Origin of the sequence: Pseudomonas sp. A-RE-22 (assembly GCF_019956035.1) — a bacterium.
Lineage (GTDB): Bacteria > Pseudomonadota > Gammaproteobacteria > Pseudomonadales > Pseudomonadaceae > Aquipseudomonas > Aquipseudomonas brassicacearum.
Genome location: NZ_JAHBCZ010000077.1, coordinates 1 through 57,671 on the forward strand (window position 1 = coordinate 1; position 57,671 = coordinate 57,671).

The 57,671-nt window shown below is 61.2% G+C and carries 45 protein-coding genes (1 of these 45 running past the window's edge); 21 read left to right on the plus strand and 24 right to left on the minus strand.

Annotated elements, in window-relative coordinates; translation table 11 throughout:
• Positions 1–603, plus strand: a 603-nt coding sequence (locus KGA89_RS27425; RefSeq protein ID WP_223473027.1) for an HAD family phosphatase, incomplete at its 5' end; no start/stop codon positions are given.
• 109 nt (positions 604–712) lie between these two features.
• Positions 713–976, plus strand: a complete 264-nt coding sequence (locus KGA89_RS27430) for a DUF4404 family protein (RefSeq protein WP_223473028.1) — start codon at positions 713–715, stop codon at positions 974–976.
• A gap of 186 nt (positions 977–1,162) precedes the next feature.
• On the opposite strand, the gene queF is transcribed toward KGA89_RS27430, so the two are convergent.
• Both queF and KGA89_RS27440 read right to left on the minus strand, forming a co-directional pair.
• A complete protein-coding gene (queF, locus tag KGA89_RS27435) occupies positions 1,163–1,993 on the minus strand; it encodes an NADPH-dependent 7-cyano-7-deazaguanine reductase QueF (protein WP_013692631.1) in 831 nt (276 codons plus the stop codon).
• Positions 1,994–2,054: 61 nt separating this feature from the next.
• Positions 2,055–2,600 (minus strand): plastocyanin/azurin family copper-binding protein, encoded by a 546-nt coding sequence (locus tag KGA89_RS27440; RefSeq protein ID WP_027912665.1) that lies wholly within the window; start codon positions 2,598–2,600, stop codon positions 2,055–2,057.
• Positions 2,601–2,757: 157 nt separating this feature from the next.
• Here KGA89_RS27440 and KGA89_RS27445 point away from each other — a divergent pair, with 157 nt between their 5' ends.
• Complete coding sequence (locus tag KGA89_RS27445; protein WP_003199682.1) at positions 2,758–3,438, plus strand: heavy metal response regulator transcription factor; 681 nt, start codon at positions 2,758–2,760, stop codon at positions 3,436–3,438.
• Complete coding sequence (locus KGA89_RS27450; RefSeq protein ID WP_003199681.1) at positions 3,435–4,784, plus strand: heavy metal sensor histidine kinase; 1,350 nt, start codon at positions 3,435–3,437, stop codon at positions 4,782–4,784. Before KGA89_RS27445 ends, KGA89_RS27450 begins: the two co-directional genes overlap by 4 nt.
• Positions 4,785–4,951: 167 nt before the next feature.
• Here KGA89_RS27450 and KGA89_RS27455 read toward each other — a convergent pair whose 3' ends face one another.
• The 3 genes from KGA89_RS27455 to KGA89_RS27465 form a co-directional block, all read right to left on the minus strand.
• On the minus strand, positions 4,952–6,196 hold the full coding sequence (locus KGA89_RS27455) for a lipoprotein-releasing ABC transporter permease subunit (RefSeq protein WP_003199679.1): 1,245 nt from the start codon (positions 6,194–6,196) through the stop codon (positions 4,952–4,954).
• A gap of 63 nt (positions 6,197–6,259) precedes the next feature.
• Positions 6,260–6,943 carry a lipoprotein-releasing ABC transporter ATP-binding protein LolD gene (lolD, locus tag KGA89_RS27460; RefSeq protein WP_162843734.1) on the minus strand — a complete coding sequence of 228 codons (684 nt, stop codon included), beginning with the start codon at positions 6,941–6,943 and terminating at the stop codon, positions 6,260–6,262.
• A 7-nt stretch (positions 6,944–6,950) separates the two neighbouring features.
• A complete protein-coding gene (locus KGA89_RS27465) occupies positions 6,951–8,201 on the minus strand; it encodes a lipoprotein-releasing ABC transporter permease subunit (RefSeq protein WP_003199675.1) in 1,251 nt (416 codons plus the stop codon).
• A 94-nt stretch (positions 8,202–8,295) separates the two neighbouring features.
• On the opposite strand from KGA89_RS27465, the gene KGA89_RS27470 reads away from it, so the two are divergent.
• Complete coding sequence (locus KGA89_RS27470) at positions 8,296–8,892, plus strand: PilZ domain-containing protein (protein ID WP_003199673.1); 597 nt, start codon at positions 8,296–8,298, stop codon at positions 8,890–8,892.
• Complete coding sequence (locus KGA89_RS27475) at positions 8,889–9,611, plus strand: glycerophosphodiester phosphodiesterase (RefSeq protein ID WP_003199672.1); 723 nt, start codon at positions 8,889–8,891, stop codon at positions 9,609–9,611. The genes KGA89_RS27470 and KGA89_RS27475 overlap by 4 nt, the downstream gene beginning before the upstream one ends.
• A 42-nt stretch (positions 9,612–9,653) precedes the next feature.
• On the opposite strand, the gene sthA is transcribed toward KGA89_RS27475, so the two are convergent.
• Positions 9,654–11,048: a Si-specific NAD(P)(+) transhydrogenase gene (gene sthA, locus KGA89_RS27480; RefSeq protein WP_003183399.1), complete on the minus strand. Its 1,395-nt coding sequence runs from the start codon at positions 11,046–11,048 to the stop codon at positions 9,654–9,656.
• 211 nt (positions 11,049–11,259) lie between these two features.
• A complete protein-coding gene (locus KGA89_RS27485; RefSeq protein WP_223473029.1) occupies positions 11,260–12,249 on the minus strand; it encodes an FAD:protein FMN transferase in 990 nt (329 codons plus the stop codon).
• Between the two features lie 269 nt (positions 12,250–12,518).
• Between KGA89_RS27485 and KGA89_RS27490 the strand changes: the two genes are divergently transcribed.
• Positions 12,519–13,817: an MFS transporter gene (locus KGA89_RS27490; RefSeq protein WP_013692626.1), complete on the plus strand. Its 1,299-nt coding sequence runs from the start codon at positions 12,519–12,521 to the stop codon at positions 13,815–13,817.
• 108 nt (positions 13,818–13,925) lie between these two features.
• Here the strand turns inward: KGA89_RS27490 and KGA89_RS27495 are convergent, their stop codons facing one another.
• Entirely contained in the window at positions 13,926–15,389 is a 1,464-nt protein-coding gene (locus KGA89_RS27495) for a glyceraldehyde-3-phosphate dehydrogenase (protein ID WP_223473030.1), read from the minus strand.
• A gap of 168 nt (positions 15,390–15,557) precedes the next feature.
• On the opposite strand from KGA89_RS27495, the gene mfd reads away from it, so the two are divergent.
• The 3 genes from mfd to KGA89_RS27510 are packed head-to-tail and all read left to right on the plus strand — an operon-like array spanning position 15,558 to position 22,289.
• Entirely contained in the window at positions 15,558–19,007 is a 3,450-nt protein-coding gene (mfd, locus tag KGA89_RS27500) for a transcription-repair coupling factor (protein ID WP_223473031.1), read from the plus strand.
• Between the two features lie 10 nt (positions 19,008–19,017).
• Positions 19,018–19,584: a CsiV family protein gene (locus KGA89_RS27505; RefSeq protein ID WP_223473032.1), complete on the plus strand. Its 567-nt coding sequence runs from the start codon at positions 19,018–19,020 to the stop codon at positions 19,582–19,584.
• Positions 19,585–19,595: 11 nt separating this feature from the next.
• Positions 19,596–22,289 (plus strand): DEAD/DEAH box helicase, encoded by a 2,694-nt coding sequence (locus KGA89_RS27510; protein ID WP_223473033.1) that lies wholly within the window; start codon positions 19,596–19,598, stop codon positions 22,287–22,289.
• Between the two features lie 80 nt (positions 22,290–22,369).
• Here the strand turns inward: KGA89_RS27510 and KGA89_RS27515 are convergent, their stop codons facing one another.
• The 3 genes from KGA89_RS27515 to KGA89_RS27525 form a co-directional block, all read right to left on the minus strand.
• Positions 22,370–25,660, minus strand: coding sequence for a DEAD/DEAH box helicase (locus tag KGA89_RS27515; RefSeq protein WP_223473034.1), 3,291 nt, complete (start codon positions 25,658–25,660; stop codon positions 22,370–22,372).
• Positions 25,661–25,701: 41 nt separating this feature from the next.
• Entirely contained in the window at positions 25,702–26,700 is a 999-nt protein-coding gene (gene nagZ / locus KGA89_RS27520; RefSeq protein WP_223473090.1) for a beta-N-acetylhexosaminidase, read from the minus strand.
• 183 nt (positions 26,701–26,883) lie between these two features.
• Entirely contained in the window at positions 26,884–27,591 is a 708-nt protein-coding gene (locus tag KGA89_RS27525) for a TetR/AcrR family transcriptional regulator (protein WP_003199653.1), read from the minus strand.
• Between the two features lie 241 nt (positions 27,592–27,832).
• Between KGA89_RS27525 and lexA the strand changes: the two genes are divergently transcribed.
• Positions 27,833–28,441, plus strand: a complete 609-nt coding sequence (gene lexA / locus KGA89_RS27530) for a transcriptional repressor LexA (protein WP_003199651.1) — start codon at positions 27,833–27,835, stop codon at positions 28,439–28,441.
• 10 nt (positions 28,442–28,451) lie between these two features.
• Positions 28,452–28,925, plus strand: a complete 474-nt coding sequence (gene sulA, locus KGA89_RS27535; RefSeq protein WP_014339358.1) for an SOS-induced cell division inhibitor SulA — start codon at positions 28,452–28,454, stop codon at positions 28,923–28,925.
• 71 nt (positions 28,926–28,996) lie between these two features.
• Here sulA and KGA89_RS27540 read toward each other — a convergent pair whose 3' ends face one another.
• The 7 genes from KGA89_RS27540 to KGA89_RS27570 form a co-directional block, all read right to left on the minus strand.
• On the minus strand, positions 28,997–29,230 hold the full coding sequence (locus tag KGA89_RS27540) for a hypothetical protein (RefSeq protein ID WP_003183419.1): 234 nt from the start codon (positions 29,228–29,230) through the stop codon (positions 28,997–28,999).
• A gap of 106 nt (positions 29,231–29,336) precedes the next feature.
• Complete coding sequence (locus tag KGA89_RS27545) at positions 29,337–29,861, minus strand: DUF6586 family protein (RefSeq protein ID WP_003199647.1); 525 nt, start codon at positions 29,859–29,861, stop codon at positions 29,337–29,339.
• 233 nt (positions 29,862–30,094) lie between these two features.
• Positions 30,095–32,707, minus strand: coding sequence for a type I DNA topoisomerase (gene topA / locus KGA89_RS27550; RefSeq protein ID WP_223473035.1), 2,613 nt, complete (start codon positions 32,705–32,707; stop codon positions 30,095–30,097).
• 115 nt (positions 32,708–32,822) lie between these two features.
• Positions 32,823–33,059, minus strand: a complete 237-nt coding sequence (locus KGA89_RS27555) for a DUF1653 domain-containing protein (RefSeq protein ID WP_025212748.1) — start codon at positions 33,057–33,059, stop codon at positions 32,823–32,825.
• Positions 33,060–33,168: 109 nt separating this feature from the next.
• A complete protein-coding gene (gene fadA / locus KGA89_RS27560) occupies positions 33,169–34,344 on the minus strand; it encodes an acetyl-CoA C-acyltransferase FadA (RefSeq protein ID WP_024618393.1) in 1,176 nt (391 codons plus the stop codon).
• A 30-nt stretch (positions 34,345–34,374) separates the two neighbouring features.
• Entirely contained in the window at positions 34,375–36,522 is a 2,148-nt protein-coding gene (gene fadB, locus KGA89_RS27565; protein WP_003199641.1) for a fatty acid oxidation complex subunit alpha FadB, read from the minus strand.
• Between the two features lie 487 nt (positions 36,523–37,009).
• Complete coding sequence (locus KGA89_RS27570) at positions 37,010–37,447, minus strand: hypothetical protein (protein WP_003199638.1); 438 nt, start codon at positions 37,445–37,447, stop codon at positions 37,010–37,012.
• A 102-nt stretch (positions 37,448–37,549) separates the two neighbouring features.
• Here KGA89_RS27570 and KGA89_RS27575 point away from each other — a divergent pair, with 102 nt between their 5' ends.
• Entirely contained in the window at positions 37,550–37,990 is a 441-nt protein-coding gene (locus KGA89_RS27575; RefSeq protein WP_003199636.1) for a universal stress protein, read from the plus strand.
• Positions 37,991–38,114: 124 nt separating this feature from the next.
• Here the strand turns inward: KGA89_RS27575 and KGA89_RS27580 are convergent, their stop codons facing one another.
• The gene (locus KGA89_RS27580; RefSeq protein WP_003199634.1) at positions 38,115–40,034 is read right to left on the minus strand and encodes an ATP-binding cassette domain-containing protein; all 1,920 of its coding nucleotides are present in this window, start codon (positions 40,032–40,034) and stop codon (positions 38,115–38,117) included.
• Between the two features lie 213 nt (positions 40,035–40,247).
• Between KGA89_RS27580 and KGA89_RS27585 the strand changes: the two genes are divergently transcribed.
• The gene (locus KGA89_RS27585; RefSeq protein ID WP_223473036.1) at positions 40,248–42,176 is read left to right on the plus strand and encodes a transglycosylase SLT domain-containing protein; all 1,929 of its coding nucleotides are present in this window, start codon (positions 40,248–40,250) and stop codon (positions 42,174–42,176) included.
• Positions 42,177–42,360: 184 nt separating this feature from the next.
• Here KGA89_RS27585 and KGA89_RS27590 read toward each other — a convergent pair whose 3' ends face one another.
• A complete protein-coding gene (locus KGA89_RS27590; RefSeq protein ID WP_223473037.1) occupies positions 42,361–44,142 on the minus strand; it encodes an ABC transporter transmembrane domain-containing protein in 1,782 nt (593 codons plus the stop codon).
• Positions 44,143–44,391: 249 nt separating this feature from the next.
• On the opposite strand from KGA89_RS27590, the gene KGA89_RS27595 reads away from it, so the two are divergent.
• Complete coding sequence (locus KGA89_RS27595; RefSeq protein ID WP_003199629.1) at positions 44,392–44,571, plus strand: PA1571 family protein; 180 nt, start codon at positions 44,392–44,394, stop codon at positions 44,569–44,571.
• Between the two features lie 120 nt (positions 44,572–44,691).
• On the opposite strand, the gene pdxB is transcribed toward KGA89_RS27595, so the two are convergent.
• On the minus strand, positions 44,692–45,846 hold the full coding sequence (gene pdxB, locus KGA89_RS27600) for a 4-phosphoerythronate dehydrogenase PdxB (protein ID WP_223473038.1): 1,155 nt from the start codon (positions 45,844–45,846) through the stop codon (positions 44,692–44,694).
• Positions 45,847–46,140: 294 nt separating this feature from the next.
• Between pdxB and KGA89_RS27605 the strand changes: the two genes are divergently transcribed.
• Positions 46,141–47,544, plus strand: coding sequence for an MATE family efflux transporter (locus KGA89_RS27605; protein WP_223473039.1), 1,404 nt, complete (start codon positions 46,141–46,143; stop codon positions 47,542–47,544).
• On the opposite strand, the gene tusA is transcribed toward KGA89_RS27605, so the two are convergent.
• Positions 47,541–47,792: a sulfurtransferase TusA gene (gene tusA / locus KGA89_RS27610; protein ID WP_003183455.1), complete on the minus strand. Its 252-nt coding sequence runs from the start codon at positions 47,790–47,792 to the stop codon at positions 47,541–47,543. The genes KGA89_RS27605 and tusA overlap by 4 nt on opposite strands.
• Positions 47,793–47,982: 190 nt before the next feature.
• Positions 47,983–49,056, minus strand: coding sequence for a 23S rRNA (cytidine(2498)-2'-O)-methyltransferase RlmM (gene rlmM / locus KGA89_RS27615; RefSeq protein WP_223473040.1), 1,074 nt, complete (start codon positions 49,054–49,056; stop codon positions 47,983–47,985).
• Between the two features lie 172 nt (positions 49,057–49,228).
• Here rlmM and acnA point away from each other — a divergent pair, with 172 nt between their 5' ends.
• From acnA to KGA89_RS27630, 3 genes are all read left to right on the plus strand, one after another.
• Positions 49,229–51,970, plus strand: coding sequence for an aconitate hydratase AcnA (gene acnA / locus KGA89_RS27620; RefSeq protein WP_003199621.1), 2,742 nt, complete (start codon positions 49,229–49,231; stop codon positions 51,968–51,970).
• A gap of 328 nt (positions 51,971–52,298) precedes the next feature.
• Positions 52,299–53,087 carry a CPBP family intramembrane glutamic endopeptidase gene (locus tag KGA89_RS27625; protein WP_013692618.1) on the plus strand — a complete coding sequence of 263 codons (789 nt, stop codon included), beginning with the start codon at positions 52,299–52,301 and terminating at the stop codon, positions 53,085–53,087.
• Between the two features lie 86 nt (positions 53,088–53,173).
• Positions 53,174–54,739 (plus strand): methyl-accepting chemotaxis protein, encoded by a 1,566-nt coding sequence (locus tag KGA89_RS27630; protein WP_003199618.1) that lies wholly within the window; start codon positions 53,174–53,176, stop codon positions 54,737–54,739.
• 170 nt (positions 54,740–54,909) lie between these two features.
• Here the strand turns inward: KGA89_RS27630 and KGA89_RS27635 are convergent, their stop codons facing one another.
• Positions 54,910–55,602, minus strand: coding sequence for an alpha/beta family hydrolase (locus KGA89_RS27635; protein WP_223473041.1), 693 nt, complete (start codon positions 55,600–55,602; stop codon positions 54,910–54,912).
• A 96-nt stretch (positions 55,603–55,698) separates the two neighbouring features.
• On the opposite strand from KGA89_RS27635, the gene ccoN reads away from it, so the two are divergent.
• Both ccoN and ccoO read left to right on the plus strand, forming a co-directional pair.
• A complete protein-coding gene (ccoN, locus tag KGA89_RS27640) occupies positions 55,699–57,123 on the plus strand; it encodes a cytochrome-c oxidase, cbb3-type subunit I (RefSeq protein WP_003199614.1) in 1,425 nt (474 codons plus the stop codon).
• 10 nt (positions 57,124–57,133) lie between these two features.
• On the plus strand, positions 57,134–57,671 hold the 5' portion of the coding sequence (gene ccoO, locus KGA89_RS27645) for a cytochrome-c oxidase, cbb3-type subunit II (RefSeq protein ID WP_003199612.1). Its footprint extends 71 nt past the window's final position; the window shows 538 of its 609 coding nt (coding positions 1–538); it begins with the start codon at positions 57,134–57,136; its stop codon lies off the right edge, out of view.

Here is a 57,671-nt window from a genome sequence, read left to right on the forward strand (position 1 = left end):
CTGCCCCTCCCCGCCCCCAGCCTGACCGCGGTACTGTTTGGCCTGAGCGGATGTCTGGTGGACTTCGGCGCGCGCATCCGTCAGCCAGGGGCAGCGCCGGATGAGCATGCACAGCCAACACTTGGCGCCCTGGAGAGCTTGCACCACTTGCAGCTCCAGGAAATCCCCTGCGCCTGGCTCGACGAATTGCCACCTGCCGTCAGCCATGCCCTGGCGGCTTCATTGCCGACATGGATCGAACCGCCGCAACTTCCTGCAACAAATAATCCTTGGCCGGCGCCACATGCCTGCTGGCAGGCGCTGATGGCGTTGAACGTCCAGCAATTGGACGGTTGCGTGTTGGTCAGTGGCGAACCCCGGTTGTTGCAGTCAGGGCTCAACGCCGGTTTGTGGACCATCGGCCTGGCGTCCTGCGGCTCGCTGTGTGGCCTGACGCCTGACGAATGGCAGGCGCTGAGCCAACAGGAACGGGAAACCAAGCGCGCCAAGGCCACCGTGCAATTGTTCGGCCTGGGGGTGCATTCGGTGATCGATCACCTGGGCGAACTCGACACCTGCCTGGCGGACATCAGCCTGCGCCGACTCAAAGGCGAGAAGCCATGACCGGGATCATGCAGGGAACACGAGGGTAGATTACTCTTAAGGTAGGCCATGGACTTTTGACCCGGCGTCGCGGTCCATGGCAGTGCCTATCAATAAAGGGAGTACGCCAATGCCTGCCCGCGAATTGCAAGAACAGCTCAACAAACTGCGCGAGCAATTGGACCAGAATCCACCGCTTTCCGAAATCGAGCGCAATGACCTGCACGCGCTGATGCAAAAGATCGAACTTGAGCTTGAGTTGGAAACCAAAGCACCGGACAACAACCTCGCCGACAATGTGAACCTGGCTGTCGAGCGCTTCGAGGTGGAACACCCTACCCTTGCCGGGACCTTGCGCAACATCGTGCAAGCCTTGGGCAATATGGGGATCTGAACCCTTTAAATGCAAAAAGCCCTGCTATCGCTAGCGGGGCTTTTTAGTTTCACGACCTGCAATGCAATCCCTGTGGGAGCGAGCTTGCTCGCGATAGTCGGTGTGTCAGCTGACATCAATGTCGAATGTACCGGACTCATCGCGAGCAAGCTCGCTCCCACAAGAGCTCACTTTCACAAGGAACGTTTATTGGCGGACCAGGCGATGGTTTGGCAGTTGAACGTCTTCAGTACTGCGATACGGGTTGATATCCAACCCGCCCCGACGCACATACCGCGCGTACACCGTCAGTTTTTCCGGCTTGAGCAAGCGCTGCAGGTCGAGAAAGATCCGCTCCACGCATTGCTCATGGAAATCCGAATGCTGGCGGAAGCTGACGATGTAGGCCAGCAGGCTGGCCGGGTCCAGGGCCGCGCCGCGATATTCCACCGCTACGCTGCCCCAGTCTGGCTGGCTGGTCACCGGACAGTTGGACTTGAGCAGATGGCTGTGCAGGCTTTGCTCGACGATGCGCGAAGCATCGCAACGCAGCAGCTCCGGACGCGGGTGCGCGTAAGAGTCGACGCTGATGTCCAGATCATCGATGCACGTACCGGGCAATGCCACGATGCCTTCACGCTCCACATCCTTGAGGCTGCGGATCCGCACGCCCACTGCTTTGCCGGCAGCCGCCGACAGGTCCTGGCGCAGGGTCGCTTCCAGGCTCGCGGTATCGGCAAACGGGGTCTGGTTCAAGGAGTTGAGGTACAGCTTGAAGGATTTGGATTCGATGATATTCGGCGAATCCGCCGGAATCGCGAATTCACCGATGGCCACCACCGGCTTGCCGGACGGCAACAGCCAGGACAGCTCGAAACAGTTCCAGAAATCCACGCCTTTGTACGGCAGGGTCTCGGCCGTCAGGCCCAGTTCCGCCCATTTCGCCGTGCGCGGGATCGGGAACAGCAATGACGGCGTGTACGTGGCGATGTATTCGCTGGATTTGCCCAGCGGCGAATGTTCGGCTGCGGGATGCATGACGGAAACCTGACTGAAGAATCAGCCGATTCTATCAGCCTTTGCCGCAGCCTTTGAGTGCTTACTGACTGACTGTCAGGTCGCCCTTCATCCCGGCCTGGTAATGACCGGGGACGTTGCAGGCAAATTCCAGCCGGGTAGCCTTGCCAAAAGCCCAGGTCAGCTCGGCGGACTTGCCCGGCTCAACCAGCACGCTGTTAGCGTCGTCGTGGCCCATCATGCCGTCTTTACCACTGTGCCCCATCGAGGCCGGATTCATCGAGGCATGGTCCATTCCCGGCTTCATCCCGGTGGGTGTCAACATGCCGCTCTGTTGCATCTTGAGCATTTCCTGCTGGTGCTGGGCATGCATCGCGGCGTTACCGAGGTTGAATTCGTGCAACAACTGGCCTTTATTAATCAATACAAACCGCACCGTCTCGCCCGCCTTGATATCCAGCGTGCCAGGATTGAACGACATGTCCCCCATCACCACCTCGATGGTGCGACTGGCCTTGGCCGCCGGTGCGGGCTGGCCGAAATCAAAGTGCGCACCGGGAGATGCCCACAACGAGGTACTCAATACCAACGCAGAGGCGGCCAGGATCAGACGGTTTACCATCAACATGTTCATACTCCGACAAGGTAAGGTTCAACTTGCCCAAGACTCTAGATCGGTGCGGCTGCCAATTGACTGACAGTTGCATTACAACTCTGTCAGGTTGTGCCACGACCCCGGCCGCCGCGGTATAACGCCCACGTTCAAACCATGCCCTGAGCTGCCCATGAAATTGCTGATCGTCGAAGACCAAACCAAAACCGGCCAATACCTGCGCCAGGGCCTGGGCGAAGCCGGGTTCAACGCCGATCTGGTGGCCGATGGCATCACCGGCCAGCAATTGGCCTTGAGCGGTGAATACGCCTTGCTGATCCTCGACGTGATGTTGCCCGGCCGCGATGGTTGGCAGATCCTGCAAGCCGTCCGTGGCGCCGGGCTGGATACACCGGTGCTGTTTCTCACCGCGCGGGATGCGGTACAGGATCGCGTACACGGCCTGGAGCTGGGCGCCGATGATTACCTGGTCAAGCCCTTTGCTTTTTCCGAGTTGCTGGCACGGGTGCGCAGCCTGTTGCGTCGAGGCAGTTCGACACAGCAGGAAACCAGCCTGCAACTGGCCGACTTGCGCCTGGACCTGATCCGCCGTCGCGTCGAACGCAGCGGTCGGCGCATCGACCTCACCGCCAAGGAATTCGCCTTGCTGGAAATGCTTCTGCGCCGCCAGGGCGAAGTGCTGCCCAAATCGCTGATCGCGTCCCAGGTCTGGGACATGAATTTCGACAGCGACACAAACGTCATCGAAGTCGCGATACGACGCCTGCGAATCAAGATTGACGATGACTTCCCCAGCAAACTGATCCATACCGTGCGGGGCATGGGCTATGTGCTTGAAGAGCGCAGCCTGTGAGGCGGTGGTCACTGAGCAGCCGCCTGGCGCTGCTGTTCGCCGCCTGCACTGCCGTGGTGTCATTGTTTGCCGGGGTGTTGTTCAGCCGTGGCAGCGAGGCGCATTTCATCGAGCTGGACCAGCAACTGCTCGAAGGCAAGCTGATCGGCCTGCGCCGGGCCCTGCAAGATCTCGACGCCGAGCAGACCCAGGCCCGCCTGGAGGATGAACTGAGCCGTCAGGCCGACCTGGCGCTGCGCATCAAGGGCAGCGATGGTGTGCGCTGGTACGACAGCTCGATCCGGATTCCCGCTCAATTGCCAGAGCGGCCCGGCCTGTCGACCCTCAACGATGCCGACACCGATTACCGGGTGTTGAATGCGCCGTTGTATCCCGATCGAGCCGACTCGCCGCAACTGACCCTGCTGCTGGACATCACCCATCACCAGCACTTCCTGCAACGCATGCAGCGCTTGATCTGGCTGACCGTCGGTCTTTCGGCCCTGGCCACTGCCCTGCTCGGCGCCTGGGCCGCCCGACGGGCCTTGCGCCCCTTGCGGCGCATGGGCGCCATTGCCGGCAGTGTCTCGGCCCGCTCACTCAACGCCCGACTGCCGGAAGAGCAAATGCCCGCCGAACTGGCGGAATTGGCCCACAGCATCAACGCCATGCTCGGACGCCTCGACGATGCATTTCAGCGACTCTCTGCGTTCTCTGCCGACATTGCCCATGAATTGCGCACGCCGCTGTCGAACCTGCTGACCCACACCCAGGTCACCCTCACCCGCGAACGCCCCCTGGAGGATTACCGCGAGGCGTTGCACAGCAATCTCGAAGAACTGCAATGGATGGCGCAACTGGTCAACGACATGCTGTACCTGGCCAAGGCCGACCACGGCCTGCTGGCGCTCAATCGCGAACCGCTGCAATTGGCCGAGGAAGTGGACGTGCTGCTGGACTTCTTCGCGCCGCTGGCCGAAGACACCAACGTACGCCTGAGCCGCGAGGGCGATGGCCGCATCGAGGGTGACCGCAACATGTTGCGCCGGGCGCTTTCCAACCTGCTGGACAACGCGCTGCGCTTCACCCCCGCTGACGGCGAAGTGCGGGTGCGAATTGTCGATGAGGCTCAAGGGGTGAACATCAGCGTGGAAAACAGTGGCGAGGGGATTGCAGCGGACTTGCTGCCGCGCCTGTTCGACCGCTTCTACCGCGCCGACCCAGCCCGCCAGGAGGGCAGCAGCGAACACGCAGGGCTCGGACTGGCCATCACCCGCTCGATCATCCGCGCCCATGGCGGACAGATCCGCTGTGAATCGGCCGATGGCTGGACGCGGTTCCTGATCGAATTACCGAAGGGAGATTAAGCCCGACGCCCCCCCTGTGGCGAAGGAACATATCTGTGGGAGCAAGGCTTGCCCACGATGCCGGCGCCTTGTTTCTCCCGCAGACCGCGTCGTCTGCATCGCGGGCAAGCCTTGCTCCCACAACGGAATCTTCAGCAAGCCCTTCTGCCACGGAGGTCTGTGTCGTATCAGGAATACCTCAACGCCTGCGCCGGTTCGATCTTCGCCGCACGCCACGCCGGGTACACGGTGGCAAGGAAGCTCAGAATGAACCCGGCCGAGCAGATCAGCAGTACATCACCGCGCTGCAGCTCCGACGGCAGGTTGCTGACGAAATACACATCGGAACTGAAGATGTGCTGGCCACTGACCCGTTCCAGCCAGCCCACCAGCGCACTGACGTTCAGCGCCGCGATCACCCCCAGCACGCCGCCAATCAGCGTACCGACAACGCCAATCACCGTGCCCTGGACCATGAAGATCGCCATGATCTGCCGCGGCGTGGCGCCAATGGTGCGCAGGATCGCGATGTCCGCGCCTTTGTCGTTCACCACCATGATCAGGGTGGCGATGATGTTGAACGCCGCCACCGCGACGATCATCAGCAGCAGCAAGCCGATCATGGTTTTTTCCATTTTCATGGCACTGAACAGACTGCCCTGGGTGTGGGTCCAGTCGTCGGCCTTGTAGGCCGCGCCAAGACCGGTAGCAATGTCACCGGAGACCTTCGGCGCTGCGTACAAGTCCTTCACCGCCAGACGCACGCTTTGCACCTGGTTCGGCTGCCAATGCTGCATCTGTGCGGCATCGGCCAGGTGGATCAGCGCCATGGAGCCGTCCAGCTCGGCGCCCACCTTGAACACACCCACCACATTCAGCCGCTGCATCCGTGGGGTGATGCCGCCGGGGGCCGTGCTGACTTCCGGCACGATCAGGGTGATTTTGTCGCCGACATTCAGGCGAAAACGCCGGGCGGTGATTTCGCCGATCACCACACCAAACTCGCCCGGCTTCAAGGCATCGAGACGCCCCTGGACGATATGCTGGGCGACGATGGACACTTTGCCTTCCTGGGCCGGGTCGACGCCGCTGATCTGGATCGGCTGCATCGAGCCCTTATGGCTCAGCATCCCTTCCATCTCGGTAAACGGCACGGCGGCAGTCACTTCAGGGTTTTTCAATGCCGCGGCGGCCACCGGCTGCCAATCGTCGATCGGATTGACGCCGACGATAGTGGCGTGGGGCACCATGCCGAGGATGCGCGAGCTCATTTCGCGCTGGAAGCCGTTCATCACCGACAACACCACGATCATCGCCAGCACACCCAGGGCGAGGCCGATCATCGAGGTCATGGAGATGAACGAAACAAAGCGATTGCGGCGCTTGGCGCGGGTATAGCGCGTGCCGATAAAGATCGATAACGGTCTGAACATTCGCGGGGCACCGTATAAAAATAAAAGACCCGGCGTGTGTAGCAAACGCCGGGTTTCGGTCGGTCAGATGGGCGTCAGGCAACCTTCCTGCAAGTGCAGGACGCGGTCCATCTGCCGGGCCAGGTTCATGTCGTGGGTCACCACCAGGAACGCGGTGCGCATCGACGTGCTGAGCTCCAGCATCAAATCCTGGATGCCTTGGGCGGTGTGGGAGTCGAGGTTGCCGGTCGGCTCATCAAGCATCACCAGGCCAGGCTTGTTGACCAGGGCCCGGGCAATCGCCACGCGCTGGCGCTCACCACCGGACAATTCGGCCGGCTTGTGCTCCAGGCGATGCCCCAGCCCTACCCGCTCCAGCAACGCCGTGGCACGCTGGCGGGCCTCAGGAATCGCCGTGCGACCGATCAACAGCGGCATGCAGACGTTTTCCAGCGCGGTGAACTCGGGCAGCAAATGGTGGAATTGGTAGACGAAACCCAGGGAACGGTTACGCAACAGGCCACGGGCCTTCTCGTTCAGTGCCGAAAGTTCTTCGCCAGCCAGCCAGACACTGCCGGCAGTCGGCGTATCCAGGCCGCCCAGCAGGTTGAGCAAGGTACTTTTGCCCGACCCGGAGGTGCCGACAATCGCCACGCGCTCGCCAGGATGCAACTCCAGTTGCAGGCCCGACAACACCACCACCGACTCCGGACCTTCCTCGTAGGATTTGCCCAGGTTGCGGCAGCTCAAGATTGCTTTTTCACTCATGCCCGACTCACTCATAACGTAACGCCTCCGCAGGCTGGGTGCGCGCGGCACGCCAGGCAGGATACAGGGTGGCGAGGAAACTCAGGACCAACGCGGCGCCGCAGACCATCAACACGTCATCGGCCTGCAATTGCGATGGCAGGTAGTCGATGAAGTACACGTCGGCGTTGAGAAACTTGTGCCCGATCAGGCCTTCGAGGGCGGCAATCGCGGCACTGACGTTCAGCGCGGCGAACATCCCGACCAGAGCGCCGACGAACGTACCGATCACGCCGATGACCGTGCCCTGGACCATGAAGATCCGCATGATCTGCCCCGGCGTGGCACCGAGGGTGCGCAGGATGGCGATGTCGCCCTTCTTGTCGTTCACCACCATCACCAGCGTGGAGATGATGTTGAACGCCGCCACGGCGACGATCAGCAACAGCAGCAGGCCGATCATGGCTTTTTCCATGCGGATCGCCTGGTACAGGTTGCCGTGGGTACGGGTCCAGTCCCGGGCGTAGTAACGGTCTTCGCCGAGCTGCTGGGCGATGGTCCACGCAACGCGCGGTGCCTGGAACAGATCGTCGAACTTCAGCCGCAGGCCCTGGACCTGGTCCGGCTTCCAGCGATGCAGGCGCGCCAGGTCCTGGAGATTGGTGACGCCCAGGTAACCATCCAGCTCGCCGGCGCCGACATGGAAAATGCCGACCACGGTAAAGCGTTTCATGCGCGGGAACATGCCGCCCGGGGTCACGGTGACCTCCGGGGCGACGAAGGTCAGCTTGTCGCCGATGGCCACGCCGAGCTTGGCCGCGGCCTTGTCGCCGATGACGATGCCGAAACTGCCTGGCGCCAGGTCATCGAGTTTTCCCTGTTGCATGAAGTTGTCGATGATCGACACCTGCCGCTCGAGCCCAGGATCGATGCCATTGAGCAAGACCTTGGACACCTTGCCGTCATTGGTCAGCAGCCCCTGCATCTGGGTGAACGGCGCAACGGCCAGCACCTGCGGGTTCTGCTTGACCTTGGCGGCCAGGCTCGGCCAATCGCTGATGGCTTCGCCGGATTCGAGGGTCGCGTGGGGCACCATGCCCAGCACGCGGGTGCGCATCTCATGGTCGAAGCCGTTCATCACCGAGAGCACGACGATCATCACGACCACGCCAAGGGCCAGCCCGATGATGGACGTCAGGGAAATGAACGATACGAAATGATTGCGACGCTTTGCACGGGTATAACGCGTGCCGATAAATACGAAGAGAGGTCTGAACATGTCGGGGCTTGTTCGGAGGGAAAAGGAACGTCCTTGTGGCGGGGGTCACAAACCAGCTTTACACTCAGACCACCGCCGCTACCATGGGTTCGCCATGTCGACATTAGATGAAGAAGATCGCCGCGAATACTACCGTATCGAGGACACGATCGCACTGGAAATTCGGCCCCTGTCCATTCCTGAAGCTGCTGATCAGGAAGTGTTGCAGGATGCTTCTCCACTGTTCAATCTGCTCAGTGAATTGCACCTGAGCGAATTCGAGTCACAGCACCTGCTGCGCCAGATCAGCGAGCGCGAACGCAGCATCGCGGCATACCTCAAGGCAATGAACAAACGCATCGACCTGCTCAGCCAGGTCATTGCCCTGACGGTGCTCGGCGAAATCGGCGAGCCGCAGCCGGTGATCATTTCCGAAGGCGGCATCGACTTCCAACACCCCACGCCGATCGCGGTCGGCACCCACCTGTCGATCAAACTGGTGCTGATGCCGCAAGCCCTCGGCTTGTTGCTGCGGGCACGGGTCACCCACTGCGACCCCAAGGGCGACGGCTTCGACGTCGGCACCGAGTTTGAACGCCCGACCGACGCCCAGCGCCAGTTGCTGGCCCGCTATATCCTGCAGAAACAGGCGCAAGAGCGTCGCCTGGCCCGGGAACAGAACGACTCAGGTATCAATAAGGAAGAACCGTGACCCTCATTTATGGCCACCGCGGCGCCAAGGGCGAAGCACCGGAAAACACCCTGACCGGCTTTCAGGAGTGCCTCAAGCACGGCGTACGCCGTTGCGAGCTGGACCTGCACCTTTCGATGGACGGCGAGTTGATGGTGATCCACGACCCGACCCTCAAGCGCACCACCGATCGCCGGGGCAAGGTGGTGGAGCATACCGCCGCCGAGCTGGTGACCTACGATGCGCGCAAGGGTGGCCCGGGCTGGATCAAGCCGTGCCCGATCCCACGCTTGGAGGAGCTGTTCGAGAAGTGTGATTTCGAGCACTGGCAACTGGAGGTCAAGAGCGCCTCGCGCACCCGCGCCGCCGCCACGGTGCTGGGCATCCGCGAAATGGCCCAGCGTTTCGGGCTGCTGGACAAAATCACCATCACGTCCAGCTCCCGGGAAGTGCTCAAGGCAGCCTTGGACCTGACCCCGGACATCTCCCGCGGACTGGTGGCCGAATACGCCTGGCTCGACCCGTTGAAGGTCGCCCAGAGTTACGGCTGCGAGATTCTGGCGCTGAACTGGACCCTGTGCACGCCGGAACGCCTGATCAAGGCGCAGCGCCAGGGGCTGCATGTGTCGGTGTGGACCGTCAACGAGCCCGCGCTGATGCGCAGGCTCGCCGACTTTGGCGCTGACAGCCTGATTACAGACTTTCCCGGTTTGGCCACTGCCACCCTCGAGAATTGCTGAAATCGGTCTCCCCGGCCGGCTCAGGCCACCGGCCGGAGCCGCTCAAAAAAGCCGGTTGAGCCCGTCATAGGCCGCTACCCGATAGGCTTCGGCCATGGTCGGGTAGTTGAACGTGGTGTTGACGAAGTACTTCAACGTGTTCAATTCGCCCGGCTGGTTCATGATCGCCTGGCCGATATGCACGATCTCCGAGGCCTGGTAGCCGAAGCAGTGCACGCCCAGCACTTCCAGGGTCTCGCGGTGGAACAGGATCTTCAGCATGCCTTGCGGCTCGCCGGCGATCTGCGCCCGCGCCATGCTCTTGAAGAACGCCTTGCCCACTTCGTACGGCACCTTGGCCTGGGTCAGCTCCTGCTCGTTCTTGCCGATCGAGCTGATCTCCGGAATGGTGTAGATGCCGGTCGGTACGTCGTTGACGAAGCGCCAGCTGCCGTTGTCGACAATGCTGCCGGCGGCCGAACGGCCCTGGTCGTGAGCGGCACTGGCCAGGCTCGGCCAACCAATCACGTCACCGGCACCGTAGATGTTCGGCACGCACGTGCGGTAGTTCTCGTCGACTTCGATCTGGCCGCGGCTGTTGACCTTCACGCCGATGTTTTCCAGGCCCAGGGTGTCGGTGTTGCCGGTACGACCGTTGCACCAGAGCAAGGCATCGGCCTTGATCTTCTTGCCGGACTTGAGGTGCAGGATCACGCCATTGTCGACGCCTTCGACGCGGTCGTAGTCTTCGTTGTGGCGCACGGTGATGTTGTTGTTGCTGAAGTGATAGCTCAGGGCCTGGGAGATTTCCGAGTCCAGGAAGCTCAGCAACTGGCCGCGGTTATCCACCAGCTCCACCAGCACACCCAGGCCGCTGAAGATCGAGGCGTATTCGCAACCGATCACGCCGGCGCCGTAGACGATGAGCTTACGCGGGGTGTGACCCAGGCTCAGGATGGTGTCGCTATCGTAGATACGTGCGTGGTTGAAATCGATGTCGGCCGGGCGATACGGGCGCGAACCGGTGGCGATGATGATGTGCTTGGCCACCAGCTTCTCGACCACGCCATTGCCGCAGACCACTTCAACCGTCTGCTCATCGGCAAAGCTGCCGGTGCCGAAGAACACATCAACGCGATTACGCGCGTAGTAGCCGGTGCGCGAGGCCACCTGCTTGGAGATCACCTTCTCGGCGCTCTTGAGCACGTCCGGGAAGGAGAACCAGCGCGGTTCGCCGATGGCCCGGAACATCGGGTTGGTGTTGAACTGCATGATCTGCCGGACCGAGTGACGCAAGGCCTTGGACGGGATGGTACCCAAGTGGGTGCAGTTGCCGCCGACCTGCCGACGGCTGTCGACCATCGCCACCTTGCGCCCTGCCTTGGCCGCGTTCATTGCCGCGCCTTCCCCCGCCGGGCCGGAGCCCAGTACCACCACGTCGTAGTTGTAGACAGCCATGCGTACTCCTCAGAACAGGCCGCTGTGCCTCACTTGGCACCGACGGCTAAATCATGCCGGCCTGCGGCATGAAGGAACAATTTGGGGCCGGTTCACGAGCCCGGCCACAGTCTATAGAAGCGTCAACGCCGCGCACATTACCCCTTGGTCGCGTCGTAGGCTAGTTTTGCCTGTGCTATTTCGCCACAGGTAACCTTTCAGGGCGCTGTCATCATTGGGTTTTTCCGCTGCTGATCCGTTCAAATGCATCGTTGGTACGGGAGACAAAACGATTGCCATCGCGCAACACGAAAAATACCCCGATGCCATGTTTCTGGGCATAGTCCCAACCCCGTTCAGGACCGAGAATCAGCAACAGCGTCGATAGTCCATCGGCCATCAACGCCGAAGGATGAATAACCGTGACTGACGCCAGGTTGTGTAGGACCGGCGCACCAGTACGTGCATCAAAGGTGTGGGAATAACGCCTGCCGCCCTGTTCGAAATATTTACGGTAGTCGCCCGAGGTCGAAACCCCGTAGCCGTCGACCTCGATGACACGCTCGGCCACTTGCCGGTCGTCCCGAGGCTCCTCCAGGGCAATGCGCCAGGCCGAACCATCGGGCTTGTGCCCCGCGGCCTTGAGTTCGCCGGTGGCTTCGGCCAGGTAACTGTCGATCCCCAGGGCCAGGAGCCTGGCGGCGATGCGGTCGACGGCATAGCCTGCGGCGATACTGTTGAAGTCGACTTCCACCGCAGCGTCCTTGCACAACCGATCACCCTCGATGCGCAAATGACCATGGCCGACGCGCTGGCGCACCAGGGCCAAAGCTTCTGCGGTCGGCACTTTCTCTTCCCGGGACTGGGGACCGAAGCCCCACTGGTTCAGCAGCGGCTCCACGGTCAGGTCGAAGGAGCCGTCGCTTTGAACCGACAACTGCTCACCCACGCGGACCAACTCCAGGACCGGGCCAGGCATGACCTGACAGCTGTTGGCCGGCAGCGCGTTGAAACGCTCGATGTCCGAGTCGCTGCGATAGGTCGAGAGTTGCCGATCCACTTCGGCGAGGATGCTTTCCACTTCGGCCTGCACCGTTTTCACAGCGGGCCCGGCGGAATGTCTGACGTACTGAATGGAATAGTGACTGCCCATGGTCGGGCCGTCGAAGCGTTCCAGGGTGTCGCCGTTGCCGCAACCCGACAACACGCCGGCCAGCACCATAAGCCCAATCCATCGTCCAGTTAACAAATCTTCATCTCCCCTCAAAACCGCGCCGGCCATTATGAACTCCAGCGCACGCAAAAACTGTGGGAGCCAATGGAGCCCTGTGGGAGCAAAGCTTGCTCGCGATGCAGACGATACGGTTTAGCTGCAAGACCGCGTCATCGTTCATCGCGAGCAAGCTTTGCTCCCACAGGCTCCAAGGCACCAAGGCTCCCACAGGGGACGCAGCGCTTCCATACAAGATTTGCCAGAGTGAGTACCTACACATGTCTTCCCAAACGAGCAACGGCAAGGCGATTTTTCGCGTTGTCAGCGGCAACTTCCTGGAGATGTTCGACTTCATGGTCTATGGCTTCTACGCCACGGCCATCGCCAAGACGTTCTTCCCCGCCGACAGTGCGTTCGCCTCGCTGATGCTGTCCCTGGCCACGTTTGGTGCCGGGTTCCTGATGCGTCCCCTCGGAGCGATTTTTCTCGGTGCCTACATCGACCGCCACGGCCGCCGCAAAGGCTTGATCATCACCCTGGCGCTGATGGCCATGGGCACCATACTGATCGCCTGCGTGCCGGGCTACGCCACCCTGGGCGTGGCGGCCCCCTTGCTGGTGCTGCTGGGCCGATTGCTGCAAGGTTTCTCCGCGGGCGTGGAACTGGGCGGCGTGTCGGTTTACCTGGCGGAAATTTCCACGCCGGGGCGCAAGGGTTTCTTTGTCAGTTGGCAATCCGCCAGCCAACAGGCGGCCGTGGTGTTTGCCGGCCTGCTGGGGGTGGGTCTCAATCACTGGCTGAGCCCCCAGGAAATGGGCGAATGGGGCTGGCGCGTACCGTTCCTGGTGGGGTGCATGATTGTGCCGGCCATATTCGTTATTCGTCGCTCACTGGAAGAAACACCTGAGTTCCAAGCGAGAAAACATCGTCCCAGCCTGTCGGAAATTGTCCGCTCCATCGGTCAGAACTTCGGCATTGTCTTGGCTGGCATGGCACTGGTGGTGATGACCACCGTGTCGTTCTACCTGATCACCGCCTACACACCGACCTTCGGCAAGGCCGAGCTGAACCTGTCGGACCTGGATGCACTGCTGGTCACGGTGTGCATCGGCTTGTCGAATTTTTTCTGGCTGCCCGTGATGGGGGCGTTTTCCGACAAGATCGGACGTAAACCCCTGCTGCTCGGTGCGACTGTCCTGGCGATCCTCACCGCCTATCCGGCGCTGTCCTGGTTGGTGGCGAACCCCAGCTTCAGCCATTTGCTGATCGTCGAGCTGTGGTTGTCGTTCCTGTATGGATCGTACAACGGTGCAATGGTCGTGGCCTTGACGGAAATCATGCCGGTCGAGGTGCGCACCACCGGTTTCTCCCTGGCCTACAGCCTGGCGACAGCGACGTTCGGCGGGTTTACCCCGGCGGCTTGTACGTATCTGATTCATGTATTGGATAACAAGGCCGCGCCGGGGATATGGCTCAGTGGTGCGGCGGTGCTGGGGTTGATTGCGACTCTGGTGCTGTTCAAGGGCAATCGGCATGCACTGCGGACTGCACAAGCTTCAGTCGTCGGCGGCGCCTGACACATCGCTATCGCGAGCAGGCTCGCGAAGAGGCCGGCCCAGCCAACACAAACCTTCAGATACAAAAACGCCCCGACAAATCGGGGCGTTTTCACAAGCGGCTAAGGCTTAGCGCGGGAATGCTGGCGGGTTTACACCGGCCATGTCTTCCATCACGCGAACCACCTGGCAGCTGTAACCGAATTCGTTGTCGTACCAGACGTACAGAACAACGCGGTTGTCTTGGCTGATGGTGGCTTCAGCATCCACGACACCGGCGTGGCGCGAGCCCACGAAGTCAGTGGACACCACTTCCTGGGAATTGACGAAGTCGATCTGCTTGTGCAGATCGGAGTGCAGCGCCATGTAGCGCAGGTACTCGTTCATCTCTTCACGGGTGGCGGCTTTCTCAAGGTTCAGGTTGAGAATGGCCATCGACACGTTCGGCGTCGGCACACGGATCGCGTTGCCGGTCAGCTTGCCAGCCAGCTCAGGCAGGGCCTTGGCAGCGGCGGTGGCAGCACCGGTCTCGGTGAGGACCATGTTCAGCGCGGCGCTGCGGCCACGGCGGTCGCCCTTGTGGAAGTTGTCGATCAGGTTCTGGTCGTTGGTGTACGAGTGGACCGTTTCGACGTGACCGTTGACGATGCCGAACTTGTCGTTCACTGCCTTGAGCACCGGCACGATGGCGTTGGTGGTGCAAGAAGCAGCGGAGATGATCTTGTCGTCAGCGGTGATTTCGCCGTGGTTGATGCCGTGAACGATGTTCTTCAGCTTGCCCTTGCCAGGCGCAGTCAGCACGACGCGGTCGATGCCCGGGCAGGTCAGGTGCTGGCCCAGGCCATCGGCATCACGCCATACGCCGGTGTTGTCCACCAGCAGTGCGTCCTTGATGCCGTACTGGGTGTAGTCGACCTCGGTCGGGTTCTTCGCGTAGATCACCTGGATCAGGTTACCGTTGGCCAGGATGGTGTTGTTTTCTTCATCGATGATGATGGTGCCGTTGAACGAACCGTGGACCGAATCACGACGCAGCAGGCTGGCGCGCTTGGTCAGGTCGTTCTCGGCGCCCTTGCGCACCACGATGGCCCGCAGGCGCAGGCCGTCGCCGCCACCGGTTTTTTCGATCAGGATACGCGCCAGCAGACGGCCGATACGACCGAAGCCGTACAGGACCACGTCAGTGCCTTTGCGAGGCGAAGCGTTCTGCTGGCCAACCACATCGGCCATCTCTTCACGAACGAACTGCTCGGCGCTACGGCCATTGCCTTCGCTGCGGAACTTGAACGCCAACTTGCCCAGATCCACCGAAGCCGCGCCGAGCTTGAGCTCGCTCATGGCTTTGAGCAGGGGGAATGTTTCGTGGACGGAGAGTTCGCTGTCGTCGGAAGAACGGTGGCGAGCAAAGCGGTGGGCTTTGAGGATCGCGATGACAGACTGGTTGATCAGGCTGCGGCCATAGATCGAGCTCACCACGTTGTTATTGCGGTAGAGCTGACCGATGAGAGGGATCATCGCTTCTGCGAGAGCTTCACGATCAATCCATTCACCAAGACACTGGTCGGGCTTCTGAGTCACGGTAACCTTCCACATGTAGGGGCTGAAAAAAGGGGCTACATTATGCCGCCGAGTCCTCGGCGGAGCAATGCGCGCCTGTCGCACCGTGGTTTTCCTGTCTGCCTGGGTAGTCTGCGACTGACAGCAGGCCCCTTCCCCCGCTACAATTGTCGACTTTGTCGCAACGCTGGAGCTCAACCTTCCGTGCCCGTTCTGCGTCTTCCGCTTCTCCCTGCCGCGGCAGGTAAACAGCACTGGGGCAACCTGCCCGGTGCCGCCCTGAGCCTGGCCATCGCCGAGGCTGCCAGCGCTGCAAAGCGCTTCACCCTGCTGCTGACCGCCGACAGCCAAAGCGCCGAGCGGCTGGAACAGGAGCTGAGTTTCTTCGCCCCGGATTTGCCGGTCTTGCATTTCCCGGACTGGGAAACCCTGCCCTACGATCTGTTTTCACCACACCAGGACATCATTTCCCAGCGAATCGCCAGCCTTTACCGGCTGCCGGAACTCAGTCATGGCGTTTTGGTAGTGCCGATCACCACGGCCCTACATCGCCTGGCACCGACCCAATTCCTGCTTGGCAGCAGCCTGGTGCTGGACATCGGCCAGAAGCTCGATGTCGAGCAAATGCGCACGCGCCTTGAGGCCAGTGGCTATCGCTGCGTCGACACGGTGTACGAGCACGGCGAGTTCGCGGTTCGCGGTGCCTTGATCGACCTGTTCCCGATGGGCAGCAAACTGCCTTATCGCATCGACCTGTTCGATGACGAAATCGAGACCCTGCGCACCTTCGACCCGGAAAACCAGCGGTCCATCGACAAAGTGCAGTCGATCCGCCTGTTGCCGGCCAAGGAGTTCCCGCTGCAGAAAGATGCCGTAACCCGCTTCAAGGCGCGCTTTCGCGAGCGCTTCGATGTGGATTTCCGGCGCTGCCCGATCTTCCAGGACCTGAGCAGCGGGATCACCCCCGCCGGCATCGAGTATTACCTGCCGCTGTTTTTCGAAGAAACCTCCACCCTGTTCGATTACCTGCCCCAGGACACCCAGGTGTTTTCCCTGCCGGGCATCGAGCAGGCCGCGGAAAACTTCTGGAACGACGTGCGCAACCGCTACGAAGAGCGTCGCGTCGATCCTTCCCGGCCTCTATTGCCGCCGGCCGAACTGTTCCTGCCGGTGGAAGACTGTTTTGCCCGCCTCAAGAGCTGGCCGCGGGTGGTGGCGAGCCAGCAGGACGTGGAAACCGGCGTCGGCCGTGAACGTTTCCCGGCCAAGGCATTGCCGGACCTGGCCATCGAAGCCAAGGCCACGCAACCTTTGGCGGCGCTGGCCGGATTTCTCGATGCATTCCCCGGTCGCGTGTTGTTCACCGCCGAATCCGCGGGTCGTCGCGAAGTGCTGTTGGAGCTGCTTGAGCGCCTGAAGCTGCGACCAAAGACGGTGGACAGCTGGCCGGACTTCGTCGCCGGCAAGGATCGCCTGGCGATTACCATCGCGCCGTTGAACGACGGCCTGGTCCTGGACGATCCGGCCCTGGCACTGGTCGCCGAAAGTCCTTTGTTCGGCCAGCGCGTCATGCAGCGCCGCCGTCGCGAGAAACGCGCCGACGCCGCCAACGACGCCGTCATCAAGAACCTCACCGAACTGCGCGAAGGCGCACCCGTGGTGCACATCGACCACGGCGTGGGCCGCTACCTGGGCCTGGCGACACTGGAAATCGACAACCAGGCCGCCGAGTTCCTGACCCTGGAATACGCCGAAGGCGCCAAGCTCTACGTGCCGGTGGCAAACCTGCACCTGATCGCCCGCTACACCGGCAGCGACGACGCCCTGGCCCCGCTGCATCGCCTGGGCTCGGAAACCTGGCAGAAAGCCAAGCGCAAGGCGGCCGAACAGGTGCGCGACGTGGCCGCCGAGCTGCTGGACATCTACGCCCGCCGCGCGGCCCGCGAGGGCTATGCCTTCGCCGATCCGAAAGCCGACTACGAAACCTTCAGCGCCGGTTTTCCGTTCGAAGAAACCGTCGACCAGCAGACCACCATCGAAGCCGTGCGCGCCGACATGCTCGCGCCCAAACCCATGGACCGACTGGTGTGTGGCGATGTGGGCTTCGGCAAGACCGAAGTGGCGATGCGCGCCGCGTTCATTGCCGTGCACGGTGGCAAGCAGGTGGCGATCCTGGTGCCGACCACCCTGCTCGCCCAGCAGCACTACAACAGTTTCCGCGACCGCTTTGCCGACTGGCCGGTGACCGTGGAAGTGATGAGCCGTTTCAAATCCACCAAGGAAGTGAACGCCGCCGTGGCCGACCTGGCCGAGGGCAAGATCGACATCGTCATCGGCACGCACAAGCTGCTGCAGGACGACGTGAAGTTCAAGAGCCTGGGGCTGGTGATCATCGACGAAGAGCACCGCTTTGGCGTGCGCCAGAAAGAACAGCTCAAGGCCCTGCGCAGCGAAGTCGACATCCTGACCCTGACCGCCACGCCGATCCCGCGCACGCTGAACATGGCGGTGTCGGGCATGCGCGACCTGTCGATCATCGCCACGCCGCCGGCCCGGCGCCTGTCGGTGCGCACCTTTGTCATGGAGCAGAACAAAAGCACGGTCAAGGAAGCCTTGCTGCGTGAGTTGCTGCGTGGCGGCCAGGTCTATTACCTGCACAACGACGTGAAGACCATCGAGAAATGCGCCGCCGACCTGGCCGAACTGGTGCCGGAAGCGCGGATCGGCATCGGCCATGGGCAAATGCGCGAGCGTGAACTCGAACAGGTGATGAGCGACTTCTACCACAAGCGCTTCAACGTGCTGATCGCCTCGACCATCATCGAGACCGGCATCGACGTGCCGAGCGCCAACACCATCATCATCGAGCGCGCCGACAAATTCGGCCTGGCCCAGTTGCACCAGTTGCGCGGCCGGGTCGGTCGTAGCCACCACCAGGCCTATGCCTACCTGTTGACGCCACCGCGCCAGCAAATCACCCCGGATGCGGAAAAGCGCCTGGAAGCCATCGCCAATACCCAGGACCTTGGCGCCGGCTTCGTGCTGGCCACCAACGACCTGGAAATCCGCGGTGCCGGCGAATTGCTCGGCGACGGCCAGAGCGGCCAGATCCAGGCCGTCGGCTTCACCCTGTACATGGAAATGCTCGAGCGCGCGGTCAAGTCGATCCGCAAGGGCGAACAGCCGAACCTCGATCAACCCCTGGGCGGCGGGCCGGAAATCAACCTGCGGGTGCCGGCACTGATCCCGGAAGACTACCTGCCGGATGTTCACGCACGGCTGATCCTCTACAAACGCATCGCCTCGGCCAGCGACGAGGAAGGCCTCAAGGACTTGCAAGTTGAGATGATCGACCGCTTCGGCCTGCTGCCGGAACCGACCAAGAACCTGGTGCGTACCACGCAGCTCAAGCTCAAGGCCGAACAACTGGGCATCAAGAAAGTCGACGGCGGCCCCAACGGCGGCCGGATCGAGTTCGAGGCCCAGACCCCGGTCGATCCATTGGTGCTGATCAAGTTGATCCAGGGCCAGCCCAAACGCTACAAGTTCGAAGGTGCCACGATGTTCAAATTCATGGTGCCCATGGAGCGCGCGGAAGAGCGTTTCAATATCGTAGAAGCGCTGTTCGAGCGCCTCACTCCGACCACTGCTTGAAGGACGCCACATGCGCCTGTTTTGCTCACTGACCTTGTTGTTGACCCTGGTCGCTCCCCTGGCGTTTGCCGATGACCTGTATCAGGTTGAAATGATCCTGGTGCGCCAGAACGCCGAGCCGGCGATTGTCAGCCGTGCCGCACCGGAAGACTGGGACGCCGGCGCGCAACGCCTGGACGCGGATAGCCAGCGCACACCGGCCATGGGCAACATCGTCGAGAAACTCACCGCCAACGGCCAATACACGGTATTGATGCATAAGGCCTGGCAGCAGACCCTCGGTGAGCAGGGACGCAAAGTCGCCATCAGCGACGGTGCCGAACAGTTCGGGCAATTCCCCATCGAAGGCACCCTGGAACTGAAGCTGGGCCGTTTCACCGACGTGGATGCCGATTTCTGGATCAACCAGATCAACGCCAATGGCCTGGTCACCGCCAGCGAGCGCCTCAAGCAGCAGAGCCATACCAAGAATGGCCAACTGAACTTCCTCGACAACGGTCATCTTGGCCTGCTGATCAAGATCACCTCGTTGACCGCGCCCGCGCCACGGCAGGCACCTGAAGTCATTCCGGACTGATTGGCGCGCCTATGCCCTCGCCCCTGAGCAAACCCCTGGCACCTTCCTGGGTCAATCGATTCAAGGAACAGAGCCTGGAGCGCGGGCGCCGTTATGCGCTGGAAAACCGCGTCAGGATTGTCGAGGCCGGCGACAGCACCATCACCGCCAGCTGCGAAGGCTCTGGCGGTAACGTCTACCGTCAGACCATTCGCCTTAAAGAGTCAGCCAAGGGCACGCTGATTCTGCTCGAAGCCGCGTGCTCCTGCCCGGTGCGCATCAACTGCAAGCACTGCGCAGCCGTGTTGCTGCAAGTCCAGGAAACCCTGGCCTACCCAGCCGCCGAAAAAGACGCGCAATTACTGGAGAAACTCCAGGCCGTGCTGGACAACCGCAGCCCCAAGGCCCCGCCACAAGTGCTGGTGGACAACGTGCAACCGGTGCCGCGCCTGTGGCTGGCCAGTATCGAGTTCAGCGCCTTCGAGCCGCGCAACGGCAAAATGCAGCGCTACATTCAACACCGCGCCGCGCTGTCCTTCAGTTACCTGGACGAATACGTCAGCGGCCAGCGCAACACCGACGTGCTGATTCGCCAGGAAACCCAGACACTGCGGATAAAACGCCACACCGACGTGGAACAGTCCTACCGCGAACAGCTGCGAATCCTCGGCTTCAAGGTCGCGACTCGACAAAGCAAGGCCCTGCCGGAAAGCGCCGGCGAACTGTACGAGATGGTCAACGACAGTGCCTGGCTGACCTTCACCCTCAACGACCTGCCGAAACTGCGCAGCCAGGGCTGGGAACTGCAGATCGACGAGGACTTCGGCTTCGACCTGACGGCTGTGGACGAGTGGTACGCCACCGTCGAGGAAACGCCGGAGCGGGATTGGTTCGACCTCGAACTGGGGATCATCGTCAACGGTGAGCGCCTGAGCCTGCTGCCGATCCTGTTGAACCTGATGCGCTCGCACATCGAATTGTTCAACCCGGAACGCCTGGCCCGGCGTCGGGACGACGAACTCATTCTGGTCAACCTGCCCAACCGTCCGAACTCGGAGTTCGGCCCGCAGCAGGTGGCCCTGCCCTATGGCCGGCTGAAGCCGGTGCTGGCGACCCTGGGCGAGTTTTACCTGCAAGAGCCCGGCACTACCAAACTGCGCCTCAACAGCGCGGACGCCTTGCGCTTGAACCCGCTGCAGGACATGCCGTTGACCTGGGAAGGTGGCGAACACATTCGCGGCCTGGCCCAACGCCTGCGGGACATCAAGGATTACACCGCCACCGCGCCAGAGGGCCTGAACGCGACGCTACGGCCGTATCAACTCGAAGGCTTGAGCTGGATGCAATCGCTGCGACAGCTGGAAGTCGGCGGCATTCTCGCGGACGACATGGGCCTGGGCAAAACCCTACAGACCCTGGCGCACATTCTCAGCGAAAAAAACGCCGGACGCCTCGACCGACCGTGCATGGTCGTCATGCCCACCAGCCTGATCCCCAACTGGCTCGACGAGGCGGCTCACTTCACGCCGCAGCTCAAGATGCTGGCCCTGTATGGCGCCGGGCGCAAAAAGCATTTCGACCGATTGGCCGATTACGACCTGGTCCTCACCACCTATGCCCTGCTGCCCAAGGATGTCGAGCGCCTGGCCGCGCAGCCGTTGCACGTGCTGATCCTCGATGAAGCCCAGTACATCAAGAACCCCACCAGCAAAGCCGCCCAGGCCGCCCGCGAGCTCAACGCCCGCCAGCGGCTGTGCCTGTCCGGCACGCCGCTGGAAAATCACCTGGGCGAATTGTGGTCGCTGTTTCACTTCCTGCTGCCGGGGTGGCTTGGGGACGTCAAGAGTTTCAACCGCGATTACCGTGTACCGATAGAAAAGCGCGGCAGCGATGTACGACTGCAGCACCTCAATGGTCGGATAAAACCTTTCCTGCTGCGCAGGACCAAGGAGCAAGTGGCGACAGAGTTACCGCCCAAGACCGAGATCATCCATTGGGTCGAACTCAGCGATGCCCAGCGGGACGTCTACGAAACCATGCGCCTGGCGATGGACAAGAAGGTCCGCGACGAGATCACCCGCAAAGGCGTGGCCCGCAGCCAGATCATCATTCTCGAAGCGCTGCTCAAGCTGCGCCAGGTGTGTTGCGACCTGCGCCTGATCAACGACGCCACCCTGCCCGCCCGAGGCAGCACCTCGGGCAAGCTCGACAGCTTGATGGAAATGCTCGAAGAACTGTTTGAAGAAGGTCGCCGGGTGCTGTTGTTTTCCCAATTCACGTCCATGTTGGCGCTGATTGAAGAGGAGCTGAAGAAACGCGGCGTCGAGTACGCCATTCTGACCGGCCAGACCCGCGACCGACGCACGCCCGTCAAGGAATTCCAGAGCGGCAAGCGTCAGATCTTTCTGATCAGCCTGAAGGCTGGCGGTGTAGGCCTGAACCTGACCGAGGCCGACACAGTGATTCACTACGACCCATGGTGGAACCCGGCGACCGAAAACCAGGCGACCGACCGTGCCTACCGCATCGGCCAGGAAAAGCCGGTATTCGTCTACAAGCTGATTGCCCGAGGCACGGTGGAAGAGAAGATCCAGCTACTGCAAAAGGAAAAATCCGACCTCGCGGCCGGTGTGCTGGACGGGCGTGTGGCCGGGGATTGGAAACTGCAGAGCGACGATATCGAAGCATTGTTCGCGCCGCTGCCGGACAAACTGGAAAAGCGCTGATTCACACCGTTTCCTGTGGGAGCGAGCCTGCTCGCGATGGCTGACTATCAGGCGACATAGCCAGTGAATGTGCCGGTGAATCAGGTCTTGGGCAACGGTGCAAACAACGCTTCGATATCGCTCTGCTCAAGCTTCCACCCACCCGTCGCGCCGCCATCCAGCAGACTGCCCGCCAACGCGGCCTTATCCTCCTGAAGCGCCTGTATCTTCTCTTCCACCGTGCCTCGGGCAATCAGCTTGTAGACGAACACTGGCTTGTTTTGACCGATCCGATAAGCCCGGTCGGTCGCCTGATTTTCCACCGCTGGGTTCCACCACGGATCGAAGTGAATCACCGTGTCGGCAGCCGTCAGATTGAGCCCCGTACCGCCGGCCTTGAGGCTGATTAGAAACAGCGACACCTTGCCACTCTGAAATTCCCTCACCGGGGTGCGGCGATCCGTGGTGGATCCAGTCAGTAAGGAATAGGTCAGGCTGCGCTTTTGCAGTTCCTCCTCGATCAGGGCCAGCATCGAGGTGAACTGGGAAAACAGCAGAATCTTGCGCCCTTCGCTGAGCAACTCTTCAAGCATCTCCATTAAACTGATCAACTTGCCGCTGCCGGAACGTAGCGCTTTGGCGGTCTGTACGGTATTGAGCAGCCGCAGGTCGCAGCAGACCTGGCGCAGCTTGAGCAACGCGTCGAGAATGATAATCTGGCTACGGGCCACGCCGCTGCGAGCGATTTCGTCGCGCACTTTCCTGTCCATGGCCACACGCACGGTTTCATAGACATCCCGCTGTCCGTCACTGAGGTCGACCCAATGGACGATTTCAGTCTTGGGTGGCAGCTCAGTAGCGACTTGTTCTTTTTTACGCCGCAGTAGAAACGGTTTTATTCGCGCCGTCAGATGGTGCATTCGCTCGCTGTTGCCATGTTTTTCGATCGGCGTCCGGTAGTCTCGGTTGAAGCTTTTGTTATCCCCCAACCAGCCGGGCAGGAGGAAATGAAACAGCGACCAGAGTTCGCCCAAGTGATTTTCCAGGGGCGTACCGGACAGGCACAAGCGCTGCCGGGCATTGAGTTCGCGAGCAGCCTGGGCGGCCTTGCTGGTGGGATTCTTGATGTTCTGCGCTTCATCGAGAATCAGCACACTCCAGGCCTGGGGTTTCAGCGCCTCCAGATCCCGCGGTAACAAGGCATAAGTCGTCAGAATCAGGTCGTACTGTGCAAGGCTGGCGAAATCTTTTTGCCGGGCTGCACCATGAAGCGCCACGACGTTGAGCTGCGGCGTGAAGCGTGCCGCTTCGTCGAGCCAGTTGGGAATCAGACTGGTGGGCATGACTGCAAGCGCCGGGACATCCAGGCGCCCGGCCTGCTTCTCACAAAGCAGGTGAGCCAGGGTCTGCAAGGTTTTACCCAAGCCCATGTCATCGCCCAGGATGCCGCCGACTTCCAGCTCGCGCAGGGTCTGCATCCAATTGAACCCTTCCAGTTGATAAGGTCGCAGGGTGGCTTTAAGCCCCATCGGCGCCGGGACATGAGCATGAGTCGACTCGTGTAATCGCTTGGCGAACGTACGCAACCGCTCCCCGCCTTGCCAGGTCAATGGCACGCTTTCAAGCACATTCAACCTGGCCGCATCAAAGGCATTCAACCGTATCGAGTCACCCCGGTGCTCCTTCATGTACAACTCACCAAGCGTTGCCATCAGCGGCTTGACCCGCCCATATGGCAACGCGACCTTCACACCAGGACCCGCCCCGAACTTTCCGCCGTTGAGATCGAGCAACATCAACTCTTCATCACCACGCCGATCAAGGTTGTCCGGATCCATCATCTCGGGGCTTGAGCGGAGCAGATGAAGCAAGATCGGCAGCAGGCTGTGCCGTTTTCCATCCACGACAATGCCTAGTTGTAAATCGAACCACTCTCGACCGGGAGACTCGTCGATGTCGGCGTACAACTGCTCCACCGGTTGCAGATCGAAATGAAAACCCGCTTCGATATCGATCTGCCAATTGGCGGCACGCAATCGCGGCAGGCCTTTGTCCATGAAGGCCAACCAGGCGTGGTCATCCGCCATTTGAAATAGCTCACCCCCGATGTCCGCCAGCGCAAGGCTCTTGCGACTGGTTTTCTTGAAACCTACCTTACGCAGAACGGTGCGAAAGGCTTGCTCGACATCCGGTTTACGCTGAATGCGCAAAATTTCGGTTCCGGACAGGATCGACAGTTCGGTGGATGCTTTGTCGTCCGCCACATGACCATCATAAATAAAGGTCAGTGCCGCGCGATGTTCTGGAACAGATTTCCAGTGCCGGAAGGTGATTGCACTTCCCAACGTCAACAACGCTCGCGGTTCAACACCTTCGATGATGCGCTCAGTCAGTTCTTTCGGCGGCGGGATAGGTCGGTCGACAGCGTTGATCCTATGGCTGAAAAGCACAACATCCCGAGCGGGTACCTCCGGCGCACGGCATAAATGGCACGCCAATTTGTCGTCCACTTCATAGGACAGCCGGCCAAGTTCCCTGCGCGATAAATCCAGATAATGAAGCGGCTCAAGCACCAGGAGGTTATCCAGTACCTGATCGCCACTGCGCCACCGAGACCGATAGTTGCCATTGGCCTGCTCAGCCCAGAAAAACTGCGCATTTTTTAGCGGACCTGCGCCCAATGGCTGCGGCGGGTCGAAATCCAGGAACAAGCGCGAGGATTTTAATGCCAGCGCCAGCACTTCGGCGCCGCTGCGACCTTGCAACGGAAAGCTGTTCTGGCTGTGATAATGCTGACTGCTGATAAGCGACTGGCCAATTTGCTTGTCGACGTCGGACATATAATTCGGAGAACGATTCAGCATGTCCGTCAGTTGGCCAAACGCTTTCAGATCCTTCAGGGAACCATCATCGAGCTGGCGCCCCTTGAAGAGTTCCAAAATCCACTGTCCTATGTGCGTCTTCTTGAGTTTGTAGAAGATCCGGACATCGGCGTCTTTTTTGCTCGGTAGCGAATCGGCGTCCCACTCGGGAATACCCTTGATCCAGGTTTCAAGTTCAGAACTCAGGCGCTCGCTGGCGGAGCCGGCCTCCAGCGCTTGCGGATTCCACATCAAATGGAACATGACGGCAGCGCAGTGCTTGCAGCTGTTACCGACCGGGCACGAACATTCGTAACGAACGCCGTCGTAGCCCCGATAACGAGTGAGCTCGATCACCTGCTGATAGACATTATCGCCGCCACCCTCGCATTCGGCGTGAATCGATTGCTCGTCTATCCGCAGTATCCGTACTCGGTCTCTCTCGGCGTAGTCGAACCCGCGCTGAAGGTAACTCTGATGGAAGTCTTCTCCCCAATCCGTCTCAAGAAGCGCCTCAATTGGCTGGGTCATGGGCACCGCCGAGCATTACGCATATCAGTCACGACACTTCCTCAATCAACCAGCTGGGCAGCCCTCAGCGCGCCGAGCGCCGCCAGCCAGCGAGGGTCCTGACGGTATTCAGTGGAGGCACAGGCCTGACCGCGCATGCGGGCGATCCGTGCCGAAGGCTTGACCTTCAGGCGCTGGGCAGCGCTCAAGGCCAACTCCGCGGCAGCACGGTCATTGCACACCAAGCCCATGTCGCAACCCGCCGCCAAAGCAGCCTCGATACGACTGGCAGCATCACCGACCACATGAGCCCCGGCCATCGACAGGTCATCACTGAAGATCACCCCATCGAATTGCAACTCGCCGCGCAGGATGTCCTGCAGCCAGCGGCGGGAAAACCCGGCTGGATTGGGGTCAACCTGCGGATAGATGACATGGGCCGGCATGACGGCGGCCAGTTGTTTGCTCAGCCTGGCAAATGGCACCAGGTCGTTGGCGCGAATCTGCTCCAGGCTGCGCTCATCGTTCGGAATCGCCACGTGGGAATCGGCCTCGGCCCAGCCATGCCCCGGAAAATGCTTGCCAGTGGCGGCCATCCCGGCGGCGTTCATGCCGCGGATGAAAGCACCGGCCAACAACGCAGCGCGCTCGGGGTCACCCTCGAAGGAACGACTGCCGACGACGGCGCTGCGCTGGTAATCGAGGTCCAGCACCGGGGCAAAGCTCAAGTCGAGACCGACCGCCAGCACTTCTGTGGCCATGATCCAGCCGCACTGCTCGGCGAGGTACTCGGCGTTCGGGTTATCGGCTATCGCCCGCATCGCCGGCAACCGCACAAAACCCTGGCGCAGCCGCTGGACACGACCACCTTCCTGATCCACCGCCAATAAAAGGTCAGGGCGGATGGCGCGGATCGACGCGCTCAACTCACGCACCTGACGTGGATGCTCGATATTGCGGGCAAAGATGATCAGCCCGCCTACCTCAGGCTGGCGCAACAGGTGGCGATCTTCGGCCGTCAGCCAGGTACCGGCGACGTCCACCATCAACGAGCCTTGCAGGCCAGCAGTCATAGCATTTCCTTAATAACGATGAACCCGCGCGACAACACAGGCACGACCACACCGCTGGGCCCAAGGCCCGGCAGGTCGCGGTCATGCAACAAAAAATGGAACGGGTTCGAAACGAGAGTCGGCATGGGCGGCTAGCTTAGCGGATGTAGGCAGCCGCGCCCACCCATGCACTTACGCCTTGGCCAGCGCCGGCGTCGATTTACTGCGCGGACGCAATTGCGCGACAGCCATGGCTTCATCGGTGACGCCACTTTCGGCACGCATGCCGGCTGCCAGGAACGGCACCATCAGGCGCATCACCTGTTCGATCGAGGTGTTCACGCCAAAGTCGGTTTCAGCAATGGCGCGCAACGCCTTGATACCGGACATGCTGAACGCCGCGGCGCCGAGCATGAAGTGCACTCGCCAGAACAACTCGATGGGCGGAATACGCGGTGCGGCTTCGTTGACCAGCAGCATGTAGCGCCGGAAAACCTTGCCGTACATGTCTTCCAGGTAACGTCGCAGGTGGCCCTGACTCTGACTGAAAGCAAGGCCCAACAGGCGCATGAAAATGGAAAGGTCGTTACCGCTGCGCGGTTGCACGACAAGGGCTTGCTCGACCAGGATTTCCAGTAGCTCTTCCAAGGTCGGCTTGACGTCAGGCTTGGCCTGCCGGCGCTCCAGTTCGCGATCGAGGCTGAGGCAGAAAGGTCCGAGGAACCGCGAGAATACCGCCTGGATCAAGGCCTTTTTGGAGCCGAAATGATAGTTCACCGCCGCCAGGTTCACCCCGGCCTTGCTGGTGATCAGACGCAACGAGGTTTCAGCGAAACCTTTTTCCGCGAACAACTGCTCGGCAGCATCGAGAATGCGTTCAACGGTTTCCGACTGGGCCATGGTTACTCCGCCTGACAAACACTTGTTTGAAACATACGTTTCAGCCTAGGGGTTGTCAAGCCTGCCGGGGCGTTTTGCGAACGCCCGGTCACGTATTTAACCACACCTTTTCACGGGTGGTAGCCATGTCGCATCCAACAGCCTGACCGACCGTCCAGCGGCCGGTGAAAAAAGGAGGATTGCCAAGCGCCGTCCACTGTATATAATCCCAGTCACTGTATAAAAAGACAGAGCGATCAATATGCTAAAGCTGACGCCACGCCAAGCAGAGATTCTGGCCTTCATCAAACGCTGCCTCGAAGACAACGGCTACCCGCCAACCCGCGCGGAAATCGCCCAGGAACTGGGTTTCAAGTCGCCCAACGCGGCTGAAGAACACCTCAAGGCGCTGGCGCGCAAGGGTGCTATCGAAATGACCCCGGGCGCATCCCGTGGCATTCGCATCCCCGGCTTCGAAGCCAAGGCCGACGAAACCACCCTGCCGATCATCGGCCGGGTAGCGGCAGGCGCACCGATCCTGGCCCAGCAGCATGTCGAGGAGTCCTGCAACATCAATCCTTCGTTCTTCCATCCTCGGGCCGACTACCTGCTTCGTGTACACGGCATGAGCATGAAGGACATCGGCATCTTCGACGGTGACCTCCTGGCCGTGCACACCACCCGCGAAGCCCGCAATGGCCAGATCGTGGTGGCGCGAATCGGCGACGAAGTGACCGTCAAGCGCTTCAAGCGCGACGGCAGCAAGGTCTGGCTCATCGCCGAGAACCCGGAGTTCGCGCCCATCGAAGTGAATCTGAAAGATCAGGACCTGGTCATCGAAGGCTTGAGCGTCGGCGTCATTCGCCGCTAAAGGAGGCTTTATGCAGTTCCCTCACACACCACAACACACACAACTTCCGCTGTTCGAGGCATTCATGGCCCAACCGCTGGCTCCAGTCCTGAAAGAGGTCATCGAGTCGCCCTGGGGCGTCGAGCCCGAGGCTTTCAGCGAACTGTCGTTACGTGGTGCGGCTGGAAACTGCCTGAACCTGCTGGCGCCGATTCTGCGAGAACTCAGCCAGGACCAGGATGCTCGCTGGCTGACGCTGATCGCACCACCGGCCAGCGTCACCCAGGCCTGGCTGCGGGATGCCGGCCTGAACCGCGAACGCATCCTGTTGTTGCAGCCGCGGGGCACCCAAAGCGCCCAACAGTTGACCTGCGAAGCCTTGCGCCTGGGCCGCAGCCACACCGTGGTCAGCTGGCTCAACCCGTTGACCGCCACCGCACGGCAACAGTTGATCAGCGCCGCCCGTACCGGGGACGCACAAAGTCTGAACATTCGATTGGGCTAAGACAAACGCGGGGCTTCTCCAAGGCAGAGAAGCCGACCAGCCACACTATCCAAAAAAGCCGACAGACGGGATCAATGAAGAACCCGCGGCCCCTCTTCCTTGTTGAATTCGCCTTCAACCAGGCGACCTGCCATCTGAACGCCCACGCTCAGCATCGCCTTGGCGACTTCGACGTGTTGGCCCTGGAGGAATACCTTGGCATCTTCGGAGAAGTTCAGGGTAACCAGAGAACCCTCGTCCTCAGCCCTGCGCAGCTCGATGCGGCCATCAGGAAGTTCGACAATTTCTAGAAAGGACGTAGGCATAAAAGTCTGTTCTCCACGAAAGGCGAGGATTATATAGTCATCGGCCAGGCTCCGCTCGGGATCTTGACCAAGCGTTATCAACGAACGTAACGGGCCGTGGGGAAACTCAGCACTCGTTCAAACCTTCACGAAAGCGTATCGCCAGGCTCTTGAGGTTCTGACGCCAACTCTCCAGCTCCTCCCGGCTCAACTCCTGCTCGGGTTCTTGTTCGTCCAGATTGACCGCCACGATCAACGGCTGGGTCACGTCCCCCTTGGGCTTGCGCGGGGCACGTGGCGGTTCGAACAGCGCCGCATGGGCCGCCAATAGCTTCGCCAGCCAGGTTTCCGGGTTGTGCGCCAGCTCGACCATTTCGGCCAATTCCGGGATAGCAATGGTTTCCAGCACTTCGCGGGTCAACAACAGCTCGGCCCGCGGTGCATTCGCTTGAGGCAGGCGATAGAAACCGGCGATTTCATGGCACAACCCCAACAATGCACCGTACAGGTGAAACAGCACGGATTCGCGCCCTGCCTGGAGCAGCGCCGGGGAATTCATCGCACGTCCGTCCTCGGCCCTGGTAAGCGCCTCGAGCGACAGACCGGCGAAATAGATTTTCTGATTGGTGCGGGTATAGAGTTCGTGGGCCATGGCGGCATCTCCCCAACGAAATGAAAGCTTCACGCAAGTGCGACAGTGTCATGGATCAACCGAGGCCACTGCAAGCCAAAAACAAAAGGCCGCATGAAAACCTATGGGTTGTCATGCGGCCTTTTGTTCACATGGGACTTATTGGGACGGCTGCGTCCGAAACGTCGGACCGGTCCAGCGGGAGCAAGCGCCCTCGCCACAGCAAGTCCCTTTGTCACACGCGAGTGCTGCCATCAACTCTTGTCTTGCACCGTCCACTTACCGCCGTCGTAAAAGGCTTTCCAGCCGGTCGGCTTGCCGTCGACTTCGGTCTGCACGTATTGCTCCTTGGTCTTGCGGCTGTAGCGAATGACCGCCGGGCGCCCTTCCGGATCCTTCTGCGGCGCTTCGCAGAGGAAATGGTACTTGGGATCGATCTCGTCCTTGTGCGGCACGATTTCCATCACCAACGGTGCACGGGTCTCACGGTTTTTCGGGAACTGGCTGGCCGCCAGGAACAGGCCGGAAGCACCGTCGCGCAGGATGTAGGTGTCGTTGACCTTCTCGCACTTGAGCTCAGGCATCTTCACCGGGTCCATTTTCGGCGGCGCCGCGTCACCGCTCTTGAGCAGTTTGCGGGTGTTCTTGCAGGTCGGGTTGGTGCAACCGAAGAACTTGCCGAAACGGCCGGTCTTGAGCTGCATCTCACTGCCACACTTGTCGCACTCCAGGCTCGGACCTTCGTAGCCCTTGATGCGATAAGTGCCCTCTTCGATCTCGTAGCCAGCACAGTCCGGATTGTTACCGCAGATGTGCAGCTTGCGCTTTTCATCCAGCAGGTAGGCGTCCATCGCCGTGCTGCAGATCGGGCAGCGATGCTTGCCACGCAGCACCAGGGATTCCGATTCACCCTCGTCGTCCGCGGCGATTTCGTCACCCGGCACCAGATTGACCGTCGCCTTGCAGCGCTCCTTGGGTGGCAGGCTGTAGCCCGAGCAACCGAGGAACACGCCGGTCGAGGCGGTACGGATTTGCATCGGACGCCCGCAGGTCAGGCACGGGATATCGGTCATGACCGGCTGGTTGGCGCGCATGCCGCTGTCAGGGCTTTCGGCCACCTCGAGCTTTTTCTTGAAGTCGCCGTAGAACTCGTCGAGAACGTTTTTCCAGTCGCGCTCGCCCTGGGCCACATCGTCGAGGTTCTCTTCCATACCGGCGGTGAAGCCGTAGTCCATCAGGTTCGAGAAGCTCTCGGACAAACGCTCGGTAACGATGTCACCCATCTTCTCCGAATAGAAACGACGGTTGTGCAGCGCCACATAACCGCGGTCCTGGATGGTGGAGATGATCGCTGCGTAGGTCGAAGGACGACCGATGCCGCGCTTTTCCATCTCCTTGACCAGGCTGGCTTCGGAGTAACGAGCCGGTGGCTTGGTGAAATGCTGGGTCGGATCAAGCTTGATCAGCTTCATCACGTCGCCCTGGGCCATGTCCGGCAGGACGTCGTCATCCCCAGGCTTGGTGATCTGCGGCATGACGCGGGTATAGCCGTCGAACTTCAGGATGCGGCCCTTGGCGCGCAGCTCGAAGTCGCCGGCACCGACGCTGACCGTGGTCGACAGGTATTGCGCCGGCAGCATCTGGCAGGCCAGGAACTGGCGCCAGATCAGCTCGTAGAGACGCTCGGCATCGCGCTCCATGCCCGACAGCTTGCTTGGCTCGGTGTTGGCATCGGACGGACGAATCGCTTCGTGAGCCTCCTGCGCGCCTTCCTTGCTGCTGTAGACGTTCGGCGTGTCCGGCAGGTACTTCTTGCCGAACTCGCTTTCTATATAAGTGCGCGCCATCGCCACGGCATCGGTCGAAAGGTTGGTCGAGTCGGTACGCATGTAAGTGATGTAGCCGGCTTCGTACAGACGCTGGGCCATCATCATGGTTTTCTTCACGCCAAAGCCCAGGCGATTGCTCGCGGCCTGTTGCAACGTGGAGGTGATGAACGGCGCCGACGGTTTGCTGCTGGTCGGCTTGTCTTCGCGCTTGACGATGCTGTAGCTGGAAGCCTTGAGCTTCTCCAGCGCGGCCATGGCCTGGGCTTCGTTGAGCGGCTTGAATGCCTCGCCCTTCTCCCGGGCCACGTCGAAGCGCACGGTGGCGCCCTTGGCGGTGCCGAGGTCGGCGTGGACTTCCCAGTACTCTTCAGGGATGAACGCACGGATCTCCCGCTCGCGTTCCACCACCAGTTTCACGGCGACCGACTGCACGCGACCGGCCGACAGGCCGCGGGCGATCTTGGCCCACAGCAGGGGCGAGACCATGTAGCCCACCACGCGATCGAGGAAGCGACGCGCCTGTTGAGCGTTGACCCGATCGATATCCAGCTCGCCCGGCTGGGAGAAGGCTTCCTGGATGGCCTTCTTGGTAATTTCGTTGAACACCACGCGCTTGTAGCGGCTGTCATCCCCACCAATGGCTTCGCGCAGGTGCCAGGCAATGGCTTCCCCTTCGCGGTCCAAGTCCGTCGCGAGATAGATGGTGTCAGCATCCTTGGCGAGCCGGCGCAGCTCTTCGATGACCTTTTCCTTGCCCGGGAGGATCTCGTACTTGGCTTTCCAGCCGTGTTCCGGATCGACCCCCATGCGTGAGACCAGCTGCTTGCGCGCCTTGTCTTTCGGCGACAGCGCCGGCGCTTCACCGGCAGCAGCCTTGCCGCGCTTGGCGGCTGGCTCCTTGCTGGCGCTAGCCGAACCGCTGGTGGGCAGGTCTCGGATATGGCCGATACTCGACTTCACCACGTATTGGTCGCCCAGATACTTGTTGATGGTCTTGGCCTTAGCCGGGGATTCCACAATGACCAGCGATTTGCCCATGGATCAGAAAATTCCTGAATTCTAAAAAGTGAAAGGCGGTTGGCGCCTGACGCGGCACCGCTATATATAGTGGCTGCAAGGTGAGGTCAAGCGCAGGGTTGCCCGCTTACCGGCCTCAAGGCTTGGAAAAAATGCTCTCCTCGGCCTGCACCAAAGCAAAGCGTGGCACCTGTTCGCCGTCAACCTCGACGGACTCCTGGAACATGCTCAAAGGACGCACCCAAAAGCCGTAATCGCCATACAGGGCTTGATAGAAGACCACTTCTTCCTCGGTCTCGGAATGCCGCGCGATGCTGAATACGCGGTACTGCGGACCTTTGTAATGCTGGTAGAGCCCAGGTTGTATCGGCATGCTTTGGCCCTCACTCAAATTTTTTCAAAATAAAAACAAAATCTTTTTTTACTAAACCCGAAAAAACAAAAACCGGGGCACTTGGCCCCGGCTTCCATCAACGCAACGCTTAGACGCGTTCGAAGACAGTGGCGATGCCCTGGCCAAGGCCAATGCACATGGTGGACACACCAAAGGTGCCGCCATTCTGCTTCATGACGTTGAGCAGCGTGCCGGAGATACGCGCACCGGAGCAACCGAACGGGTGACCCAGGGCGATCGCGCCGCCGTGCAGGTTAACCTTCTCGTTCATCTTGTCGAGCACTTTCAAATCTTTCAGCACTGGCAGGGCCTGTGCGGCGAAAGCTTCGTTGAGCTCGAAGAAGTCGATATCGGCAATACCCAGGCCTGCGCGCTTCAAGGCTTTCTGCGTGGCCGGTACTGGACCATAGCCCATGATCGCCGGATCCACACCCGCCACGGCCATCGAACGAATCACCGCCATCGGCTGGATACCCAGGTCCTGGGCACGTTGGGCCGACATCACGATCATGCACGAGGCACCATCGGTGATCTGCGACGAGGTACCGGCTGTCACGGTGCCGCCCTTTGGATTGAATGCCGGCTTGAGGGCCGCCAGGCTTTCCAGGGTGGTTTCCGGACGAATGGTTTCGTCGTAGTCGAACAGCTTCAGGAAACCGTTCTCGTCGTAGCCCTGCATCGGGATGATCTCATCCTTGAACTTGCCTTCCACGGTCGCCTTGTGGGCGAGCTGGTGGGAGCGCACGCCAAAGGCATCCTGCTGTTCGCGGGTGATGCCGTGCATTTTGCCAAGCATTTCCGCTGTCAGGCCCATCATGCCCGAGGCTTTTGCCGCGTACAGCGACATGTGCGGGTTCGGATCGACGCCGTGCATCATGCTCACGTGGCCCATGTGCTCGACACCACCGACGACGAACACGTCACCGTTGCCGGTCATGATCGCCTGGGCGGCGGTGTGCAGTGCGCTCATGGACGAACCGCACAGGCGGCTGACGGTCTGGCCCGCCGCCGTGTGAGGAATCTGGGTCATCAGCGAGGCCATGCGGGCGATGTTCCAGCCCTGCTCCAGGGTCTGGTTCACACAGCCCCAGATCACGTCTTCGACTTCGTTGGGGTCGACCTTGACGTTGCGCTCCAGCAGTTTGCTGATCAGGTGCGCCGACATGTCTTCGGCGCGGGTGTTGCGGTGCATGCCGCCCTTGGAGCGGCCCATCGGCGTACGACCGAAGTCGACAATCACGACGTCTCTAGGATTCAAGCTCATAAATGTTCTCTCGCTCTAGTCGTTGGGCGCTTAACCGAAGAAGCTCTGGCCGTTCTTGGCCATTTCACGCAGCTTCGCGGTCGGGTGGTACAGCGCGCCCAAATCAGCGTACTGGTCAGCCAGGGCAACGAACTCGGCCACACCGATCGAATCGATATAGCGCAGCGCACCGCCACGGAATGGAGGGAAACCGATACCGTAGACCAGACCCATGTCGGCTTCGGCGGCGGTTTCGACAATGCCGTCTTCCAGGCAACGCACGGTTTCGAGGCACAGCGGGATCATCATCCAGTTGATGATGTCCTCGTCGGTGACTTCGCGCTGCTCGTAGACGATTGGCTTGAGCACTTCCAGCACCGACGAGTCGGCGACTTTCTTCTGCTTGCCGCGCTTGTCGGTCTCATAGGCGTAGAAGCCCTTGCCGTTCTTCTGGCCCAGGCGCTTGGCTTCGTAGAGCACGTCGACGGCCGAACGACGGTCGTCCTTCATGCGGTCCGGGAAGCCTTCGGCCATGACGTCGCGACCGTGGTGGCCGGTGTCGATGCCGACCACGTCCATCAGGTACGCCGGGCCCATCGGCCAGCCGAATTTTTCCATGATCTTGTCGATGCGCACGAAGTCCACACCGGCGCTGACCAGCTTGGCGAAACCGCCAAAGTACGGGAACAGCACGCGGTTGACCAAAAAGCCCGGGCAGTCGTTGACGACGATCGGGTTCTTGCCCATTTTCTTGGCGTAGGCCACGGTGGTGGCAACGGCGTGTTCGCTGGATTTCTCGCCACGGATCACTTCCACCAGCGGCATCATGTGCACCGGGTTGAAGAAGTGCATGCCGACGAAGTTCTCCGGACGCTTGAGGGCCTTGGCCAGCAGCGAAATGGAGATGGTCGAGGTGTTCGAGGCCAGGATGGTGTCCTCTTTGACCTTGTCTTCGACTTCAGCCAGTACCGCCTGCTTGACCTTCGGGTTCTCGACAACGGCTTCGACCACCAGGTCGACATGGCCGAAATCGCCGTAGGACAGGGTCGGACGAATGCCGTTGAGCACTTCGGCCATCTTCGCAGCGGTCATGCGACCTTTGTCGACACGGCCGACCAGCAGCTTGGCGGCTTCGGCCAGGCCTTGCTCGATCCCGTGTTCGTTGATGTCCTTCATCAGGATCGGCGTGCCTTTGGACGCCGACTGGTAGGCAATACCGCCACCCATGATGCCGGCGCCGAGCACGGCGGCCTGCTTCACGTCACTGGCGATTTCGTCGTAGGCCTTGGCCTTTTTCTTCAGCTCCTGGTCATTGAGGAACAGACCGATCAGGCTTTGCGCAGCCGAGGTCTTGGCCAGCTTGACGAAGCCGGCGGCTTCGACTTCCAGAGCCTTGTCACGACCGAAGTTCGCGGCTTTCTGGATAGTCTTGATCGCTTCGACCGGCGCTGGGTAGTTCGGGCCTGCCTGACCGGCCACGAAACCCTTGGCGGTTTCGAAGGCCATCATTTGTTCGATGGCGTTGAGCTTGAGCTTTTCCAGCTTCGGCTGACGCTTGGCCTTGTAGTCGAACTCGCCGCTGATGGCGCGCTTGATGGTTTCAAGGGCCGCTTCCTGGAGTTTGCCAGGTTCGACCACGGCATCCACGGCGCCGACCTTCAGCGCGTCTTCAGCACGGTTTTCCTTGCCGGCGGCAATCCACTCAATGGCGTTGTCGGCACCGATCAGGCGCGGCAGGCGCACGGTGCCGCCGAAGCCTGGGTAGATGCCCAGCTTGACTTCCGGCAGGCCGATCTTGGCCGTGGTGGACATGACGCGGTAATCCGCCGCCAGGCACATTTCCAGGCCGCCACCCAGGGCGATGCCGTTGATGGCCACGACGGTCGGTACGTTGAGGTCTTCGAAGTCGCTGAAAATACGGTTGGCTTCGAGGTTGCCAGCGATCAGTTCGGCATCGGGCAGCTTGAAGTTGTCGACGAATTCGGTGATGTCGGCACCGACGATGAACACGTCCTTGCCGCTGCTGACGATCACACCCTTGATCGAAGCATCTGCCTTGATAGTGTCCACGGCCTGACGCAATTCATTCAGGGTTAGACGGTTGAACTTGTTGACGGACTCACCCTTGAGGTCGAATTTCAATTCGACGATGCCACTTTCAAGAGCCTTAACCGTGATGGCTTTACCTTCGTAAATCATCAACTGATCTCCACGATATGGAAGCTGAACAGTACACGTTGAACGCTGACCACTGGTTCGGCATTGACGTTTACCGTCGATGCTACGCCAATCCGCCAGGCACACCCGTCAACGCGATAGTCGGGGTCTGTAGGAGCATTCTGAAAATACAAACGCTCAATTCATACGCCCGTTTGATTTGGGTACGTCACCTTCACGGAATTTCCGACAATTGTCAATCGCCCTAAACACAGGCGTGAACGCGACTTCTCGGTCATTTCCGTACCGTACGGATCCGCAACACGGCGCCGCATGAGCAGCTATTCATAGGATCAATAATTAGAAAAATCGCCCTAATTCCAGGCATATCGGATCCAGCCGTCTACGCTGTCGGGACGCGATTGAAAATTGGGAACAAAGGACGTTACGAACGCACGTCCTGACACGAGATTGATTACCGGCCTGCCTGGCCAACCCGCCCGATGAGACTGTCGGGCTTTTTTATGCCTCAGGCCAGCGCCTTGAGCACCGCGCAAATATCTTGCAAAACAGTCGCTTCGCCCTTCTCGCCCCAGTACAAGGCGATCATTTGCCGATCGGCTTCGACCTTGTAGACGTTGGCCGGCAATTTTTCGAAATGATTGAGCAGGGACTCATCCTGGCAGACTTCTCGCCACTGGTTGACCCAGACGCCTGGCGCAGTCTGCCAATAGCTCCAGACCGCCGGTTCCTTGCCACGCCGGGGCCGGTGGTACTGGGCGCAGGGGTTTGGCGGCTGCTGGCCGAGCCAGTGCGGCCACTCCTGCGGCGCCAGCTGCATGGCCAGGCCCAGGCGTCGTGCTTCCATGCGCAGGGCCATGCGACCGCTCTGAACACGGGACGGACGCAACCATGCCAGTGGACTTAACACCACCAACAGGATTGACACCACTATCCAGACCGTCATATTCGTACTCCCGAATTCTGATGAGCCCATTGAGCCACGTCGCCGTCAATGCGCTTGAAACCAGCCATACTTACCGTATCGCAATTCTCTGGAGTGCTTTCCATGTACTACGAACACGTTCTGGTCGCCGTCGACCTCACTGAAGAATGCGATCCGGTCGTCAAGCGCGCCCTCGCCCTTTGCGAAAGCCGGGACACCAAGCTGTCGCTGGTGCATATCGTCGAACCGATGGCCATGGCCTTCGGCGGCGACGTGCCCATGGACCTTTCCCAATTGCAGCAGCAGCAATTCGACCAGGCCAAGGAACGCCTTGACCGACTGATCGTGAAATACCCTGCCCTGAAGAAGGAATTCAGCCACCTGACCTACGGCCAGCCGCGCCAGGAGATCCATCACCTGGCCAAGGAACAGGGCTGCGACCTGATTGTGGTCGGCAGCCATGGTCGCCACGGCCTGGCGCTGTTGCTGGGCTCGACCGCCAACGACGTGCTGCATGGCGCGCCTTGCGATGTGCTGGCGGTACATCTGGTCAAGCGCACATAACCCCAGACCCTGACCTTGTGGGAGCAAGCTTTGCTCCCACAGGCTCACCCCTACAGGGGAATAGCGTCTCAAATAGAAATCCCGGCGTTCATTGCTGAATTCCGGGATTTTTTTCAACAGCGGATCAAGCGTCCAGTTCAGCCCAGCGCTCGACCAGTGCGTCCAGCTCGACCTGCAACTGCTCCAGGTGCGCGATGACCTTGGCGGTTTCGGCAGCAGGTCGCTGGTAGAAGCCGGCGTCAGCCATCTCGGCTTCCACCGCGGCGATCTGCTGTTCCTTCGCGTCGATGTCACCCGGCAGCGCCTCCAGCTCACGCTGCAGCTTGTAGCTGAGTTTTTTCTTGGCCGGTGCCGGGGTCGCCGCGGCAGCTACCGGGGCTGGCTCGGCCTTGACCACGGCCGAATTCAGGTCGGCCTTGCCAGACTTGCTTTCGGTTACTCCCAGCAGACGCGGCGAGCCGCCCTGGCGCAGCCAGTCCTGATAGCCACCGACGTATTCACGCACCAGGCCTTCGCCTTCGAACACCAGGGTGCTGGTGACCACGTTGTCGAGGAATGCCCGGTCGTGGCTGACCATCAGCACGGTGCCGTTGAAGGTCAGCAACACCTCTTCCAGCAACTCCAGGGTTTCCACGTCCAGGTCGTTGGTCGGTTCGTCGAGCACCAGCAGGTTCGCCGGTTTGCTGAACAACTTGGCCAGCAACAGACGGGCGCGCTCGCCACCCGACAGCGCCTTGACCGGCGTACGGGCACGCTGGGGGCTGAACAGGAAATCGCCAAGGTAGCTCAGCACATGGCGGCTCTGGCCATCGATGTCGATGAAATCGCGGCCTTCGGCGACGTTGTCGATCACGGTCTTTTCCAGGTCCAACTGATGGCGCAACTGGTCAAAGTAGGCGACGTCGATTTTCGTGCCCTCTTCCACCTTGCCATTGGTCGGCACCAGGCCACCGAGCATCAGCTTGAGCAAGGTGGTCTTGCCGGTACCGTTGGCACCCAGCAGGCCGATGCGATCGCCACGCTGAAGCACCATGGAGAAGTCCTTGATCAGGAACGGGCCGCCCGGGTGCGCGAAACTCACATTCTCAAGGACCATCACCTGCTTGCCGGACTTGTCAGCGGTATCCAGCTGGATGTTGGCCTTGCCGGTGCGCTCGCGACGTTCACTGCGCTCCATGCGCAAGGCCTTGAGCGCCCGCACACGGCCTTCGTTGCGGGTGCGACGCGCCTTGATACCCTGGCGAATCCAGACTTCTTCCTGGGCCAGTTTCTTATCGAACAACGCGTTAGCGGTTTCTTCCGCCGCCAGCGCCGCTTCCTTGTGCACCAGGAAGCTGGCGTAGTCGCCGTTCCAGTCGATCAGGCCGCCACGGTCCAGTTCAAGGATGCGGGTCGCCAGGTTTTGCAGGAAGGAACGGTCGTGGGTGATGAACAGCACCGCACCCTGGAAGTCCTTCAAGGCTTCTTCAAGCCAGGCGATGGCGCCGATGTCCAGGTGGTTGGTCGGTTCGTCGAGCAGCAGCAGGTCCGGCTCGGACACGAGGGCCTGGGCCAGCAGGACGCGACGACGCCAGCCGCCGGACAACTCGGCCAGGGTCTTGTCGGCCGGCAATTGCAGGCGGCTCAGGGTGCTGTCGACCAGTTGCTGCAGACGCCAGCCGTCTCGGGCTTCAAGGTCGTGCTGCACGTGCATCAACTTGTCCAGGTCGGCATCGGTGACGATGTTCTGGCTCAGGTGGTGGTACTCGGCCAACAGCGCGCCGACACCGTCCAGGCCTTCGGCGACCACATCGAATACGGTCCGCTCGTCGGCCACCGGCAGTTCCTGGGGCAATTCGCCGATTTTCAGGCCTGGCGCGCGCCAGACCGAGCCGTCATCGGGCTTTTGATCGCCCTTGACCAGCTTCATCATGCTGGACTTGCCAGTGCCGTTGCGGCCGATGATGCACACCCGCTCACCACGGGCGATCTGCCAGGACACCTTGTCCAACAACGGCATAGCGCCGAAAGCAAGGGACACATCGCTGAATTTGAGCAGGGTCATGAGCTTCTCCAAAAACCGGGCGCGCATTCTACCTGAGATGAGGCCTCAAGGTTCCGCCAATTTCGCCACCGAAGCACTCTGCATAACAAATGTTGCGAACTTGCACCGACGGCCCTGCAAAGCTTTCGCCGGCTGCTGGCAAAAGGCTAAGCTACAGACAGTTACCCTGGGTTACCCCTTGGGCTTGTCATGTTTTTTATGCCCGGACGTCTCATGCGCAGTCGCCTTTTCAGTGTTTTATCGTGTCTTTTTGTATGTGCCACTGCCGTTCAATCCGCGCAGGCGGTGGATATCTCCACTCAACGCCAATATTACGACGAGGCCAAGCGCGCCTTGGCCAAGGGTGATTCCGGCCCTTACTTTCGCTACAGCCAGGCCCTGCGCGATTATCCGCTGGAGCCCTACCTGGCCTACGACGAATTGACCGCTCGCCTCAAGAGCGCCAGCAACGCCGAAATCGAGAAGTTCCTCGCCGAACATGGTGACCTGCCCCAGGCCAACTGGATGAAATTGCGCTGGCTGCGTTGGCTGACCGAACGCGGCGACTGGGAGACCTTCGTCAAGTATTACGATCCCAAGCTCAATTTCACCGAACTGGACTGCCTTAACGCCCAGTACCAGCTCAGCCATGGCTTGAAGGCCGAAGGCTATGCCAATACCGAAAAGCTGTGGCTCTCCGGTAAATCCCAGCCCCAGGCGTGCGATGCCTTGTTCGGTCTATGGGCCTCCCAGGGCCAGTTGACCGAACAGAAACGCTGGGAACGCACAAAACTGGCGGCCCAGGCCCGCAACTACCCGCTGGCCAACAGCCTGGTCAGCGGCCTGACCACCCTCGCCCCCCGCGGCAAGCTGCTGGTGGACGTGGCGCAAAAGCCCGAGTTGCTCAACCAGCCCTCGCGCTTCATCCCGGCCGATGAACCGATGTCCGATATCGTCAGCCTCGGCCTGCGCCGCCTGGCCCGCCAGGATCCGGAAAAGGCCATGGCACTGCTGGACGGCTACGCCAGCACCATGCATTTTTCCCGTGATGAAAAAGTTGCGATTGCCCGGGAAATCGGCCTGACCCTGGCCAAGCGCTTCGACAGCCGGGCCTTGGACGTGATGACGAAATACGACCCGGAACTGCGCGATGACACCGTTTCGGAATGGCGTTTGCGCCTGCTCCTGCGCCTGGCCCGCTGGGACGATGCCTACCAACTGACCCGTCGCCTGCCCGAGTCGCTGTCGAGCACCAACCGCTGGCGGTACTGGCAAGCCCGTACGCTGGAACTGGCGCAGCCGCAGAACCCCGAGGCGCTGGCACTCTACAAGCACTTGGCCCGTGAACGGGATTTTTATGGTTTCCTGGCCGCCGATCGCTCCCAATTGCCATACTCGCTGGTCAACAAGCCGCTGGTGATGAGCCAGGCGCTGATCAACAAAGTGCGCAACACCCCTGGCGTGCGTCGGGCGCTGGAATTTCATGCCCGCGGGGACATCGTCGACGGGCGCCGCGAGTGGTATCACGTCAGCCGTCATTTCAACCGTGACGAAATGGTCGCCCAGGCCAAACTGGCGTATGACCTGAAGTGGTATTTCCCGGCCATTCGCACCATCAGCCAGGCCAAGTATTGGGACGACCTGGATATCCGCTTCCCGATGGCCCACCGCGACACCCTGGTGCGCGAAGCCAAGATCCGCGGCTTGCATCCAAGCTGGGCGTTCGCCATCACCCGCCAGGAAAGCGCCTTCATGGACGACGCCCGCTCCGGCGTCGGTGCCGCCGGCCTGATGCAACTGATGCCTGGCACCGCCAAGGAAACCGCGCGCAAGTTCAGCATTCCCCTGGCCTCACCACAGCAAGTGTTGAACCCGGACAAGAACATCCAGTTGGGCGCGGCGTACCTGAGCCAGGTTCATAGCCAGTTCAACGGCAATCGCGTCCTGGCTTCGGCGGCCTACAACGCCGGCCCCGGTCGCGTGCGCCAGTGGCTGCGTGGCGCCGACCACTTGAGCTTCGACGTCTGGGTCGAAAGCATCCCGTTCGACGAAACCCGCCAATACGTGCAGAACGTGTTGTCGTACTCGGTGATCTACGGCCAGAAACTCAACTCGCCGCAACCGCTGGTGGATTGGCATGAGCGGTATTTCGATGATCAGTGATTATTAGCGAAAGCTGTTCCTGAGAAGAAAAAATGCCCGCATTGAAAGATGCGGGCATTTCTTTTTTCTCGCTTGCTGGACCTTGTGGGATCGGGCTTGCTCGCGATGGCGGTGGCACCTTCAACATGGATGCAAGCTGGCTCACCGCTATCGCGAGCAAGCTCGCTCCCACAAGGGACCATACTTAGTCGGCTGCCGCCTCCAGGCCAACATTGAACTGCAACGCCGCCAGCCGCGCGTACAGCGCATTGCTGGCAACCAGCTCCTGGTGAGTGCCCACGGCAACCACTTTGCCCTGATCCATCACCGCGATCCGGTCGGCGTTTTTCACCGTGGCCAGGCGGTGGGCGATGACCAGGGTCGTGCGGTTTTTCATCAGGTTGGGCAGGGCTTGCTGGATCAGGTGTTCGCTTTGCGCATCGAGGGCGCTGGTGGCTTCGTCCAGCAGCAGGATCGGCGCGTCCACCAGCAACGCCCGGGCGATGGCCAGGCGTTGGCGTTGACCGCCGGATAACCCGAGACCACCGTCACCCAGGTGGGTCTGGTAACCGTCGGGCATTTTTTCGATGAAATCGTGGGCGTGGGCAATCTGCGCGGCCTCACGCACCTGCTCGGACGTTGCGCCAGGGTTGCCGTAGCGGATGTTCTCTTCGACCGTGCCGAAAAACAGTGCCGGGTTTTGTGAAACCAGGGCGAAGTGGCGGCGCAGGTCCAACGGATCGAGTTGAGTCAACGGCACGTCGTCGATCAGTATCTGCCCTTGCACCGGATCGTAGAAACGCAGCAGCAGGTCATACACCGTTGACTTGCCCGCACCGGAAGGCCCGACCAGGGCCAGGGTCTCACCGGCCTTGATAGTCAGGTCGAGGCCGTCGACCGCATAGCTGTCAGGCCGGGAGGGATAGGAAAAACGCACGCCTTCGAGGCGCAGGTCGCCCCGGACCCGCTCCGGCAACGTGACAAGGCCTGAAGCCGGCGGCTGGATAATGTTCTCCGAACGCAGCAACTCGGCAATGCGCTCTGCCGCACCCGCCGCCCGTTGCAGCTCGCCGATCACCTCGCTCAGGGTGCCGAAGGCACTGCCGACGATCAGGCTGTAGAACACGAATGCCGCCAGCTCACCGCCGGAAATCCGCCCGGCGATCACATCCATGCCGCCGACCCAGAGCATCACCCCCACCGCGCCCAGCACCAGCACGATCACCAGGGTGATCAGCCAGGCCCGCTGGGCGATGCGCTTGCGGGCAGTGTCGAAAGCCTGTTCCACCGTCACGGAGAATCGTTGTTCGTCCTGGACCTGGTGGTTGTAGGCCTGCACGGTCTTGATCTGCCCAAGGGTTTCGGAGACGTAGCTGCCGACGTCGGCAATCCGGTCCTGGCTCTGGCGCGACAAGCTGCGCACCCGACGACCAAAGACCAGGATCGGTGCCAATACCAGCGGCAGGGCAATCACCACGATGCTGGTCAACTTGGGATTGGTGATGAACAGCAGCACGATGCCGCCTACCACCATCAAGGCGTTGCGCAAAAACAACGACAGCGACGAACCGATCACCGATTGCAGCAAGGTCGTATCGGCGGTCAGCCGCGACTGGATTTCCGAACTGCGGTTGTTTTCGTAGAAACCGGGGTGCAAGTACACCAGATGGTTGAAGACCTGCCGCCGGATATCGGCCACCACCCGCTCGCCGATCCAGGACACCAGGTAAAAACGTGAAAACGTACCGATCGCCAACCCCACCACCAGTACCATGAACAGGCCGATGGATTGATTGAGCAGGTGCGGTGAGCGGGTCATGAAGCCCTGGTCTACCAGCAACCGGATGCCTTGGCCCATGGACAAGGTAATACCGGCGGTGACAATCAGGGCCAGCAAGGCGCCGACGACCTGTTTGCGGTAAGGGGCGATGAAGCCGCTGGCCAGGTGTATGGCACGGCGATGTCGGGAAGAAAGCATCAAGGGCATCCGATAATGCAGCAGGAAAAAGGCCGGCCAGCGACGCCAAAGCGTAGCGGAACCAAATTGAATCAGAATGAGTCAGGTTAAATATGACCACAACGACTAGAGGCTAGATGTTATCGGTCTAAAGTCTGGCTGGAAACGCAACTGTGTTTCTGATTGAGTGGAGGTGTCGCCATGACCCTACAAGGAGTGTCATGGCTCGGTCACCTGGCGACATTAAAGTAGGCACACAACCTGATGAGGAGACAGGCCATGTCCTTGCAACACAGCAGCGACGACAAGATTCAAGTAATCCGCACGCAACCGGACCAGTCTCTGGGCTGCTCGTTCATCGATGCCCAAGGGCGCGAAGTTCCGATCACCGAAGACATGATCCAGAAAGCCTGCAGCGAGCTGGAAAAACGACTGGTCAAGCCTGCCGAACAAAAGTGATACAGCCCGTCTTCAATTGGACCCGACCTTGATGTCGGGTTTTTTATGCCTGCGAGAAACGTTGTGGGAGCAAGGCTTGCCCGCGATGCAGGCACCTCGGTCCCCTGACCGCGTCATCGTTCATCGCGAGCAAGCTTTGCTCCCACAACCCAGCGCAGTCACGATCTGTTGCAAAGCCGCCGACTGCCCTTCGATACGAACCTTCAGGCTGTCGATTTCCCGCCGTGGTGGGTAGTGCTTGCGCAAGGCATCGAACGCGCTGCGTTGTTCGCCTACTGTGCCCACCAGGCTGCGGCGAAAGTTCGCGTCGTCGCCACGGGGGTCGTACACGCTCCGGCACAACGCCGCCAAGGCCCAGGCCGGGTCGGTTGCGGCATCCAGGGTGATGCCACCCAGCCAAGGCCGAGGCAACAGGTCGCTGAGGCTGACTTCAACCGGCCGCTCCAGGAAAGCGCACAAGGCCTGGTAGATCTGGGCGGTGCCACGCTGGCGGCCATCGAGACTGTAACCGGCAATGTGCGGGGTGGCGATCACGCACAAATCGGCCAGGTCCACATCCACGGTGGGCTCCTGCTCCCAGACATCCAGCACCGCTTGCAGGTCTTCGCGTTCCAGCAACACTTCACGTAGCGCGGCATTGTCGATCACCGGGCCGCGGGCCGCGTTGATCAGCCAGGTCCCGGGCTTGAGCTGGTTCAGACGCGCTTCGTCGAACAGGTGCCAGGTCGGTTGCTCGCCGTCGCGGGTCAACGGTGTGTGCAGGCTGATCACATCGCACTGCTCGATGATCTGCTCCAGGCTCACATAGTCGCCCCCCTCGGCGGCCTGACGCGGCGGATCGCAGACCTTCACGGTCCAGCCCAACCCCTTGAGCACCTCGATCAACCGCCCGCCCACCTGGCCTGCGCCGACCACACCGAAGGTTCGTTGCTCAAGTTGCGCGCCTTCGATTTCTGCCAGGGTCATCAGGCTGCCCAGCACATAGTCCACCACGCCACGGGCGTTGCAGCCCGGCGCGCTGGCCCAGCGGATACCGGCCTCGGCAAGATAGTCCAGGTCCAGGTGATCGGTGCCGATGGTGCACGTGCCAACAAAGCGCACCTTGCTGCCTTCCAGCAGCGCCCGATTGACCTGGCTGACCGAACGCACCAGCAGCACATCGGCTTGCTCGACCATCGTCCGGTCGATCCCCCGGCCCGGTACCCGGCGGATCTCGCCGAATCCTTGGAAAAATGCGTCAAGCAGGGGGATGTTTTCGTCGGCGACGATCAGCATGGCAGAGCTCCTTTGGCGGGGTAGGCAGTGTAGGCGTTCCGTTGGGCCTGTGCATTACCCGGAGCGAATGATGTTGTGGCGAGGGAATGTATGTGGGAGCAAAGCTTGCTCGCGATGCCGACGCCTCGGTTACTCGGCAGACCGCATCATCTTCATCGCGGGCAAGCCTTGCTCCCACAGGTGCTCGAAAACTGAAAAAGCGATTACAAATCCACAACACAGGATTTTTCCTGACCACTGCGTCAAAGCGTAGAATTCGCCGCCTTGCGCTTAACCTTTTCGGACGCTTTCCCTGTGAACCCTGTAATCGATACCGCCACCACCCTCTCCCGCCCGGCCCGGGTTCACCTGGAACTCAGGACCTTGCTGGCCCTGGCCTTGCCGATCATGGTGGCGCAACTGGCAACCACCGCCATGGGGTTTGTCGATGCGGTGATGGCCGGTCGGGTTGGCCCGCGGGACTTGGCGGCCGTAGCCCTGGGCAACTCTATCTGGGTGCCGGTGTTCCTGTTGATGACCGGCACATTGCTGGCAACCACGCCGAAAGTTGCCCAGCGCTTCGGCGCCGGTACGTTCGACGAAATCGGGCCGCTGGTACGCCAGGCGCTGTGGCTGGCATTGGTGGTGGGGTTGATCGCCACACTGGCGCTGTTCAGCGCCGAACCGATCCTGCACATCATGAATGTCGACCCCGAACTGATTGGCCCATGCATGGAATACCTGCGGGGCATCGGCACGGGCCTGCCGGCCGTGGCGCTGTACCACGTACTGCGCTGCTTCAGCGACGGCCTGGGGCGCACGCGGCCGGCGATGGTGCTGGGGCTGTGCGGGCTGGCGCTGAACATTCCGCTCAACTACATCTTCATCTACGGGCACCTGGGCGTGCCCGCCATGGGCGGCGTCGGTTGCGGCTGGGCCACAGCCATCGTGATGTGGGTCATGGCCCTGGGCATGGCCGGTTGGGCTCGCTGGGCACCGGCCTATCAGTCGAGCCGGCTGTTCAGCCGTTTCGACTGGCCGCAATGGGTGGTCATCAAGCGTCTGCTGGGCATCGGCTTGCCGATTGGCATTGCGGTGTTCGCCGAGTCGAGTATTTTCGCGGTGATCGCGCTGCTGATCGGCAGCCTTGGCGCCACAGTAGTGGCCGGGCACCAGATCGCGCTGAATTTCAGTTCCCTGGTGTTCATGATCCCCTACTCCCTGGGCATGGCCGTCACGGTGCGGGTCGGCCAGGCCCTGGGCCGTCGTCAGCCTCGCGAAGCGCGCTTCGCTGCCGGGGTGGGCATGGGCACGGCCCTGGCGTACGCCTGCCTGTCGGCGAGCCTGATGTTCGCGCTGCGCGGGCCTATCGCGGCGATCTATACCGCAGATCCGGTGGTGATCGACGTGGCTTCGATGCTGATCGTCTACGCGGCGCTGTTTCAGTTTTCCGATGCGATCCAGGTCACGGCGGCAGGCGCGTTGCGCGGCTTCCAGGACACCCGGGTAACGATGATCCTGACCCTGTTCGCCTATTGGGGCATCGGCCTGCCGGTGGGTTACGCCCTGGGCCTGACCGACTGGCTCGGTGCCGCCAGCGGCCCGAGCGGATTGTGGCAAGGCCTGATCGTGGGCTTGAGCTGCGCGGCGCTGATGCTGTCGATCCGCCTGGCACGCAGCGCGCGCAAGCAGATCCGCGTCAGCCGCTCGACGGATTAAGCGAGTTTCTTGCGGATCCAGTAGAGGTAAGTGCCCGCTTCCTCCTGCTGGGCCACCAGCTCGTGGTCCAGGAACACGCAAAACTTGGGGATGTCGCGGCGAGTCGAGGGGTCGGTGGCGATGACTTTCAGCAGGCCACCGGGGGCAAGGTCGCGGATGTGCTGGTGCAGCATCATCACCGGTTCCGGGCAATTGAGCCCCGTGGCATCCAGCGTGCCGTCGACCGGCGTGTCGTTCATTTCACTCATGTTCTACTCCTGAAACTGGCCGCATTGTCGCGCAATGTCGGCGTTCGGTCACCCCTGGCTTAACGCCGTACCCTAATGTGGGAGCGAGCTTGCTCGCGATGGCGGTGGGTCAGCTTGCATCAATGTTGAATGTGCCGACGCCATCGCGAGCAAGCTCGCTCCCACAGGGGATTTCATTGGCTCTAAGGGACTAGCGGGACTTCGGCTTTTTCGTGTCCAACCGCCGCAGATGGCACGTCACTTCCTCGCGGTCGTGGTACAGCTGCTTGCAACCGATCTCGACCTTGATGCCCCGAGCCTTGAAACCCTCGGCGATGCGTTCGAGCAGGCGCTTGACCTCGGCATAACGCTGTTTCATCGGCAGCTTGAGGTTGACCACGGCCTCGCGGCAATGCCCTTCGCCAATCCACTCTTCCAGCATCGCCGCGTTGCGTGCCGGTTTCTCGACGATATCGCAAACCATCCAGTCCACCGGCTGCTTGGGCTTGAACGTGAAGCCGTCTGCCATCAGATGCTGCACCAGGCCGGTGTCCATCAGGCTTTCGGCCATCGGGCCATTGTCGATGGCGGTCACCAGCATGCCCCGGTTGACCAGTTGCCAGGTCCAGCCGCCCGGCGCGGCGCCGAGGTCCACGCCGGTCATGTCGCTGTGCAGGCGCTCGTCCCACTGGTCCCGGGGAATAAAATGGTGCCAGGCCTCTTCAAGCTTGAGGGTGGAACGGCTCGGCGCTTCCCGGGGAAACTTCAGGCGGGGAATGCCCATGGGCCACATTGCCGAGTTATCGGATTCGGCCAGGCCCAGGAACACTTCACGGCCACTCTTGAAAGTCAGCAGCAGGCGCGGCTTGCGCGGGTCGTCCACCAGCTTGCCGGCGCCAATCAGCGCCTTGCGCAACGGGCCTTCGAATTTTTTGCAGAAGTTCGACAGTTCCTTGCCGTCGTTGGTATCCACCACTTCCAGCCACAGGCTGCCACAGGTCGGGAAAGCGGCCATGTGGGCCAGGATGACGCTGATGCGATCGGTTTCCGGCAAATCGATGAACGTACCGCGCGCCCACTGGCGCGGAAAAATCAGTTCGGCGAAGCGCTGGCCGTCCATCAGCCGCTCGGCGCCGTCGTCTTCGGTGCAGACAAATTCAGCGCAGGCACTGGCCGGTTTGGCCTTGGCGTAGCCGGCCACGTTGAGCCGGGCCGCGTGTTCGGCGATCTCGGAACAGACCTCGCCTTCGAAGCCCGGCCGACAGTGCATGAAAAGCGTGTTCATTGAAACTCCGTAGCAAAGCCTGTCACGAAAACCGCCGCATGATAGCGGAGTTCGGAACCGCGAACCTGCCCATAGAGTCCAGTGATTAGTCATACGCTCAAAACAGGGCTAGGTTAAAGGCTCTGTCCGTTCCGTCAGTCCGTAGCCGTGCGGACTCAAAGGAGTGATTTCAATGCCGTCCCTCGATAGCCTGAAAACCCTTAAAACACTGCAAGTCGACGCCAGGACCTACCACTACTTCAGCCTGCCGGATGCCGCCCGAAGCCTGGGCGACCTGGACAAACTGCCCATGTCGTTGAAGGTACTGCTGGAAAACCTGCTGCGCTGGGAAGATGAAAAAACCGTCACCGGCACCGACCTCAAGGCCCTGGCCGGGTGGCTCAAGGAGCGCCGTTCCGACCGCGAGATTCAATACCGCCCCGCCCGGGTGTTGATGCAAGACTTCACCGGCGTCCCCGCCGTGGTCGACCTGGCCGCCATGCGCGCCGCCGTGGAAAAGGCCGGCGGCGATCCCCAGCGGATCAACCCGCTGTCGCCGGTGGACCTGGTGATCGACCACTCGGTGATGGTGGACAAATTCGCCAGCAGCCAGGCGTTCGAGCAGAACGTCGACATCGAAATGCAACGCAACGGCGAACGCTACGCCTTCCTGCGTTGGGGCCAGAGCGCTTTCGACAACTTCAGCGTGGTGCCGCCGGGCACTGGCATCTGCCATCAGGTCAACCTCGAATACCTGGGCCGCACCGTGTGGACCAAAGAGGAAGACGGTCGCACCTACGCGTTCCCCGACACCCTGGTGGGCACCGACTCCCACACCACCATGATCAATGGCCTCGGCGTGCTGGGCTGGGGCGTCGGCGGGATCGAGGCGGAAGCCGCCATGCTCGGCCAACCGGTGTCGATGCTGATTCCCGAGGTCATCGGCTTCAAACTCATCGGCAAGCTGCGCGAAGGCATCACCGCCACCGACCTGGTGCTGACCGTCACGCAGATGCTGCGCAAGAAAGGCGTGGTGGGCAAATTCGTCGAGTTCTATGGCGACGGCCTTGCCGACCTGCCCCTGGCCGACCGCGCCACCATCGCCAACATGGCCCCGGAATATGGCGCCACCTGCGGTTTCTTCCCGGTGGACGATGTGACCCTGGATTACTTGCGCCTGTCGGGACGCCCAGCGGAAACGGTGAAATTGGTCGAGGCCTATTGCAAGGCCCAGGGCCTGTGGCGCTTGCCCGGCCAGGAACCGGTGTTCACCGACACCCTGGAGCTGGACATGAGCAGCGTCGAAGCCAGCCTCGCCGGACCGAAACGCCCGCAGGACCGGGTCTCGTTGCCGAATGTCGGCCAGGCTTTCAGCGACTTCCTGGGGTTGCAGGTCAAACCCACCAGCAAAGAAGAAGGTCGCCTGGAAAGTGAAGGTGGCGGTGGCGTCGCGGTGGGCAATGCCGATCAGGTGGGCGAAGCCGAATATGAATTCGAAGGCCACACCCATCGCCTGAAAAACGGCGCGGTGGTGATTGCCGCCATTACTTCGTGCACCAACACCTCCAACCCCAGCGTGATGATGGCCGCCGGGCTGCTGGCGAAAAAAGCCGTGGAGAAAGGCCTGACCCGCAAGCCTTGGGTCAAGAGTTCCCTGGCGCCGGGCTCCAAGGTGGTCACCGACTACTACAAGGCGGCCGGCCTGACCGAGTACCTGGATAAACTTGGTTTCGACCTGGTGGGCTATGGTTGCACCACCTGCATCGGCAACTCCGGACCATTGCCGGAGCCCATCGAAAAAGCCATCCAGAAAGCCGACCTGACGGTGGCCTCGGTATTGTCAGGCAACCGCAACTTCGAAGGCCGGGTGCATCCACTGGTGAAGACCAACTGGCTGGCCTCGCCGCCACTGGTGGTCGCCTATGCCCTGGCCGGCACGGTGCGTATCGATATCAGTAGCGAGCCGCTGGGCAACGACCGGGACGGCAAGCCGGTGTACCTGCGGGACATCTGGCCCAGCAGCCAGGAAGTGGCCGCCGCCGTGGCCCAGGTCAACACCAGCATGTTCCACAAGGAATACGCCGCCGTGTTTGCCGGTGACGAGCAATGGCAAGCCATCGAAGTGCCGCAAGCGGCGACTTACGTCTGGCAGGACGACTCGACCTACATCCAGCACCCGCCGTTCTTCGACGACATCGACGGGCCGCCACCGGCTGTCAGGAACGTCGAAGGCGCCCGGGTCCTGGCCCTGCTGGGAGACTCGGTGACCACCGACCACATCTCCCCGGCTGGCAATATCAAGGCGGACAGCCCGGCCGGTCGCTACCTGCGCGAACAAGGCGTGGAGCCGCGAGACTTCAACTCCTACGGGTCCAGGCGCGGCAACCACCAGGTGATGATGCGCGGCACCTTCGCCAATATCCGCATTCGCAACGAAATGCTCGACGGCGAAGAAGGCGGCAACACGATCTACATTCCCAGTGGCGAACGAATGCCGATCTACGACGCCGCCATGCTGTACCAGGCCGCGGGCACACCATTGGTGGTGATCGCCGGCCAGGAATATGGCACCGGGTCGAGCCGGGACTGGGCAGCCAAGGGCACGAACCTGCTGGGGGTCAAGGCGGTGATCGCCGAAAGCTTCGAGCGTATCCATCGCTCCAACCTGGTGGGCATGGGCGTGCTGCCGTTGCAGTTCAAGCTCGACCAGAACCGCAAGAGCCTGAACCTCACGGGCAAGGAAACCCTGGACATCCTCGGGCTCAACAACGTCGAACTGACGCCGCGCATGAACCTGCCCCTGGTCATTACCCGCGAGGACGGCAGCCAGGAGCGAATCGAAGTGTTGTGCCGGATCGATACCTTGAATGAAGTGGAATATTTCAAGGCCGGCGGGATCCTTCACTATGTGTTGCGGCAATTGATTGCCAGTTAAAGATAAGCCCCCCCTGTGGGAGCGAGCTTGCTCGCGATAGCGGTAGAACAGCCAACATCGATGTTGACTGACAAGCCTCTATCGCGAGCAAGCTCGCTCCCACAGGTTCTGCGGCTGCCTGACCGTCATTAGCGTTTTAACAGGCGGCGTTTTTGCACGAGCCTGCCTATAATCCCGTCGGCACTCACGGAACAGAGTCAGCCAACGGCTTGCACCCTCCTACGCATGAACCTGCATGGATACAAAACGTGTTCTTTGCGCGACCTGGCGGCGTCATAGACGCGGCGGCCACTTTCGCCCAAAGCTCTACCGTCTAAAAGGATGTTATATGCCCGCTTTACCTTGGCCCTACCTGGCCATGCTCGCCATCGGCTATGGCCTGGCCCTGGCTTACGGTCAGTTGGCCTGGACCGCCCTCATCTCAGTCGCGCTATTGCTGTTCGCCGGGTATGCCGTTCGCCAGCAACCCATGCCAATCGGCCGGTTTCTCGGTCACATTCTATTTGTGGTAATGGCCCTGGCGTTGGCCTTGCATTGGATGCCCGGCTTCTTCAACGGGCGGGTGATCCCCGCGCAACGCTTGACCGACGACGCCGCGCCATTTGCCATGTACCTCAACCAGGACAAGCCCCTGATCGGATTCTGGCTGCTGCTGGCCTGCCCCTGGATCGTCGGTCGGCGCTCGTTGCGCCTGTCGGTCTATGCCACGGCCCTGGGTCTGGCGCTGAGCGCGGTGCTGGCCCTCGGCGGGGCGATGCTGCTGGGCATGATCCACTGGGCACCAAAGTGGCCGGAGCACGCCTGGCTGTGGGTGCTCAATAATCTTTTATTGGTGACGCTCGTGGAGGAAGCGCTGTTTCGCGGCTACATTCAGGGAGGCTTGAGCCAGCGCTTCAAACACCTGAGTTACGGCGACAACCTGGCGCTGCTCCTGACCTCGCTGCTGTTCGGCCTGGTACACGCTGGCGCAGGTTGGCAATGGGTGCTGCTGTCGGGCCTGGCGGGGGTCGGCTATGGCCTGGCATATCGTTTTGGCGGCCTGGGTGCGGCGATTGCCACGCATTTTCTCCTCAATCTGCTTCATTTCGCCCTATTTACCTACCCGATGCTGGCGTGATAGCGACAGGCAAAAATAACTTCAATTTAAACCTGACACCGCCGACAACCTTTCATAGCCTTTCAAAGCCTTGCGGATCTACACACATGCGTAACAACCAACCCGTCACACAACGCGAAAGGACCTTCCCGGCCCAGCAACGATTGATTTCGACCACCGACGCCAAGGGCGTGATCACCTACTGCAACGACGCATTCGTTGACATCAGCGGGTATTCGAAGGAAGAACTGATTCGTTCGCCGCACAATCTCGTGCGCCATCCCGACGTCCCATCCGCGGTGTTCGCACACATGTGGGGTACGCTGAAACAAGGCTTGCCATGGATGGGCATCGTCAAGAATCGCAGCAAGAACGGCGACCATTACTGGGTCAACGCCTATGTCACGCCTGTGTTCGAGGGCAATCAGGTGGTCGGCTACGAATCGGTGCGGGTCAAGCCCTCCGCCGAACAGATCGCCCGGGCCGAAGCGCTTTATCAACGCATCAACCAAGGCAAGTCCGCGGTTCCGGGCAGCGACAAATGGGTGCCCATGCTGCAGGACTGGCTACCGTTTATCCTGGTCAGCCAGTTGAGTTTCGTCGTCGGCGCGTTCCTGGATTCCTCCTGGGGCTTTGCCCTGGCGGCCGTGCTGGCGGTGCCCTTGGGGCTGATGGGCCTGCAATGGCAGCAACGCGGGATCAAGCGCCTGCTGCGCCTGGCCGAACAGACCACGTCCGACCCGCTGATCGCCCGGATGTACACCGACAGCCGCGGCGTCCAGGCACGCCTGGAGATGTCGATCCTCAGCCAGGAGGCGCGCCTGAAAACCTGCCTGACCCGCCTGCAGGACACCGCCGAGCACCTTAACGACCAGGCTCGCCAGTCCAACACCCTGGCCCATGACAGTTCCAGCGGTCTGGAGCGCCAGCGGGTGGAAACCGAACAGGTCGCCACGGCCGTCAACCAGATGGCCGCAACGACCCAGGAAGTCGCCAGCCACGTGCAGCGCACCGCCGATGCCACCCAGGAAGCCAACCGCCTGACCAGCCGCGGCCGCGACATCGCCGGCGAAACCCGCGAAGCCATCGAGCGCCTGTCGGTGGTGGTCGGCGAAACCGGGCAGACCGTGACCCAGTTGGCCAAGGACAGCGACGAGATCGGTGGCGTGGTAGACGTGATCAAAGGCATCGCCGACCAGACCAACCTGCTGGCCCTCAACGCCGCCATCGAAGCGGCCCGTGCCGGGGAGATGGGCCGTGGTTTTGCCGTGGTGGCTGACGAAGTGCGGCAACTGGCACAACGCACCAGCGAATCCACCGGGCAGATCCACGCCCTGATCGCCAAGCTCCAGCAGACCGCCACCAACGCCGTGCAGACCATGGACGCTGGCCATCGCCAGGCCGAAGAAGGCGTGGCCCGGGTCATGGAAGCGGACGAGGCGCTGGTGGGGATCAGCGAAGCGGTGGCCCACATCACCGACATGACCACCCAAATCGCCGCCGCCACCGAGGAGCAAAGCTCAGTGGCCGAGGAGATCAGCCGCAACATCAGCAACATCTCGGCTCTCGCCGACCAGACCTCTGGCCAGGCTCACAGCTCGGCGCTGCTGAGCGAAGAGCTGACCCGCACGGCCAACACGCAGTATTCGTTGGTGGAGCGGTTTAATCGCTGATAGATGTTGGCTTGATCAAAAAACCCGGACAGCGAAAGCTTCCGGGTTTTTTGTTGCCTGATAGATCGCTATCGCGAGCAAGCTCGCTCCCACAAGGGGTGGGATCGCTCATTCAAATGCATTCCACTGTGGGAGCGAGCTTGCTCGCGATAAGGCCGGCAACAGCATCATCATTTCTGAAGAAGAAACCCGGCCACTCTCTGCGCCGCCGCCTCCAGATGCTGCTCATGACTGAACCCCGAAGTCTTCAGCGGCTTGAGGTCATGATCCCCCGCCACCAACCACAACACCTCGATGCCCGGTGACAAGGTGTAGCCCTGCACCGCCTCCCGATTGCCCAGCGCATCGCGCTCGCCCTGGACGATCATGGTCCGGGTTTTCAACGCCGCCAGGTGCTCGACCCGCGGTTTCTCCGGCTTGCCCACCGCATAGAAGGGATACCCCAGGCACACCAGCGCATCGGCGCCCAACTCATCGGCCAGCAGGCTCGCCATGCGCCCGCCCATGGACTTGCCCCCCACCGCCAGCCGCCCAGCGACATAAGGCCGCACCGTGGTGTACACCTCCCGCCAGCATTCCAGCAGCTTAGGTGCCGGGTTGGGCGGACGCTTGCCCCCGTCCTGGCGCCGTTGGGCCATGTAGGGAAACTCGAAACGCAACACGTTGACACCATGCGCGGCAAGGCGCGCGGACATTTCCTCCATAAAGCCACTGTCCATTGGCGCACCGGCACCATGGGCCAGGATCAGGGTTGGCGCCTTGGCGCCAGCGACCGATTGTCCGGCTGTCCATAACCAGCCATGTTCGGCTACACATCGCGCCCATTGATCCCCGTCAATACTGGCCTTGTGCTGTTTGTCCATGCTGACCTCGCTTTTAGTCTGCCTATAACTCCAGGCGAAGAACGCCGCACTGCCTTGCGCAGGCGCTCACTTCGGCTGAACCGTGGATGGGGAACCATGAACACTTCTATCAGTACCGCCTACAACTACAAGGTGGTCCGCCAATTCGCCATTATGACGGTGGTGTGGGGCATCGTCGGCATGGGGCTCGGGGTTTTTCTCGCCGCCCAATTGGTCTGGCCACAACTCAACTTCGATTTGCCATGGACCAGCTTCGGCCGCCTGCGCCCACTGCACACCAACGCAGTGATCTTCGCTTTCGGCGGTTGCGCCCTGTTCGCCAGTTCGTTCTATTCGGTGCAACGCACCTGCCAGACGCAGCTGTTCGCGCCGAAAATCGCCGCGTTCTGCTTCTGGGGATGGCAACTGGTGATCCTGCTGGCGGCCATCAGCCTGCCACTGGGCTACACCAGTTCCAAGGAATACGCCGAGCTGGAATGGCCGATCGACATCCTGATCACCATCGTCTGGGTGGCCTACGCCATCGTGTTCTTCGGCACCGTGGCCAAGCGCAACACCAAGCACATCTACGTCGGTAACTGGTTCTTCGGCGGGTTCATCCTGACCGTGGCGATCCTGCACATCGTCAACAACCTGGAACTGCCAGTGAGCTTCACCAAGTCCTACTCGGTTTACGCCGGGGCCACGGACGCGATGGTGCAATGGTGGTACGGCCACAACGCCGTGGGCTTCTTCCTCACCGCAGGCTTCCTGGGGATGATGTACTACTTCGTGCCGAAGCAGGCCGAGCGCCCGGTGTATTCCTATCGCTTGTCCATCGTGCACTTCTGGGCGCTGATCACCCTGTACATCTGGGCAGGTCCCCACCACCTGCACTACACCGCGCTGCCGGACTGGGCACAGTCGCTGGGCATGGTGATGTCGCTGATCCTGCTGGCGCCAAGCTGGGGCGGCATGATCAACGGCATGATGACCCTGTCGGGGGCCTGGCATAAGCTGCGCAGCGACCCGATCCTGCGGTTCCTGGTGGTGTCCCTGGCGTTCTACGGCATGTCGACCTTCGAAGGTCCGATGATGGCGATCAAGACCGTCAACGCCCTCTCCCACTACACCGACTGGACCATCGGCCACGTACATGCCGGCGCGCTCGGCTGGGTGGCAATGATTTCCATCGGCGCGCTGTACCACATGATCCCGAAAGTCTTCGGCCGGCCACAGATGCACAGCATCGGCCTGATCAACGCGCACTTCTGGCTCGCAACCATCGGCACCGTGCTCTACATCGCCTCGATGTGGGTCAACGGCATCGCCCAGGGCCTGATGTGGCGTGCGGTGAACGAGGACGGAACGCTCACCTACTCCTTCGTCGAAACCCTGGTGGCCAGCCACCCAGGCTTCGTCGTGCGGCTGGCGGGCGGGTCGATCTTCCTCCTCGGCATGCTGCTGATGGCCTACAACACCTGGCGCACCGTGCGGGCCTACCAGCCTGCCGAAGCCGCCGCTGCCGCGCAGATGGCCTGAGGAGTCCACCATGAAACACGAAACAATCGAAAAAAACGTCGGCCTGCTGATGCTGCTGATGGTCCTGGCCGTGAGCATTGGCGGCCTGACCCAGATCGTGCCGCTGTTCTTCCAGGACGTGACCAATAAACCGGTAGACGGCATGAAGCCCTACACCGCCCTGCAACTGGAAGGCCGCGACATCTACATCCGTGAAGGCTGCGTCGGCTGCCACTCGCAGATGATCCGTCCGTTCCGCGCCGAGACCGAGCGCTACGGCCACTACTCCGTCGCCGGCGAAAGCGTCTGGGACCATCCATTCCTGTGGGGCTCCAAGCGCACCGGGCCGGACCTGGCACGGGTCGGCGCGCGCTACTCCGATGATTGGCACCGCGCCCACTTGTACAACCCGCGCAACGTCGTGCCCGAGTCGAAAATGCCGGCCTACCCGTGGCTGGTGACCCACGCGGTAGACAGCAGCCACACCGAAGGCAAGCTGCGCGCCATGCGCACCCTGGGCGTGCCGTACACCGACGACGACATCGCAGGCGCGACGGCCTCGCTCAAGG

What these genes read in the sequence shown, in the direction of transcription:
- KGA89_RS27625 (WP_013692618.1), top strand. Translation starts at nt 52,299, where the DNA reads ATGCCCGCTTTACCTTGGCCCTACCTGGCCATGCTCGCCATCGGCTAT.
- lolD (WP_162843734.1), bottom strand. Translation starts at nt 6,943, where the DNA reads ATGAGTGAAAAAGCAATCTTGAGCTGCCGCAACCTGGGCAAATCCTAC.
- queF (WP_013692631.1), bottom strand. Translation starts at nt 1,993, where the DNA reads ATGCATCCCGCAGCCGAACATTCGCCGCTGGGCAAATCCAGCGAATAC.
- KGA89_RS27485 (WP_223473029.1), bottom strand. Translation starts at nt 12,249, where the DNA reads ATGGTGCTGGCCGGCGTGTTGTCGGGTTGCGGCAACGGCGACACCCTG.
- acnA (WP_003199621.1), top strand. Translation starts at nt 49,229, where the DNA reads ATGCCGTCCCTCGATAGCCTGAAAACCCTTAAAACACTGCAAGTCGAC.
- KGA89_RS27585 (WP_223473036.1), top strand. Translation starts at nt 40,248, where the DNA reads ATGCGCAGTCGCCTTTTCAGTGTTTTATCGTGTCTTTTTGTATGTGCC.
- KGA89_RS27445 (WP_003199682.1), top strand. Translation starts at nt 2,758, where the DNA reads ATGAAATTGCTGATCGTCGAAGACCAAACCAAAACCGGCCAATACCTG.
- KGA89_RS27510 (WP_223473033.1), top strand. Translation starts at nt 19,596, where the DNA reads ATGCCCTCGCCCCTGAGCAAACCCCTGGCACCTTCCTGGGTCAATCGA.
- KGA89_RS27555 (WP_025212748.1), bottom strand. Translation starts at nt 33,059, where the DNA reads ATGCCGATACAACCTGGGCTCTACCAGCATTACAAAGGTCCGCAGTAC.
- tusA (WP_003183455.1), bottom strand. Translation starts at nt 47,792, where the DNA reads ATGAGTGAAATGAACGACACGCCGGTCGACGGCACGCTGGATGCCACG.
- KGA89_RS27575 (WP_003199636.1), top strand. Translation starts at nt 37,550, where the DNA reads ATGTACTACGAACACGTTCTGGTCGCCGTCGACCTCACTGAAGAATGC.
- KGA89_RS27590 (WP_223473037.1), bottom strand. Translation starts at nt 44,142, where the DNA reads ATGCCCTTGATGCTTTCTTCCCGACATCGCCGTGCCATACACCTGGCC.
- KGA89_RS27490 (WP_013692626.1), top strand. Translation starts at nt 12,519, where the DNA reads ATGTCTTCCCAAACGAGCAACGGCAAGGCGATTTTTCGCGTTGTCAGC.
- KGA89_RS27570 (WP_003199638.1), bottom strand. Translation starts at nt 37,447, where the DNA reads ATGACGGTCTGGATAGTGGTGTCAATCCTGTTGGTGGTGTTAAGTCCA.
- KGA89_RS27465 (WP_003199675.1), bottom strand. Translation starts at nt 8,201, where the DNA reads ATGTTCAGACCTCTCTTCGTATTTATCGGCACGCGTTATACCCGTGCA.
- KGA89_RS27525 (WP_003199653.1), bottom strand. Translation starts at nt 27,591, where the DNA reads ATGGCCCAGTCGGAAACCGTTGAACGCATTCTCGATGCTGCCGAGCAG.
- topA (WP_223473035.1), bottom strand. Translation starts at nt 32,707, where the DNA reads ATGGGCAAATCGCTGGTCATTGTGGAATCCCCGGCTAAGGCCAAGACC.
- ccoN (WP_003199614.1), top strand. Translation starts at nt 55,699, where the DNA reads ATGAACACTTCTATCAGTACCGCCTACAACTACAAGGTGGTCCGCCAA.
- pdxB (WP_223473038.1), bottom strand. Translation starts at nt 45,846, where the DNA reads ATGCTGATCGTCGCCGACGAAAACATCCCCCTGCTTGACGCATTTTTC.
- KGA89_RS27455 (WP_003199679.1), bottom strand. Translation starts at nt 6,196, where the DNA reads ATGTTCAGACCGTTATCGATCTTTATCGGCACGCGCTATACCCGCGCC.
- KGA89_RS27505 (WP_223473032.1), top strand. Translation starts at nt 19,018, where the DNA reads ATGCGCCTGTTTTGCTCACTGACCTTGTTGTTGACCCTGGTCGCTCCC.
- KGA89_RS27495 (WP_223473030.1), bottom strand. Translation starts at nt 15,389, where the DNA reads ATGTGGAAGGTTACCGTGACTCAGAAGCCCGACCAGTGTCTTGGTGAA.
- KGA89_RS27440 (WP_027912665.1), bottom strand. Translation starts at nt 2,600, where the DNA reads ATGTTGATGGTAAACCGTCTGATCCTGGCCGCCTCTGCGTTGGTATTG.
- KGA89_RS27430 (WP_223473028.1), top strand. Translation starts at nt 713, where the DNA reads ATGCCTGCCCGCGAATTGCAAGAACAGCTCAACAAACTGCGCGAGCAA.
- KGA89_RS27545 (WP_003199647.1), bottom strand. Translation starts at nt 29,861, where the DNA reads ATGGCCCACGAACTCTATACCCGCACCAATCAGAAAATCTATTTCGCC.
- KGA89_RS27515 (WP_223473034.1), bottom strand. Translation starts at nt 25,660, where the DNA reads ATGACCCAGCCAATTGAGGCGCTTCTTGAGACGGATTGGGGAGAAGAC.
- sulA (WP_014339358.1), top strand. Translation starts at nt 28,452, where the DNA reads ATGCAGTTCCCTCACACACCACAACACACACAACTTCCGCTGTTCGAG.
- KGA89_RS27630 (WP_003199618.1), top strand. Translation starts at nt 53,174, where the DNA reads ATGCGTAACAACCAACCCGTCACACAACGCGAAAGGACCTTCCCGGCC.
- KGA89_RS27540 (WP_003183419.1), bottom strand. Translation starts at nt 29,230, where the DNA reads ATGCCTACGTCCTTTCTAGAAATTGTCGAACTTCCTGATGGCCGCATC.
- fadA (WP_024618393.1), bottom strand. Translation starts at nt 34,344, where the DNA reads ATGAGCTTGAATCCTAGAGACGTCGTGATTGTCGACTTCGGTCGTACG.
- KGA89_RS27580 (WP_003199634.1), bottom strand. Translation starts at nt 40,034, where the DNA reads ATGACCCTGCTCAAATTCAGCGATGTGTCCCTTGCTTTCGGCGCTATG.
- KGA89_RS27470 (WP_003199673.1), top strand. Translation starts at nt 8,296, where the DNA reads ATGTCGACATTAGATGAAGAAGATCGCCGCGAATACTACCGTATCGAG.
- rlmM (WP_223473040.1), bottom strand. Translation starts at nt 49,056, where the DNA reads ATGAACACGCTTTTCATGCACTGTCGGCCGGGCTTCGAAGGCGAGGTC.
- fadB (WP_003199641.1), bottom strand. Translation starts at nt 36,522, where the DNA reads ATGATTTACGAAGGTAAAGCCATCACGGTTAAGGCTCTTGAAAGTGGC.
- KGA89_RS27595 (WP_003199629.1), top strand. Translation starts at nt 44,392, where the DNA reads ATGTCCTTGCAACACAGCAGCGACGACAAGATTCAAGTAATCCGCACG.
- lexA (WP_003199651.1), top strand. Translation starts at nt 27,833, where the DNA reads ATGCTAAAGCTGACGCCACGCCAAGCAGAGATTCTGGCCTTCATCAAA.
- sthA (WP_003183399.1), bottom strand. Translation starts at nt 11,048, where the DNA reads ATGGCTGTCTACAACTACGACGTGGTGGTACTGGGCTCCGGCCCGGCG.
- KGA89_RS27635 (WP_223473041.1), bottom strand. Translation starts at nt 55,602, where the DNA reads ATGGACAAACAGCACAAGGCCAGTATTGACGGGGATCAATGGGCGCGA.